The organism is Ralstonia sp. ASV6, assembly GCF_016429285.1.
GTDB lineage: Bacteria > Pseudomonadota > Gammaproteobacteria > Burkholderiales > Burkholderiaceae > Ralstonia > Ralstonia flaminis.
The window spans coordinates 1-55,706 of sequence record NZ_JAELUI010000014.1 but is presented as its reverse complement, the minus strand read 5'-3'; the positions used below and the strand labels follow the sequence as shown (position 1 = coordinate 55,706).

Annotated in this window: 52 protein-coding genes; 38 read left to right on the top strand and 14 right to left on the bottom strand. The window is 63.7% G+C overall.

The genetic code is table 11. The features are described 5' to 3' along the window. The 8 genes from JHD73_RS04305 to mdcH form a co-directional block, all read left to right on the top strand. A partial coding sequence (locus JHD73_RS04305; RefSeq protein ID WP_199028116.1) for a triphosphoribosyl-dephospho-CoA synthase occupies positions 1-523 on the top strand: 523 nt, incomplete at its 5' end. Further along, a complete protein-coding gene (locus tag JHD73_RS04300; protein ID WP_199028113.1) occupies positions 510-809 on the top strand; it encodes a malonate decarboxylase subunit delta in 300 nt (99 codons plus the stop codon). The genes JHD73_RS04305 and JHD73_RS04300, both read left to right, overlap by 14 nt. A gap of 9 nt (positions 810-818) precedes the next feature. Then, the gene (locus JHD73_RS04295; protein WP_199028111.1) at positions 819-1,667 is read left to right on the top strand and encodes a biotin-independent malonate decarboxylase subunit beta; all 849 of its coding nucleotides are present in this window, start codon (positions 819-821) and stop codon (positions 1,665-1,667) included. Beyond that, on the top strand, positions 1,664-2,494 hold the full coding sequence (gene mdcE, locus JHD73_RS04290; protein ID WP_199028109.1) for a biotin-independent malonate decarboxylase subunit gamma: 831 nt from the start codon (positions 1,664-1,666) through the stop codon (positions 2,492-2,494). The genes JHD73_RS04295 and mdcE overlap by 4 nt, the downstream gene beginning before the upstream one ends. A gap of 348 nt (positions 2,495-2,842) precedes the next feature. Then, a complete protein-coding gene (madL, locus tag JHD73_RS04285; protein WP_199028107.1) occupies positions 2,843-3,250 on the top strand; it encodes a malonate transporter subunit MadL in 408 nt (135 codons plus the stop codon). Between the two features lie 11 nt (positions 3,251-3,261). Beyond that, entirely contained in the window at positions 3,262-4,026 is a 765-nt protein-coding gene (madM, locus tag JHD73_RS04280; protein WP_199028105.1) for a malonate transporter subunit MadM, read from the top strand. After that, positions 4,023-4,658 carry a malonate decarboxylase holo-ACP synthase gene (locus JHD73_RS04275; RefSeq protein WP_199028103.1) on the top strand — a complete coding sequence of 212 codons (636 nt, stop codon included), beginning with the start codon at positions 4,023-4,025 and terminating at the stop codon, positions 4,656-4,658. The genes madM and JHD73_RS04275 overlap by 4 nt, the downstream gene beginning before the upstream one ends. Further along, entirely contained in the window at positions 4,655-5,581 is a 927-nt protein-coding gene (mdcH, locus tag JHD73_RS04270; RefSeq protein WP_199028101.1) for a malonate decarboxylase subunit epsilon, read from the top strand. The genes JHD73_RS04275 and mdcH overlap by 4 nt, the downstream gene beginning before the upstream one ends. A 50-nt stretch (positions 5,582-5,631) precedes the next feature. Here mdcH and JHD73_RS04265 read toward each other — a convergent pair whose 3' ends face one another. Next, on the bottom strand, positions 5,632-7,227 hold the full coding sequence (locus JHD73_RS04265) for a peptide chain release factor 3 (protein ID WP_199028099.1): 1,596 nt from the start codon (positions 7,225-7,227) through the stop codon (positions 5,632-5,634). Positions 7,228-7,599: 372 nt separating this feature from the next. Between JHD73_RS04265 and JHD73_RS04260 the strand changes: the two genes are divergently transcribed. Together JHD73_RS04260 and JHD73_RS04255 are read left to right on the top strand one after the other, a co-directional pair. Next, entirely contained in the window at positions 7,600-7,827 is a 228-nt protein-coding gene (locus JHD73_RS04260) for a hypothetical protein (RefSeq protein WP_199028097.1), read from the top strand. Positions 7,828-7,954: 127 nt separating this feature from the next. Next, complete coding sequence (locus JHD73_RS04255; RefSeq protein WP_199028096.1) at positions 7,955-8,248, top strand: hypothetical protein; 294 nt, start codon at positions 7,955-7,957, stop codon at positions 8,246-8,248. Here the strand turns inward: JHD73_RS04255 and JHD73_RS04250 are convergent. From JHD73_RS04250 to JHD73_RS04235, 4 genes are all read right to left on the bottom strand, one after another. Then, on the bottom strand, positions 8,245-9,249 hold the full coding sequence (locus JHD73_RS04250; RefSeq protein WP_199028094.1) for a YihY/virulence factor BrkB family protein: 1,005 nt from the start codon (positions 9,247-9,249) through the stop codon (positions 8,245-8,247). The genes JHD73_RS04255 and JHD73_RS04250 overlap by 4 nt on opposite strands. Before the next feature lie 98 nt (positions 9,250-9,347). Further along, positions 9,348-9,653, bottom strand: coding sequence for a hypothetical protein (locus JHD73_RS04245; protein WP_199028092.1), 306 nt, complete (start codon positions 9,651-9,653; stop codon positions 9,348-9,350). Positions 9,654-9,716: 63 nt separating this feature from the next. Then, the gene (locus tag JHD73_RS04240) at positions 9,717-9,884 is read right to left on the bottom strand and encodes a DUF1328 domain-containing protein (protein ID WP_199028090.1); all 168 of its coding nucleotides are present in this window, start codon (positions 9,882-9,884) and stop codon (positions 9,717-9,719) included. 104 nt (positions 9,885-9,988) lie between these two features. Further along, positions 9,989-11,389, bottom strand: coding sequence for a sigma-54 dependent transcriptional regulator (locus JHD73_RS04235; RefSeq protein WP_199028088.1), 1,401 nt, complete (start codon positions 11,387-11,389; stop codon positions 9,989-9,991). A gap of 575 nt (positions 11,390-11,964) precedes the next feature. Here JHD73_RS04235 and JHD73_RS04230 point away from each other — a divergent pair. Beyond that, complete coding sequence (locus JHD73_RS04230; protein WP_199028086.1) at positions 11,965-13,086, top strand: sigma-54-dependent Fis family transcriptional regulator; 1,122 nt, start codon at positions 11,965-11,967, stop codon at positions 13,084-13,086. A gap of 334 nt (positions 13,087-13,420) precedes the next feature. On the opposite strand, the gene JHD73_RS04225 is transcribed toward JHD73_RS04230, so the two are convergent. Further along, entirely contained in the window at positions 13,421-13,738 is a 318-nt protein-coding gene (locus JHD73_RS04225) for a hypothetical protein (RefSeq protein ID WP_199028084.1), read from the bottom strand. 313 nt (positions 13,739-14,051) lie between these two features. Between JHD73_RS04225 and JHD73_RS04220 the strand changes: the two genes are divergently transcribed. The 3 genes from JHD73_RS04220 to JHD73_RS04210 are packed head-to-tail and all read left to right on the top strand — an operon-like array spanning position 14,052 to position 17,631. Then, the gene (locus tag JHD73_RS04220; RefSeq protein WP_199028082.1) at positions 14,052-15,563 is read left to right on the top strand and encodes an RNA polymerase factor sigma-54; all 1,512 of its coding nucleotides are present in this window, start codon (positions 14,052-14,054) and stop codon (positions 15,561-15,563) included. Between the two features lie 36 nt (positions 15,564-15,599). After that, positions 15,600-16,811, top strand: coding sequence for a glycosyltransferase (locus JHD73_RS04215; RefSeq protein WP_368735495.1), 1,212 nt, complete (start codon positions 15,600-15,602; stop codon positions 16,809-16,811). 25 nt (positions 16,812-16,836) lie between these two features. Then, positions 16,837-17,631: a DUF2334 domain-containing protein gene (locus JHD73_RS04210; protein WP_199028080.1), complete on the top strand. Its 795-nt coding sequence runs from the start codon at positions 16,837-16,839 to the stop codon at positions 17,629-17,631. Here the strand turns inward: JHD73_RS04210 and JHD73_RS04205 are convergent. Next, a complete protein-coding gene (locus tag JHD73_RS04205) occupies positions 17,628-18,284 on the bottom strand; it encodes an alanyl-tRNA editing protein (RefSeq protein ID WP_199028078.1) in 657 nt (218 codons plus the stop codon). The two genes, JHD73_RS04210 and JHD73_RS04205, sit on opposite strands and share 4 nt — an antisense overlap. 91 nt (positions 18,285-18,375) lie before the next feature. Between JHD73_RS04205 and JHD73_RS04200 the strand changes: the two genes are divergently transcribed. Beyond that, positions 18,376-18,624, top strand: a complete 249-nt coding sequence (locus JHD73_RS04200; RefSeq protein ID WP_199028076.1) for a hypothetical protein — start codon at positions 18,376-18,378, stop codon at positions 18,622-18,624. On the opposite strand, the gene JHD73_RS04195 is transcribed toward JHD73_RS04200, so the two are convergent. Beyond that, positions 18,577-20,910: a PAS domain-containing protein gene (locus JHD73_RS04195; RefSeq protein ID WP_233176776.1), complete on the bottom strand. Its 2,334-nt coding sequence runs from the start codon at positions 20,908-20,910 to the stop codon at positions 18,577-18,579. The two genes, JHD73_RS04200 and JHD73_RS04195, sit on opposite strands and share 48 nt — an antisense overlap. Before the next feature lie 191 nt (positions 20,911-21,101). Further along, positions 21,102-21,884 (bottom strand): DUF4397 domain-containing protein, encoded by a 783-nt coding sequence (locus tag JHD73_RS04190; protein WP_199028124.1) that lies wholly within the window; start codon positions 21,882-21,884, stop codon positions 21,102-21,104. 213 nt (positions 21,885-22,097) lie between these two features. Between JHD73_RS04190 and JHD73_RS04185 the strand changes: the two genes are divergently transcribed. Further along, positions 22,098-23,372 carry an integrase gene (locus JHD73_RS04185; RefSeq protein ID WP_199028072.1) on the top strand — a complete coding sequence of 425 codons (1,275 nt, stop codon included), beginning with the start codon at positions 22,098-22,100 and terminating at the stop codon, positions 23,370-23,372. 287 nt (positions 23,373-23,659) lie between these two features. Here the strand turns inward: JHD73_RS04185 and JHD73_RS04180 are convergent, their stop codons facing one another. After that, positions 23,660-24,964 carry an NCS2 family permease gene (locus JHD73_RS04180; RefSeq protein WP_199028070.1) on the bottom strand — a complete coding sequence of 435 codons (1,305 nt, stop codon included), beginning with the start codon at positions 24,962-24,964 and terminating at the stop codon, positions 23,660-23,662. Positions 24,965-26,414: 1,450 nt separating this feature from the next. Between JHD73_RS04180 and JHD73_RS04175 the strand changes: the two genes are divergently transcribed. Beyond that, positions 26,415-27,491 (top strand): replication protein RepA, encoded by a 1,077-nt coding sequence (locus JHD73_RS04175; protein WP_199028068.1) that lies wholly within the window; start codon positions 26,415-26,417, stop codon positions 27,489-27,491. Between the two features lie 81 nt (positions 27,492-27,572). On the opposite strand, the gene JHD73_RS04170 is transcribed toward JHD73_RS04175, so the two are convergent. Then, on the bottom strand, positions 27,573-27,776 hold the full coding sequence (locus tag JHD73_RS04170) for a cold-shock protein (protein WP_199028067.1): 204 nt from the start codon (positions 27,774-27,776) through the stop codon (positions 27,573-27,575). Positions 27,777-28,178: 402 nt separating this feature from the next. Between JHD73_RS04170 and JHD73_RS04165 the strand changes: the two genes are divergently transcribed. The 7 genes from JHD73_RS04165 (at position 28,179) to JHD73_RS04135 (ending at position 37,054) form a co-directional block, all read left to right on the top strand. Beyond that, positions 28,179-28,847 carry a ParA family protein gene (locus JHD73_RS04165; RefSeq protein WP_199028065.1) on the top strand — a complete coding sequence of 223 codons (669 nt, stop codon included), beginning with the start codon at positions 28,179-28,181 and terminating at the stop codon, positions 28,845-28,847. Next, entirely contained in the window at positions 28,844-29,851 is a 1,008-nt protein-coding gene (locus JHD73_RS04160; RefSeq protein ID WP_199028063.1) for a ParB/RepB/Spo0J family partition protein, read from the top strand. Before JHD73_RS04165 ends, JHD73_RS04160 begins: the two co-directional genes overlap by 4 nt. Before the next feature lie 314 nt (positions 29,852-30,165). Next, positions 30,166-31,002, top strand: coding sequence for a DNA-binding protein (locus tag JHD73_RS04155; protein ID WP_199028061.1), 837 nt, complete (start codon positions 30,166-30,168; stop codon positions 31,000-31,002). Between the two features lie 246 nt (positions 31,003-31,248). Then, positions 31,249-32,196 carry a UTP--glucose-1-phosphate uridylyltransferase GalU gene (gene galU / locus JHD73_RS04150; protein WP_199028059.1) on the top strand — a complete coding sequence of 316 codons (948 nt, stop codon included), beginning with the start codon at positions 31,249-31,251 and terminating at the stop codon, positions 32,194-32,196. Between the two features lie 245 nt (positions 32,197-32,441). Further along, positions 32,442-33,782 (top strand): MFS transporter, encoded by a 1,341-nt coding sequence (locus tag JHD73_RS04145; RefSeq protein ID WP_199028057.1) that lies wholly within the window; start codon positions 32,442-32,444, stop codon positions 33,780-33,782. A gap of 7 nt (positions 33,783-33,789) precedes the next feature. Beyond that, complete coding sequence (locus tag JHD73_RS04140; RefSeq protein WP_199028055.1) at positions 33,790-35,700, top strand: sensor histidine kinase; 1,911 nt, start codon at positions 33,790-33,792, stop codon at positions 35,698-35,700. Further along, a complete protein-coding gene (locus JHD73_RS04135; protein ID WP_199028053.1) occupies positions 35,693-37,054 on the top strand; it encodes a sigma-54 dependent transcriptional regulator in 1,362 nt (453 codons plus the stop codon). The genes JHD73_RS04140 and JHD73_RS04135 overlap by 8 nt, the downstream gene beginning before the upstream one ends. 9 nt (positions 37,055-37,063) lie before the next feature. Here JHD73_RS04135 and JHD73_RS04130 read toward each other — a convergent pair whose 3' ends face one another. Next, entirely contained in the window at positions 37,064-37,864 is an 801-nt protein-coding gene (locus JHD73_RS04130; protein ID WP_199028051.1) for a YhfC family intramembrane metalloprotease, read from the bottom strand. Between the two features lie 128 nt (positions 37,865-37,992). Here JHD73_RS04130 and JHD73_RS04125 point away from each other — a divergent pair, with 128 nt between their 5' ends. The 7 genes from JHD73_RS04125 (at position 37,993) to JHD73_RS04095 (ending at position 46,260) form a co-directional block, all read left to right on the top strand. Beyond that, positions 37,993-38,433, top strand: a complete 441-nt coding sequence (locus tag JHD73_RS04125) for a surface-adhesin E family protein (RefSeq protein WP_199028122.1) — start codon at positions 37,993-37,995, stop codon at positions 38,431-38,433. Between the two features lie 110 nt (positions 38,434-38,543). Next, entirely contained in the window at positions 38,544-41,225 is a 2,682-nt protein-coding gene (locus tag JHD73_RS04120; RefSeq protein WP_199028049.1) for a PAS domain-containing protein, read from the top strand. Positions 41,226-41,669: 444 nt separating this feature from the next. Then, on the top strand, positions 41,670-42,830 hold the full coding sequence (locus tag JHD73_RS04115; RefSeq protein ID WP_199028047.1) for an ABC transporter substrate-binding protein: 1,161 nt from the start codon (positions 41,670-41,672) through the stop codon (positions 42,828-42,830). A 108-nt stretch (positions 42,831-42,938) separates the two neighbouring features. Beyond that, positions 42,939-43,820 (top strand): branched-chain amino acid ABC transporter permease, encoded by an 882-nt coding sequence (locus tag JHD73_RS04110; protein WP_199028045.1) that lies wholly within the window; start codon positions 42,939-42,941, stop codon positions 43,818-43,820. Between the two features lie 13 nt (positions 43,821-43,833). After that, entirely contained in the window at positions 43,834-44,742 is a 909-nt protein-coding gene (locus JHD73_RS04105; protein WP_199028043.1) for a branched-chain amino acid ABC transporter permease, read from the top strand. A gap of 7 nt (positions 44,743-44,749) precedes the next feature. After that, positions 44,750-45,529, top strand: coding sequence for an ABC transporter ATP-binding protein (locus JHD73_RS04100; protein WP_199028041.1), 780 nt, complete (start codon positions 44,750-44,752; stop codon positions 45,527-45,529). Then, complete coding sequence (locus JHD73_RS04095; RefSeq protein WP_199028039.1) at positions 45,526-46,260, top strand: ABC transporter ATP-binding protein; 735 nt, start codon at positions 45,526-45,528, stop codon at positions 46,258-46,260. The genes JHD73_RS04100 and JHD73_RS04095 overlap by 4 nt, the downstream gene beginning before the upstream one ends. Positions 46,261-46,366: 106 nt before the next feature. On the opposite strand, the gene JHD73_RS04090 is transcribed toward JHD73_RS04095, so the two are convergent. After that, positions 46,367-47,239: a LysR family transcriptional regulator gene (locus tag JHD73_RS04090; RefSeq protein ID WP_199028120.1), complete on the bottom strand. Its 873-nt coding sequence runs from the start codon at positions 47,237-47,239 to the stop codon at positions 46,367-46,369. Positions 47,240-47,437: 198 nt separating this feature from the next. Between JHD73_RS04090 and JHD73_RS04085 the strand changes: the two genes are divergently transcribed. The 5 genes from JHD73_RS04085 to JHD73_RS04065 all read left to right on the top strand — a co-directional run bounded on the left by JHD73_RS04085 (position 47,438) and on the right by JHD73_RS04065 (position 53,664). Continuing rightward, entirely contained in the window at positions 47,438-48,436 is a 999-nt protein-coding gene (locus tag JHD73_RS04085) for a zinc-binding dehydrogenase (RefSeq protein ID WP_199028037.1), read from the top strand. Positions 48,437-48,544: 108 nt separating this feature from the next. Beyond that, positions 48,545-48,862 (top strand): YciI family protein, encoded by a 318-nt coding sequence (locus tag JHD73_RS04080; protein WP_199028035.1) that lies wholly within the window; start codon positions 48,545-48,547, stop codon positions 48,860-48,862. A 61-nt stretch (positions 48,863-48,923) separates the two neighbouring features. Then, positions 48,924-50,330, top strand: a complete 1,407-nt coding sequence (locus JHD73_RS04075; protein WP_199028118.1) for a ClcB-like voltage-gated chloride channel protein — start codon at positions 48,924-48,926, stop codon at positions 50,328-50,330. A gap of 326 nt (positions 50,331-50,656) precedes the next feature. Continuing rightward, positions 50,657-52,918, top strand: a complete 2,262-nt coding sequence (locus JHD73_RS04070) for a TonB-dependent siderophore receptor (protein WP_199028033.1) — start codon at positions 50,657-50,659, stop codon at positions 52,916-52,918. Between the two features lie 59 nt (positions 52,919-52,977). After that, positions 52,978-53,664, top strand: coding sequence for a Fe2+-dependent dioxygenase (locus JHD73_RS04065; RefSeq protein WP_199028031.1), 687 nt, complete (start codon positions 52,978-52,980; stop codon positions 53,662-53,664). A gap of 56 nt (positions 53,665-53,720) precedes the next feature. Here the strand turns inward: JHD73_RS04065 and JHD73_RS04060 are convergent, their stop codons facing one another. Beyond that, entirely contained in the window at positions 53,721-53,867 is a 147-nt protein-coding gene (locus tag JHD73_RS04060) for a hypothetical protein (protein ID WP_199028029.1), read from the bottom strand. 195 nt (positions 53,868-54,062) lie between these two features. Here JHD73_RS04060 and pip point away from each other — a divergent pair, with 195 nt between their 5' ends. Both pip and JHD73_RS04050 read left to right on the top strand, forming a co-directional pair. Next, positions 54,063-55,016 carry a prolyl aminopeptidase gene (gene pip / locus JHD73_RS04055; RefSeq protein WP_199028027.1) on the top strand — a complete coding sequence of 318 codons (954 nt, stop codon included), beginning with the start codon at positions 54,063-54,065 and terminating at the stop codon, positions 55,014-55,016. A gap of 3 nt (positions 55,017-55,019) precedes the next feature. Next, positions 55,020-55,706, top strand: a 687-nt coding sequence (locus JHD73_RS04050) for a LysR family transcriptional regulator (protein WP_199028025.1), incomplete at its 3' end; no start/stop codon positions are given.

Genomic DNA, 55,706 nt, shown 5'->3' with positions numbered 1-55,706 from the left:
CGCCGCCGTTGCGAATCGCGCAGCACGCCTGGCCAACATCCCCGACCGCTTTGCGCCCTTCTCGACTGGCCACAAGGGCGAGCGCGCGTGCAACGACTACGGCGTTGGCGGCGCCAAGGGCCAGGCCTGTGCCGGCTTTCCGCACGTGATCAAGGTGGCGCTGCCCGCATTGCGCCAGGCGCGCGCCGCAGGCATCCGTGAAGACCACGCACGCGTAGACGCGCTGCTCGCCGTCATGGCCACGCTGGACGACACCTGCGTGCTCGCACGCGGTGGCGCGGAAGCATTGCGTGTCGTGCAAACCGGCGCCGCAACGGTACGCGCTGAAGGCGGGCTCGCAACGCCGCAAGGCCGCCGCGCCTTCCGCCTGCTCGAACAAGACATGCTGGCGCTGCACGTGTCACCCGGTGGTGCAGCCGACCTGTTGGCCGCCACGCTGTTCCTCGACCGCCTGCCCGCAAGCGCGCACGCAGCGTCCGATCTCGAATCCGCTCATCAGGAAACCGAACATGGAGCGTCTTGATTTTCAATTCACCGGCGGCGCACCTGCCAGCCGACGTGCGTATGCCGGCGTGGTCGGCTCGGGCGACCTGGAGGTGCTGCTCACCCCTGGCAACACCGGCCAGATCGACGTGGCCATCACCACCTCCGTCAACGGCATGCGGGCGACGTGGCAGGCGCAGCTTGCGCGCGTGTTCGGCTCGCATGCATGGCCGGCGGCCAAGATCACCATCAACGACTTCGGCGCAACACCGGCCGTGGTGCGGTTGCGGCTTGAGCAGGCGCTCGAAGCGCTCGCGCAACCCTAAGGAGACGCCATGTCACGCAACCCGATTGAACGCGACAGCTTTATCGAACGCGATGCGCGCCGCCGCGCCATTGCCCTGCTCGACCCCGGCACCTTCCGCGAGCTGCTCGATCCGTTCGAGCAATTGACCTCCCCCTGGCTGCCGCGCCAGGGCATCGTCACGCAGGCCGATGATGGCGTGGTGGTCGCGCGCGGCACGCTGGGCGGGCAACCCGCCGTGGTACTCGCCATTGAAGGCGCCTTCCAGGGCGGCAGCATGGGCGAGGTGTCTGGCGCCAAGATCGCAGGCGCGCTGGAGCTGGCAGCAGAAGACAATCGCAACGGCATCCCCACGCGCGCCGTGATCGTCTTCGAGACCGGCGGTGTGCGGCTGCAGGAAGCCAATCTTGGCTTGGCCGCCATTGCCGAGATTCACGCGGCCATCCGCGCATTGCGCGTGTACGGCCCGGTGATCGGCATCACCGCTGGCGTGGTCGGCTGCTTTGGTGGCATGAGCATCGCCGCCGGCCTGTGCAGCTACCTGCTGATGACGCGCGAGGCACGCCTCGGCCTCAATGGCCCGCAGGTGATCGAGCAAGAAGCCGGCATCGAGGAATACGACTCGCGCGACCGCCCCTTCATCTGGAGCCTGACCGGCGGCGAACAACGCACTGCCACCGGCCTGGCCGATGTGTGCATCGAAGACGATTCTGTCTCGATCCGCGCGCAAGTCATCGCATGGCTGCAGGCGGGTGCGCCCAAACACCAGCGCAGCGAGCAGGTCGACCACTACCTCGAACAACTCGCCGCCGTCGACACCTCGCGCCAGGCCACGGCCGAAGATGTACGCACGCTCTACGCCGCCAAGGATCAAGCATGAGCCAGACCGAACTCTCTACGCGCGGCGCAACCTGGATGCGTGCACTCACCGGCGGCACGCCGGCTGCGGGCTACGGCAGCACGCTGCAAGTCATTGATGCCACGCTGGCAAACCAGCCCGCGCGCTACATCGCCGTCGTACCCGATGCTGAAAACCGCTTCCCGCGCGCCCGCAACGGCGAAGTCGGCCTGGTCGAAGGCTGGCAACTCGCCCGCGCCGTGCGCGATGTCATGGCAAAAGACGCCGGGCAAGAAAAGAAGCGCGCCATCGTCGCCATCATCGACGTAGCAAGCCAAGCCTACGGGCGCCGCGAAGAGGCATATGGCATCCACCTCGCCCTCGCCGCCGCCGCAGATGCGTATGCCGCCGCACGACTTGCCGGACACCCGATGATCGGCCTGATCGTCGGCCGTGCCATGTCGGGCGCGCTACTTGCGCACGGCTACCAGGCCAATCGCCTGCTCGCACTCGATGATGCCGAAGTGATGGTCCACGCCATGGGCAAGGCCGCCGCCGCACGCGTGACGCTGCGCTCCGTGGCCGATCTGGAACGCCTAGCGCAAGAGATCCCGCCCATGGCCTACGACATCGCAAGCTTTGCATCCCTCGGACTTCTGTGGCGGTTGTTGAAGGTCAAGTCTGCCTACACGCCCGACGCCTCCGACATCGACACCGTGCAAAGCGCACTGGCAGCCGCGCTGTCCGACATTGCGGCAGACCCCTCGCGCGGCCTGGAGAACCGGTTAGGCTCGCCGCTGCGCAAGGCATCGTCCGAAGTACGCGAGCGCCTACGCGCGCAATGGAACGCACAAGTGGAAAGCGCGTAGCGCATGGAGAAATGACCTGGCCGCTAACCCATGCGCCCAGACGGTGTGGCCGTACCCTGCCCTAGATGGCGCCTTGAATTTCTGTTGCAGGGAGGAAAAAGAAGGGAGGCTTGTCTGAGCGAAGCGAGTTTGCCTCCCTTCCCTCCCTGCGACAGAAATTCAAGGGAGGGGTCGCCATCTCGGGCGCGCCTTTCTTTGCTTACTTTCTTTGGCAAGACAAAGAAAGTGAGTCGGCCCCGGCAGGGGACGAAACACAAGATGCACCACCAGCAAAAAAATAGTCTTCCAACCTCGATCACAACAACCCAACAACAGGCGACCCATCGCCGTTCCCAAAGGAGACAAAACGTGATCATCTACGGTACGACCCTGCTGGCGCTCTGTCACATCGCCGGCCTCTTCCTGGGCGACTTGCTCGGCCAGGCCATCGGCGTCAAGGCCAACGTGGGCGGCGTAGGCATCGCCATGTTGCTGCTGATCTTCGCGCGCCTCTACCTCCACAAGCGCGGATTGATGCCAGCCGCCACGGAAGCCGGCGTCTCCTTCTGGGGCGCGATGTACATCCCCGTGGTGGTAGCGATGGCGGCCACGCAGAACGTGGTGACGGCGCTGCGCGGCGGCCCCGTGGCGCTGCTGGGCGCAATCGGCGCGGTGGCGGTATGCGGCGTGTGTATCGCGCTCATCAACCGCACCGGCAAGGCGGAAAACCGGCAACCGCTGCCACCGCTGCCTGAATCCGAACAGGCCCGCGCCTAAGGAGACCCACCATGTTGTCAATGCTAGAGAAGGTTCTTCAGCACAACGGGCTGGTAGCGGCCTTTGCGCTGGTCGGCATCGTCATGGGCCTGTCGATGTGGCTATCGAAGAAGTTGACGTTTGGGCGCGTACACGGCTCTGCCATCGCCATCATGATCGGGCTGGTGCTGGCCTACTGGGGCGGCATACAGACCGGCGGCGAACGCGGCCTGGCTGACCTGAAGCTGTTCGGCGGCATCGGCCTGATGGGTGGCGCCATGCTGCGCGACTTCGCCATCGTCGCTACCGCCTTCGAGGTGCAGGTGACCGAGGCGCGCAAGGCCGGCCTGATCGGCGCTGTTTCACTGCTGCTGGGGACGGTGCTGCCGTTCATCGTCGGGGCCTGCGTTGCCTACGCCTTCGGCTATACCGATGCAGTGAGCGTCACCACCATCGGCGCGGGAGCGGTCACGTACATCGTCGGGCCGGTGACGGGCGCGGCGCTGGGTGCCAGCTCCGACGTGATGGCGCTGTCGATTGCCACGGGGCTCGTCAAGGCGATCCTGGTGATGGTCGGCACGCCCTTCGCGGCCAAGGCCCTGGGCCTGAACAACCCGCGTGCGGCCATGGTGTTCGGCGGGTTGGCGGGTACGGTCAGCGGCGTGTCGGCCGGGCTTGCCGCCACGGACCGGCGCCTGGTGCCCTACGGCTCGCTGGTGGCGACGTTCCATACGGGTCTTGGTTGCCTGCTCGGGCCGTCGGTCCTGTTCCTGGCCACGCAAGCGCTGCTGCGATGACACCCACGCCGCTGCGCGCGCACGATCTGCTGTGGTTGTCCGAGATGCCGGCAACAGCAGACGGCACACCCTTGCCGGACTGGGCACTTGCGGCATGCCGGCAGGGGGCGCCCGTTGTCGTGCGCCGGGCACCGCGCGGCCCTGATGGTGTGATCCCGGTGGGCCTACGCGGCAGCGCGCGGAGCGAGCGTTGCGCGGCCACCGTGGCCGTCAGCACCATCACACGCATCATCACGCCCGAAGCCCTGGCGTCCACAACCGCCACCATCGCTAACGATGCGCCATTTGCAGCACTCCGTACCTTGCGTGCGTTGGCGCCGGAACTCAACGCACTCGGTTGGGCATGGGGTCCGACCGGCGGTACGGGCTTTACGCTCGCCAGCGGCTTGCCGGTGCTGCATGCGGACAGTGATCTCGACCTCGTCATGCGCATGCCGCACGCGCCATCCACTGCGCAGCGCGATCACCTCGTCGGTCTGCTGAGCGATACCGAATGCCGCGTGGACTTGCAGATCGACACCGGCCACGGCGGCTTCGCCCTACGCGACTGGCTTGCCTCGCCTCACAAGACGCTGCTCAAGACTGACCACGGCCCCCGCCTCGTCGCAGACCCATGGAGCGATGTCGCATGAGCGTCCTCTTCATGTTCCCCGGCCAGGGCAGTCAGCGCGTGGGCATGCTGCGCGCGTTGCCTGAGGACCCCGCCGTCGCGCAAGCGCTGGCCGAGGCGGGCGACGTGCTGGGCGTTGATCCGCTCACACTCGATACCGCAGAGGCATTGCAGTCGACCGTGGCCGTCCAGCTATGCCTGCTGATTGCTGGTGTGGCCGTGGCACGTACGCTGGTTCGACAGAACGCCGCGCCGGATATGGTGGCGGGCCTGTCGATCGGCGCGTGGCCCGGCGCGGTCGTGGCAGGCGTGCTGGATTTCAGCGACGCACTGCGGCTGGTCCGCCTGCGCGGGCAACTCATGGAAGACGCGTATCCGAGCGGCTACGGGATGGCGGCCATCGTCGGCCTGGCCGAGCCGCAGGTGGGTGCCATCGTTGCGCAAGTCCACTCAGCGGCAACGCCCGCCTATGTGGCCAACCTGAATGCGGAGCGGCAGATTGTCGTGGCGGGCAACGATGCCGCGCTCGCGCAGGTCATGACACGTGCGCAAACAGCAGGTGCATCGACGGTGGCGCGGTTGTGCATGGCGGTACCGTCGCACTGCCCGTTGCTCGATGCGCAAGCTGCTGAATTGTCTGCTGCCGCTGCAAAGGTGACACCGCACGCGCCGCAACGCACTTACATCAGCAGCAGCCGTGCACGCGCGCTCTTCCGCGCCAATCTCATCGTCGAGGATCTGGCCTGGAACATGGCGCGGCCCGTGCTCTGGCATGACACGATGCGGCATGCGTTCGAGCGTGGCGCGCGGCTGGCGGTGGAGATTGCAGGCAACAGCGCGCTGAAGCGCCTTGCGCAGCCCGTCTTTGCGGACGATGCCGTCTTTGATACGAGCAGCGGGCTCGATGCCGTGCGGGTACGGATACAGCGCGCGAACAGCCGATAGCGCACAAAAAAAAACGGGGCACTCGGCCCCGTTTCTTCTTGCTACTCGTCTTAAACGATTTCCCGCGTCTCCAGGAACTGAATGTCCGGAAACCGCTCCTGCGTCAACCGCAGGTTCACGTTGCTCGGCGCCAGGTAGACGTAGTCACCCGCGCCATCCAGGGCCACGTTGTGGCCAGCCTTGTCGATCAGCTTGTCGATGTCTTCCGGCTTGCCCCTGAGCCAGCGGGCGGTGGCGCATTCGTGCGGTTCGAAGATGGCATCGACGCCGTACTCATGCTCGAGGCGGTGCGCCACCACGTCGAACTGCAGGATACCGACCGCGCCCAGCACCAGATCGTTTGATGCAATCGGGCGGAACATCTGCGTGGCGCCTTCTTCGGCCAGCTGCTGCAACCCCTTCTGCAGCTGCTTGAGCCGCAGCGGATTGTTCAGCCGCGCACGGCGGAAGAATTCCGGCGCAAACGATGGGATGCCCGTGAACTTCAGTGCCTCGCCTTCGGTAAACGCGTCGCCCAGGCGAATCGTGCCGTGGTTGGGCACGCCGATGATGTCGCCGGCAAACGCCTCTTCCGTCGTATTGCGGTCCTGCGCCATGAAGGTGATGGCGTTGTTGATGGCCACCGTCTTGCCGGTCGACACTTGCAACAGCTTCATGCCGCGCTCGAAACGGCCCGAGCACACACGCACGAAGGCGATGCGGTCACGGTGCTTCGGGTCCATGTTGGCCTGAATCTTGAAGACGAAGCCGGTGAACTTCTCTTCCATCGGCTTGACTTCCCGTGTTTCGGTCGGGCGCGCCAGCGGCTCCGGCGATTGGCCGACCAGCGCGTCGAGCAGCGACTGCACGCCGAAGTTGTTCACCGCCGAGCCGAAATACACCGGGCATTGCTTGCCGGCCAGGAAGGCCTCTTTGTCGAATGTGTGCGAAGCACCGCGTACGAGTTCGATGTCGATGCGCAGTTCTTCCGCCTGCGAGCCGAGCACGCGGTCCAGTTCGGGGTTATCGAGCCCTTGGATCAGGCCCGCAGTCGCACCCTTCTCGCTGTCGGCGTTCGGGTCGAACAGCTGCACCGTATCGTTCACCAGGTGATACACGCCCTTGAACGACTTACCCATGCCGATCGGCCACGTCATCGGCGAGCACTGGATCTGCAACACGCTTTCGATTTCGTCGAGCAGCTCGATGGGCGCGCGGCCTTCACGGTCGAGCTTGTTGATGAACGTAAGGATGGGCGTGCTGCGCAGGCGACAGACATTGAGCAGCTTGATGGTCTGCGCTTCCACGCCGTTCACGGAGTCGATCACCATCACGGCGGAGTCGACTGCGGTGAGCGTGCGGTAGGTGTCTTCCGAGAAGTCTTCGTGGCCCGGGGTGTCGAGCAGGTTGACGATGTAGTCACCGCCGTCGTTCTGATACGGGAACTGCATCACCGACGACGTGACCGAGATGCCGCGCTGCTTTTCCATCTCCATCCAGTCGGAGGTGGCGTGGCGGTTGGCCTTGCGCGCGCGCACAGCGCCGGCCATCTGAATGGCGCCGCCGAACCACAGCAGTTTTTCCGTCAACGTGGTTTTACCCGCGTCCGGGTGGGCAATGATGGCGAACGTCCGGCGGCGCCGGATCTCCTGCTGCAGCGTACTCACGGGCAAAAACCGAAAGGGAGGGGTGAAAAATGCGGATGAATGCACACAGGGTGTGTGCGCCGGCCGGCGGGGGTCATCCTGACGGCCGATGGACTGCCCGAGCGGCGTTGTCAATCCGGGGCAGCCGAGATTGTACGCGATCGGCGACCTTGCTTAGGATCAACTGACCCGATGCACAAGCGAGGGAAACTCCGTAGGAACCGTCCGCCGGATGGTGGAGACCAATACGTTGTCGGAATGCTCCGACAACCCTTTCGGAGACGGTGTTATCGAAGTTGTCATGAAGCTCCCGTATTGTGGAGTCCGTCGCGAAACCCACACGGTGTGGTGCTTCGCGACATTGAAAGAAGTTAAGAAGTAAGGAGTCCAATCGTGCGTAGTCGAACCCCTGTCGATCCCGCAGTGCAGCGCATTCTCGAGACCACCCGCCGTGCGTGGCAACTCGACGCAGAAAGCCTGCGTGCGGCGCGTCAGCAGCGTGCCGCCAATCGCCGCAAGCGGATCAAGGCTTTGCCGCAAGACAGCCTGCGGGTACTCGCAGCGCTCGCGCTGCAAGCGGAAATCCTGGCCGTGCGCAAAACCGTGGTGACGGTCGGCTAGTTGCGCAGTTTTTTGCTTCACCCGTATCAAGGGCCACAAGTCGTGGCCCTTTTGCTTTGGGCCGGATGGCGTTGGGGGCATGGCAGTTGCTTGGCGGTATTGACCATTGCACTGCAGGAGCCCCTTCATGACCGAGCTCAACCCTAAACCGCCCGCCAACGGCGCCACCATCACCACCCTGCATCCGCAGATCGACCATACCGCGCAGCGTGTGAAAGACGCCACAGCCGAAGGCATTGACCGGCTGGCAGGCGTCGTCTCCAACGCGCTCACACAATTCGACCGGCGAGCCGTGCAGTTGAAAACATTGCACGCAAACGCGTCAGAACAGGCCAGCAGTTCCATGCACCAGCATCCTGTGCTGACCATTGGCCTGGCGTTTGTCGCGGGTGTGCTGCTGGAACGGCTGACGCAGGATTAGCCCCCGCTGTCGCGCATGCCATTGGCCGTAGGAGCCGCGCCGGGTGCCAGCGCCGAATTGAGCAGCGCTGCCCGTGCGGCAGAACCGGTGATGGCCTCCGCCGCCCTGGCAGCCTCTTCCTGGCGGCTGCCGAACAGCAGCGCGTACTGGCGCGTCACCAGTGCGCCAAAGAAGAAAATCTGCGCCGAATAATAGATCCACAACATCAGCGCCACCACAGACCCGGCCGCACCGTACGACGACGCCACGGCACTGCTACCGAGGTACAACCCGATGAAACGCTTGCCGAGTGTGAACAGCAGGGCCGTCACCACCGCGCCCAGGGCCACGTCGCGCCAGGCCACGCGCGTCTCAGGCAGCATCTTAAAGATGGTGCCGAATAATAGCGACACCACCGCAAACGCAAAGACGGCAGACAGCGCCTCCGCCACCGGTGCGAAGAAGCCTGCGCCTGCCCAGATCTCCCCCCAGAAACGCTGAACCACCGCCAGCGCCGCATTGACGATGAGCGACACCAGCAGCAGAAAAGCCAGCACCAGGATCAGGCTGAACGACAACAGGCGCGCGCGCAGCAGCCCCCATAAGCCGGACTGTTGGCGCTGCGGCACCTCCCACAGTTCATCCAGGCTGCTCTTGAGCTCGGAGAAGGCGCTGGTGGCGCCAATCACCAGCAGCACAACGGCCATCACAGCGGCAAACAGACCGTGGCCGGAGCGCTTGGTGGCGGCCAGCACCGTCTCCACCGCCGCCGCACCTTGGTCGCCCACCAGGCCTTTGATCTGCCCGAAGATCTCGCCGCGCGCAGCCTGTTCGCCAAAGAACAGCCCGGCAATCGAGATGACCAGCACCAGCACCGGCGCCATCGAGAACAGCGTGTAGAACGACAGCGCCGCGCCCTTGCTGGCGGCGCGATGCACAGACCACTGCCGCGCCGCACCCATCAGCACGTGGGTGGAGCGCTTGAGCACGTCGCGGTCGATCAAGAAAGCGGCCAGGCGCATGAAGGGTCCTTGAGGAGGGCGGCACGCGCAAACCCGCGCCGCCTTCGAGCGTAGTCAGCCCGCAGCATACGCGCAAGCAGGGGCGCTGGCTCAGTCGCTCAGTCGTCACCGCCGCCCAGCAGCCGGCTGAGGAAAAAACCCGTACCGAAGGCCAGCGCGATCGTCGCCAGCGGATGCTTACGCATGCAGGCCACCGCATCGCTTGCAAAGCGCTGCGGTGATGCACGCCACTGCTCGCGACGGGCGGCGGCTTCATCGAGTACATCAGCAGCCGCGCCAGCGGTGCGGTCAATGGCCTTTGCGGTGGTCGCCTTCACGCGCTCGGCAGCCTGCGCCACGTCTTCGCGGATCAGGTTGCCGCTGCCATCGGATTTGGGAAACGGATGGGTCTGGGACGGTTCCATGGGTCTGCGCTCCTGAGATTGCATCGCGTGTGGATCGGTACGCGCACGAGGTTGGCTGCGCCCTCACCTGCGCCCGGCGACGAGGCCCCAAAGCAGACTCACCACGAACAGCACCACGAAGATCATGAACAGGATCTTGGCAATGCCGGCTGCGCTGGCAGCAATGCCGCCAAACCCAAGGGCGGCCGAGATCAGCGCGATGATGAAAAAGATGACGGCGTAACGCAGCATGGCAATCTCCTGTGCGGTGGGGTAGGTTTGCCGCGGATGCGGCAGAGACTCCCCATGGCCAGCAAGCGGCGTACCACGCCCGCAAAATCGTCGATACGCGCCGCCTATGCCTCGGTGGCGTGCGGTCGGCCCGACGCCGGGCCGGCGCTGTCGTCACCGTCTTCGCTGTTGCCGTATTCCTCCAACCGGTTGTAGAGCGTCTTCAGGCTAATGCCGAGCAGCTCGGCGGCGCGCTTCTTCACACCACCACATTGCTCCAGCGTGGCCAGGATGATCTTCTTGTCGGCACTGGCCAGTGATGTGCCCACCGAAATCGTCAGCGTGGAGCCGGACGTGGCCTGCGTGCTCGACACCTGCAGCGGCACGTTGGCCGTGTCGATGCCCGCGTCGTCCGACAGGATGAACGCGCGCTGTACATAGTTGCGCAGTTCGCGCACGTTGCCCGGCCAGTTGTAGGCGCGCAGCGTGTCCATCGCGGGCGGCAGAAATGCCTTCTTGGTGTTGTTCTGTGCGTTGAGCTGATCCAGGAAATGCTGCGCCAGCAGTTCAACATCCTTGCCGCGCTCGCGCAGCGGGGGCAATTGCAGCGGGAACACGTTCAGGCGGTGATACAGGTCTGCCCGCAGCTTGCCGTCGGCCACGGCCTCTTCGGGATCGCGGTTGGTGGCGGCGATCACGCGCACGTCGGAATCAATCTCGCGGTTAGTGCCCACCCGCATGAACACACCGGTCTCCAGCACACGCAACAGTTTCACCTGCAGCTCGATCGGCATCTCAGTAATTTCATCGAGGAACAGCGTGCCGCCGTTGGCGCGCTCGAAGTAGCCCTTGTGCTGCCGATCGGCGCCGGTAAAGCTGCCGCGCTCGTGGCCGAACATTTCCGACTCGATCAGGTTGGGTGAGATGGCGCCGCAGTTGACCGGCAAGAACGGCTGCTTGCGGCGCAGGCTCAAATCGTGAATCGTCTGCGCGGCCAACTCCTTGCCGGTGCCCGACTCGCCGATGAGCAGCACCGTCGCCTCGGTGGGTGCCACGCGGCTCACCTGGTCATACAGCGTCTGCATGACCGGCGAGTTGCCGAGCATCTGGCCGAACAGACCCAGCCGGCGCAACTCGCCGCGCAGGTTGCCGATCTCGGCTTTCAGATCCCCCGGGCGCGGAATGCGCGCAAGCACGGATTTGAGCCGCTGGAAATTGACCGGCTTGACGAGGTAGTCGGCCGCGCCCATGCGCAGCGCCTCGACGGCGGTCTCTACACTGGCATGGCCCGTCATGACGATGATCTCGGTGCCGGAGTGCGGCGCGATGTCTTCCATCAGATCCATGCCATTGCCGTCGGGCAGCAGCAGATCGATCAGGATGGCGTCGGGGCTGTGGCGCGACATCTGAATGCGCGCATCACGCAGTGAGCCAGCCTGCGCGGTGGTGAATCCTTCAGCGCTCACCAGCTCACCCAGGGCGGCGCGAGCATTGGCATCGTCTTCGACAATCAGAATATGTGGCATCTCGATTCGATTGGTGGCCGGCGGTTCGATTGGACCGTCGGCGGTCAATGCGCGGGGCAACTGCAGGCCTTCCATGCGCGGGCAGGCGGCAGGTGCAAAAAGTATTCCATCGCATTCACGCTCGGCGACGGGCGCTGCGGTTGCGTCCCGAAGCCCTTGTCGCCAATGCGCAGATCGGTAACTTTTACACGCTCTCGTGCAAGAAAAGGCTCGGAGGCGTCACTCCGAGCGTTCGGCCCAACCAAACAGGCGTGATCTCAGCATAGATGAGAAGGTCACGGCTTCGCCACCCGCTGGCCCGAATGGACACGATAGGCCGCTTGAAGAGGAGAAGCGGGAGTAAAACCTGCGCCCCGCCAACGTTTCGGGCCTGTTTCTTGTCAGCGTTTGGCCGACAGGATGGCCGAAACGTCAGCGCATGCCTGACATACAACGCGCTAGGGCGGCCCCGATAATGGCTCAACTTTTTAACACAATGTGACGGGATGACGACGCGCCAAGCCACCGGGAGCCAGCATCGCTGAACAAGCGGCTCCGTGCCGGGACGTCCCCGTCGTGACCGACCAGAGGGAGCCATGTCCTTGAGCGAAGCCAACGCGTTCGATCGTGCAATCACTGCCGGGCGCCTACGTTGCCCCCCTGGCCTGGCCGGACTCGCCGAGTTTGACGATACCGATCACACGCCGGCAGAAGCCGACACCTCTGTCAACCAAGTCAGACAGACCATCGCGGAACCCGATTTCGGCCACCTCTATGGCCGCTCGCCAGTGATGCGCGCGCTGTACAGCCAGATCGGCAAGGTGTCGAACACGCTGGCCACCGTGCTCATCATGGGTGAGTCGGGCACCGGCAAGGAATTGATCGCGAGCACGGTGCATGACATGAGCGCCCGTGCGGACCAAGCCTTCATCGCCGTCAACTGCGGCGCCATTTCGCCCAACCTGATCGAGTCCGAACTGTTCGGCCACGAGAAGGGCAGCTTTACCGGCGCAGCGCAGCGCCATATCGGCTACTTCGAGCACGCCAGCGGCGGCACCATCTTCCTGGACGAGATCACCGAGATGCCGGTGGAGATGCAGGTCAAGCTGCTGCGCGTGCTGGAGACCGGTGTTTTCATGCGCGTGGGCGGCACCGAGCCGATCCAGACGCGCGTGCGCATCATTGCGGCCACCAACCGCAACCTGATGGAGGCTGTGGCCGACGGTACGTTCCGCGAAGACCTGATGTACCGCTTGGCCGTAGTGCCGCTGCACGTGCCGCCGCTGCGCGATCGCGACGACGACATCGAAGAGCTGGCCCTGCACTTTCTTGCGCAGTTCAATGCTGCACACCAGACGGACAAGGTGTTCTCGCGCGCGGCACTCAGCGTATTGCGCAACCATGCATGGCCCGGCAACGTGCGTGAGTTGCGCAACGCCGTGCAGCGCGGCTACATCCTCGGCGAGAAGACCATCGAGCTGACCGCCCCGCTGGCATCGCCGCGCGGCCCCGCGCAGCCGAGCGTCAAGGAAGGTGTGCTGAGCCTGTCGGTGGGCGTGACGCTGGCCGATGCGCAACGCACGCTGATCCTGGCCACGCTGGCGCACTTTCATGGTGACAAGCGCCAGGCCGCCAAGACGCTGGGCGTGAGTTTGAAGACGCTCTACAACCGGCTCGATCTCTACCAGAACACCGCTGCCGCCGGCATGGCGGCCTGATCCAGAACGCCCTCGACGTTGCATATCGCACGCATCCACGCTGAGCACGTCAGCGTGGATGCGTGCGCGTGCGCTGGCCCGGGTGCTCATGCGGCGCGCGGCGCGGCACGGGCTCCGTGGCTGTGTGCGCGGCGCACGCCGTTCGGCCCGCCTGGGGTCGCGTCAAGGATGGGACTCGCATGGCGGGCCTCCTCATGGGTTGTTTGCTGGATGGGTCATTTAGAGCCGCTAACAAAACCCTCCTGGCGTCGTTACGCCTCCTTGCCGTACTGCCTGTACTGTCTGCGTCGGCGCGCCTAGCCAGGACCGCTACGCTGGGTTTTGTTAGCGGCTCTTACTGGCCCTGCTTGGCCGCACCCGACGGTGCCGCCGCGTCATTGCCGCCCGCTGCCTTGCCTGAACCCGCCGTATCACCTGCGCTGGCGCCGCCCGATCCGCCGGACTTGCTCGAAGATTTCGCGTGGTGCGACGTCTTATGCTTAGCCTTAGGCTTGGCACCATCGGCATTGCCGTCAGCGGCCATGGCATCCGCGCCCGTCTTGGACGCATTGTTAGGTGCATCTGCTGATGCGGGGCTGGTCTGGGCCTGGGCTGCCATGCCGAGGGCCAGGATGGCACCCGCGAGGGCAGCAGTCAGCGTACGTGGTTGCATCGGTTTCTCCTTACGTGTGGCGGTGACGGAGCGCGAAGCCGGCGTGCGGCCGGCTCCCTGGTCAGCGCAGCAACACATATACCTGCCATGCCACCCGTTGCCATTGCACGATACGGCCCATGTGTGCGGGCAACACTGTCATGTGCCGGCAACAATGTGCATATAAAAACGACACGACCATGTAGAAACGGCGTGCCCGCCATCGGCAAAGCCTTGTCGCATCTGCGTTTACTGACATGGCACACGCTTTGCATCTGAGGAAAGTCATGTCGGTCGCAAGACTGGCGCCCACTCACCCAAGGAGGCAAGGCGAATGGTCAAAGCCGCTCTCGAAATGCGTGCAAAGCAGCATCTCGCGCTGACGCCGCGACTGCAACAGTCCGTGAAACTGTTGCAGTTGTCTGCCAACGAATTTGCGCAGGAAATGCAAGAAGCGCTCGCCAGCAACCCGTTCCTGGAAGAAGTCGAACAAGAGACTGGGCAGCAGGCCCAGGCCGACGGCATGCTGCACACAGGTGAGGTTTCCTCCGCCATCGGGCCAAACGACGTTGCTGCTGACACTACGCATGCAAATGAAGTACCGCTGGAGACCACCACCAGCGCCATCGAAACCGATCCGGCCATCGCTGCATCGGAAGAGTTTCCTGCTGACTTCAGCACCTATTACAGCCACAACGGCCACCACCATGGCGATGGTGAAGACAGCGACATCGGCGAGTGGGTACACGCCACCCCGAGCCTGCGCGAGCACCTGCACGAAGAACTGCTGAGCTACCGCCTGTCGGAACGCGACCGCGTGCTGGCGCAGACCGTGGTTGAAGCCCTGGACGACGATGGCTACCTGCGCCAGCTGCTCTCCGAGCTGATGCCGATGGCACCTGTAGAGCCCGTGCCCACCGAGAAAGAAATGCAGATCGCGCTGGCGCTGGTACAGAGCATGGACCCGCCGGGCGTGGCAGCGCGTGATCTGTCCGAATGCCTGCGCCTGCAGATCGAAGCACGCCCGGCCGATACCGAAGACGAAGAACGTATTCAAGAGATCGCGCTGGATGTCGTGCGCAGCCATCTGCCACGTCTGGCCAAGCGCGAGTTCGTGCAGATGCGCCGCGCACTCGGCTGCACCGAAGAGGAACTGCGCGACGCCTGCGCATTGATCCGTGGGCTGGACCCGCGCCCGGGGCAGCGCTTCTCGCAGGCGCATGCGGGCTACATCGTGCCGGATGTGTTTGTCACCAAGATCAAGGGCAAGTGGGTGGCCGTGACCAATCCGGCGGTCGCGCCATGCGCGCGCATCAACAAGGTCTATGCCGAACTTTTTGCACAGACGCGCGGCCACCACCGCACGCCGCTGGCCCACCAGTTGCAGGAAGCGCGCTGGCTGATCCGCAACGCGCAGCAGCGCTTCGCCACAATCCAGCGCGTGGCCGAGGCCATCGTCGCGCACCAGAAGCACTTTCTGGAATACGGTGAAGTGGCCATGAAACCCCTGGTGCTGCGTGACGTGGCCGAAGAGCTCGGCCTGCATGAGTCGACCATCTCGCGCGCCACCGGCAACAAGTACATGGCCACACCGCGTGGCCTCTTCGAGTTCAAGCATTTCTTCTCGCGCCAGCTCGCCACCGACACAGGTGGGGCATGTTCAGCGGCAGCGGTGCGGGCGTTGCTCAAGGAAATGATCGAAGCCGAAGACGCCGATGCGCCGCTCTCCGATGTGTCGCTCGCCAAGATGCTGGCTGAGCAAGGTGTGATCGTTGCGCGCCGCACGGTGGCCAAGTACCGCGGGCTGATGCGCATTGCACCGGCCGAGATGCGCCGCCAGGTCTGACCACGCTGCCCACCAACAGGAACCAACAGGACGCCCGTGCGCAAGCTGCCAAACCATCTCGCTCACCACGACCGCGCTGACGATGCAGCAACCTCGTCGCTCCACTTGGCCGATGTGACGATGTTTTGGGCGGCGGAGAGCGGCGGCGTCAAGCGCTACCTGCGCGCCAAGCACGACTTCCTGCGGGATACACTCTGGCGGCACACGCTGGTGGTGCCGGGCACGGCAGACGATGCATCCAACGAGGTTGCCGTGGTGCCCGGCGTACCGCTGCCGATGTCCGCAGGCTACCGTGTGCCGCTGCGTTGCGGCCCGGCCGAGCGCGCACTGTGCGCGCTGTCGCCGGACCTGATTGAAGCAGGTGACCCCTACTGGCTGGCGTGGGCGGCACTGCATGCGGGCACGCGACTGCACGTGCCGGTGGTGGCGTTCTGCCATTCAGATTTGCCAGCCTTTTTCCGCCGCCTGGGCGGACCGCCCGCCGAGCTGGCAGCAGCAGCCTACGCACGCAACCTATATCCGCACTTCGACACGGTGTTCGTGCCCAGCCGCTACATCGCCCAGAAGGTGGCCGACCTGGGTGTGCAACGCATTGAACTGCAACCGCTTGGCGTGGACACGCGCCTGTTCCACCCCGCGCGGCGCTCGCTGCGCTGGCGCGAACAGCTTGGCCTGCCGCGTGACGCGCGCGTGCTGCTTTATGTGGGCCGCTACGCGCCGGAAAAGAACCTGCACGTGTTGTGCGACGCGGTGGACAGGCTCGACGATGGCAGCGTGCTGATCACCATCGGTTCTGGTCCGACGCCACCACGCGGCAAACACGTACGCGCCTTGCCATATGAAGGTGATGCGCAGCAGTTGGCTGCGGCCATGGCCAGCGCCGATGTCTTCGTGCATGCGGGCGATCAGGAAACGTTCGGGCTCGTCGCACTGGAGGCCATGGCCAGCGGCGTGCCTGTGGTGACGTGCTCGGCGGGAGGCTTGGCGGAGTTGGTGCACGAGACCGTCGGCTATGCCGTCCCGCATTGCCGCGCAGATGATTTCGCGCAGGCGCTGCGTGCGCTACGGCAACGCGATCCGGTGGCGCTGGCGCATGCCGCGCGCCGCCATGCCATGCAGTACGACTGGCGCGCGGTGCTGCCGCAGTTGCAGCACCGCTATCTGACGCTGCTCGGCCAGCAGGCAGACAGGGTGAAAGAAACGCCGCGCCCGGCCCATGAGCGCCTGCGCGCCAATCACAAGCGATAGCCCCAAAACAGACGAGCCCATCCCCATGTCGCGCTACTTGGTCATTGCCATGCACGATGTCACGCCTGCTACCTGGCCGGCGTGCATGGCCTTGCTTTCTGCGTTGGATGAAGTCTGCCCAGTACCGAAATCGCTGCTGGTGATTCCCAACTACCATCAGGCGCCCACCGCACGCAACAGCGAGCGCTTCTGCCGCCTGATGACCGAGCGCCTGGCCCTTGGCGATGAGCTTGTCCTGCACGGCTACGCACACCTGGACGACCAGCCCCCCGGCGGATTCGTAGACCAGTTGATTCGCACACGCTATACGGCAGGTGAAGGCGAGTTCTCGGCGATTCCGCTGGCAACTGCGCGTGCGCGCATGGAGGCCGGTGCCGCCTGGTTTGCCGCCAACGGCTGGCCGCTGCATGGCTTTGTCGCACCGGCGTGGTTGATGAATGCAGCCACATGGCAAGCACTCGATGCGCTACCGCTGCGCTACACGACCACGCTGCAGCGTTTTTACTTGCTGCACCCGACGCGTGCGCTGAAGGCGCCCTGCCTGACCTACAGCGTGCGGACCAACACACGCCGGCTGGTGTCGCGCTATTACCTGCGCTGGCTGATGCGGCAGCATGCCAACACGCCGCTGCTGCGCCTGGGACTGCATCCGGCGGATGCCGCTTATCCAGACGTCATCCGCCACTGGCAGGACCTGCTGGCCGTCTGCCTGGAAACCCGCATGCCAGTGACCAAGAACGGCTTTGCGCAGGTGTTTGCGCAGGCCTTGATGGGCGGCCCGGAGACCTCCCCGGCCGGCCACCCGCTGACGTCGTATTAGGGGCTTGGCTGCAATCCAGCGAGCGCGATCTCGATACGCTCCTTCCCTTTGCCGGGGTTCTTGCGTTTGAGCGACAGCACGCCGATTTCGCCCGTCGTACGCGGGTGCGTACCGCCGCATGCCATGCTCGCAAAGCCTTCCACTTTCCAGTAGCGGCGCTGCAAGGCGACGTCGGTGTAGCCTGTCTGGATCGGCAGGTCAGCCAGCACCAACGCTTCGGTCTCGCTCAAAAGCGTCGGCAGCAGACCAGCGAGACTGGTGTCGTGCATGAAATCGATGCGCGCCTTGTCGGCAGAAATATGCGCGCCAATTCGCGTGATGCCCGGGACATGCTGATAGATCAACTGCAGCACCATCTCGGCGGCGAAATGCAATCGCATCAGGCTGTATCGTCGAGGCCAATCGATGACCACGTCCACCGCTTGACCGACCTTGAGCGTATGGTCCTCATGCAGTCGATAGATGATGTCGAGCGCGTCCTTGCGCGCCTCCTCAACGGCATACCCGCCGATGCTGCCGGCATCGCTTTCCTGTCCGCCCGAGAACGCGAAGAATATCGTTGCGTCCAAACGGACTTCGGCGCCGTCCACGCTGGAAACAGTCGGCCGATGTTGGGTCAGATAGGCGTCTTCCCAGAAGAGCTTGCGTGCCATGGCGCGTCAACAAGTCCGATGAATGGTGGTCGGCAAAGGTAGCACACAGGCTGGCGCATGAGGCGGCTCAGGGTTTGTGTTCGTCGGGGCTGTGCGAGGGCTTGCTAACGTCGCCACGCTTGTCGGCCAACTCATCGGCACTGCGGTTGGCGACCTGCCGATCATGGTCTTCGCGATTGGCTGTGCTGCGCTCGCGCACGACGCGTTCAATGCCCGGTGTGTTGTGCAGGTCAGTGTCGAGCTGCCCGCTCTCGATGCCACGTGCCGCTTGCTCGATGTTGGCGCCCGTCGCCTACAGCCGCGCCTGCACGCGCAACGCGCGCACCAGATCGTGCGGTGACACCGGTTTGACCAGATGCTCATGAAAGCCACTCGCCAGCGCGCGCACGCGGTCGTCCGGCTGCGCAAATGCGGTCAGGGCAATCGCCGCGATCGGTGGGGTGCCGGCGGACACGCGCTGCCGTTCCCACCAGCGAATCTTCTGCAGGATCACGTAGCCGTCTTCATCCGGCAGCGCGATGTCGCACACCATGACTTGCGGGCGCGCCGATGGCCCCCAGGCATCGAGCTGCAGGATGGCTTCCTGGCCGGAGCCAACACTGCCCACATCCGCCCCCACCTGCGCGAGCAACGTCGCCAGCGCATCGCGTGCGTCCTGTTGATCATCAATCAGCAACACGCGCAAACCGGCCAATGAAGGCAGTGGTCCGTCATGTGCAGGGGCGTCAGCCAGTGGTCTGGTTGTGAATTCGGCACCGGCATGCAGCGGAAGATAGACGGTGAACGTCGCACCACGATGTTCGCCATCGCTGTGGGCATGCAAGCGGCCGCCATGCAATTCGGTCAACCGCTTGACCAGCGCCAACCCGAGCCCCAGGCCGCCGGTACGCCGCGTGTGCGAGTCGTCTGCCTGACGAAACGGATCAAACAGATACGGCACAAAGGCCGGCGCGATGCCACGGCCGTTGTCGCGCACCACGATACGCGCGACATCACCCACCAGATCGGCCGACAGCCAGACGTCACCGCCTTCCGGGGTGAACTTGATGGCGTTGGTCAGCAAGTTCCAGACAATCTGCTGAATGCGATCCGCATCGCCATCAATCTCGTGGGCCGCCAAGGTGGAGGAAGCATGCAGCGTGATGCGGCGGTCGGCCGCCAATGCGCGCACGCTGTTAAGCGCGCTCTCCAGTGCTGTGCGCAGCGTGAAGGGCTCACGCGTCAGCCGCAGCTTGCCGCTCATGACACGTGTGGCGTCGAGCAGATCCTCGATCAACCGCACCTGCTGCTCCACACCCGCCTTGATCCCGGCCAGTGCACGCTGCATCAATGGCGCGCCACCCGAGATCTGGTTTTCGAGCACGTAGGCCCAGTTCTGAATGCCATTGAGCGGCGAGCGCAACTCGTGCGACACCACCGCCAGGAACTGATCGCGCGCCAGGGCCGCAGCTTCGGCCTGGGCGCGCGCGGCTTGTTCACGCAGCAGCAGCGCGTTGCGTTCGCGTTCGGCCTCGGTGCGCTCGGTCACGTCATAGACGATCAGCAACGCCGCCTCCATCTCGCCAAAGCGATCGGCCTCGGGAATCACGCGCGCGTTGTAGTGCGCAAAGCGTGTGGGCTCAACATTGGCTTCCAAGTGCAGCGTCAAGGTTTGCTCGGTGCCAGTCTCGAATGCCAATCGCGTTGCCTCATCGAGTGGGCCGGTCACGCTGGCTTGCAATGGCGACTCGGCCAGTGTCTGGCCAATCATATCGGCGGGTGTCACACCAAAGGCATCGGTCACGGCGCGGTTCACGTAGACACAACGCAGCTCACGATCGAGCCGTGCAATCACATCCGGTGCATTCTCGACCAGGGTGACGAACTCGCGCTCATGGCGAAAGCGCTCACGCTCGACTTCCTTGCGCTCGGTAATATCTTCCACCATGCACACCAGCGCCTGCACGCTACCGTCCGGCCCGCGCTGCGGTGTGTAGGCGGCGTGCACGAAGCGGCGCCCAATATCGTGCGGATACTCCAGCTCCATCTCGAAATCGACACGGCGGCCGGCAAAGCCTTCGGCCAAATGAGCGAGCACTCGCGAATAGGCAACGTCCCCCATCAGTTCACGTAGATGGCGCCCCAAAACGTCGTCCATGGGCAGCCCGAAGCGTTGCGCGTAGGCGCGGTTCGCGAAACGCACGCAATGCGCGGTATCGACCTGCACCAGCGGAAACGGCACGCTCTCGGTCAGCCATTGCAACTGGAATTCGGATTCAACGAGCGTGGTCAGCGCCTGCTGGCGCTGCGTCACGTCTTCGAGCAGACCCACGGCGTGGGCCGGTGCGCCTTCGGTGTGCGGCATCAGATAGCCGCGCTCGCGCGCACGGCGCTCAAGCTGATCGGCATCGATCCAGCGATACTCAAGCGTGAAGCCCTGCCCACGTGACAGGCCACACCAGGCCGCGCGCAACGCTGCGTGATCATCCGGGTGAACATATGCCAGCCAGTGCTCGCGGGTACCACACAAGGCGTCAGGCTGTACCCCCCAACTCCGGGCGGCGGCGCTCACGTGCAGCCGTGTCCCCGCCAGCGGATCATCAACCCAGAACACATCGAGATGCCGGCGGCCGGCGGGCGCAGGCATGGCAGGCTGCGTGCCGTGCGGCGTTGCCGGCAGATTGGCTGCTGATTCGCTCATCCCATCCCTTTGGCCCGCCGGGCGTGTGCCGGCACATGATCATCCTATCTAGGGCCAGCAGTTTTCGTTCCCGGGCCGGCACAAACGAGCAGTGCCCGGTGTTGGCGGGCGCCCGCAACGCGCGAACGCGCTTATTTTTATTTCGACGGCAATTCGGAAGCCGTCTGCGAGGCGCCATTGGCCTGCGCCACCAGCACCCGAATGGCGTTTGGCGTGACCGCCCCTAAGCCACCGGCAGGCAGGGTAGTGATCAGCCAATCGGCATTGTTGGCCAGACTGAACGGTTGCGATGCGAAGATGACATTCTTCGTGCCCGCCGTCGTCACGCTCACTTGGTACGTGCCGCCGTCCAGATAGATCGAGTCCTGCGTGCTAACCGGCGATGCGGAGCCGTATGCCGCGCCTCCCATGGTTGGTGAGAGGGTGGTGATGTCGGCGTTCGGCGCGGTCACGTACACGTCAACGTTGTTCGCGTTGTACGACGCGTTGAAGGTACGCACACGCGCCTTGTCCGAGAGAATCGACTTGTTGTACGGATCGTCGATGATCGACAGGCTGGTCGCAGTGCCGGTGGCCGCGACGATGGCCAGTGCGGTGTAGCGATGCCCATTGGCTGGGGAAAAACTCGCCGATGCCAGTGGCGCTGAGGTGCCTGCGCTCGCAACGGTCGCAACAGCTGACCCCGAATCGATGCCGAAATAGTTGCTGACGCTCTTGAAGCCGACATTGGCAATCTTGACGGTGCCGTTCACGCCAAAGTCAACGTTCTGGATGAACGGATTGGCATGCACCGTGCGGTACTGCGGCGCGCTGGTGCCGATGATCTGGCCGATGTCGTCATCGCCACCACCGCACCCCGCCAGTACGCCCAGTGAGCCCAACGCAAGCACCGTGGCAATCTTCCTGATCTGGTTCTTCATCATCTTCAACCTCGGAGGAGAGTGTTTTGGAGCGGGCGGCAACCCTGCTGCGCGCCCGCGTGTGTTGTCGTCCAATGCAACGCTCCGGTACCGAGCACAGCGCGTGCCTGCGCTGTTGAACCACCACTCCAATTACACGCGCACCGCTGTATCCGAGCCCGCCTCGCTATACTTGCGCGATCCGCTCCTCCCATGCACACGACGCGTTCCAGCATGTCCGAACCGCGCCCGGCAGACGCCGCGCCTCCTCCCGAGAAAGCCGCCTCCCAGGCGGATCTGCAAGCATTCGCACAGGATCGCGAGCGCGTGCAGGCATGGCTCGAAGCACGGGCAACGGGCGGACGCGCAGTCAGCGCGTCAACGCTGTCGCAGTACCGTGTGGAAGCAGAGCGCGTGTGCTGGTATGCGCGCACGTTCGGCAAGCCAATCGCCCGTTGGCTGCGCGATGACGCCATCGCATATCTGCGCTTTTTGCAAGAACCACCTGCCTGGGCCATCAGTGCGCGCGGCATCGAACGCGACGACGCCAACTGGACACCGCTGCGCGGCGCGCTCTCGGCACGCTCCACTCGCCAGAGCAGCGTGATCGCAGCCAACCTGTGCGGCTGGCTGCTGCGCACCGGCTATCTGCGCACGAACCCGTTTCTCGACGACGACGCGATGGTCATCACCGTGCCGGAGCCGGCCGCCACGTCCTCAGCACCACCAGTACCGCCAGTGGTGGCCGGTGCATCCGAAGCCGCGCTGAATGCCTCCGACATGACGCTGCTGGTCGATGCGGTGCGTGCACGTGTGGCGCTGGGGCGGGAAGCCCGACTGCGTCAGGCACGCGATCGCTTCCTCGCGGAGCTGCTTGCGCATGCGGGCCTGCGTGTGTCGGAACTCGTGAGCGCGCGTATGGGCGACGTCGCGCTGCATGCTGTACCCACAGCGCAAGCGCCATCCGACGATGCGCTGCCGACATCCGTCTGGTTGCTGGCGGTCGGCAGCGGACGTGCACAGCGGTGGCTACCGTGCGATGCGTTGATGGTCACGCTACGCGAGTACCGCGCGGCGTTCGGCTTGCCGCCGCTGCCGTTGCCAAACGAAAGCACGCCGCTGCTGCTGTCAATCCGCAAACGCTCACCACGTCGTGCCGACGGCAGCATCATCGACTCTCCCGCCCTGCGCCGCGATTTTGGTGAGCGCAAAGGCATTGCCTCACGTTCACAGCTGCTGCAGATCGTCAAAGCCATGTTGATCGAAGCCGCGGACTACGCACGCACCCTCGGCCAGACCGAAGCGGCGATGCGTCTGGCGAATGCCTCGCTGCGCGGTGTTCGTGGCGCGCACCTGCGCGAGCGGCTTGCCGCGGGTGAGGCGGTGGCCGACGTGGCCCATGCGCTCGGCCTAGCAGCGTTGCCGACGACCGCAGCACGCGCACGTGAAGCCAATCTGACCGCCAGCATTGCCGAGGCGGCACGCAAACTGGCCACACCGTCGGCCTGACATTCCTCCACATATCACGCAGAAACGGGTACGCAGTACGTGCTTTCTCCGTGTTCGCACAGATCGTCGAGATCGATTGTTGACTGCATTCTCGCAACAGTTGTCGCTCACATCGTTCGCAGAATTGGGTACGCCCGGCCGCCCGATCGTTCACATCCTTACGCAGAAACGGGTACGCTCACACCCAAAATTGCACGCAGAAACGGGTACGCTTTGGGCACTCGGCCATAAAAAACGCGGACCCGAAGGTCCGCGCTGTCTGATTGGCGACTGGCAGCACAACGTGCTCAGTGCCCTCCCGAGAGGTAGAAGAAGCGGAACAGGAACACCGCCGAGATGATCCACACGATGATCGGCACTTCGCGCATACGGCCCGTGAACAACTTCAGGCCCGAATACGTAATGAAGCCGAACGCCACGCCGTTGGCGATCGAGTAGGTGAACGGCATCATCAGCGCCGTCAGCACGGCGGGCACAGCCTCGGTGGTGTCTTCCCAGTCCAAGTCAACCAGCTCGCGCAGCATCAGGCACGACACATACAGCAGCGCGGGCGCCGTCGCGTAGGCAGGCACCACGCCAGCCAGCGGCGAGAAGAACAAGCACAGCAGAAAGAGCACCGCCACCGTCAGCGCGGTCAAGCCCGTGCGGCCACCGGCCTGCACGCCCGATGCGCTCTCGATGTACGCGGTGGTCGACGACGTGCCCAGCAGCGAACCGGCCATGATGGCCGTGCTGTCGGCCAGCAGCGCCTTGTTCAGGCGGTCCATCTTGCCCTGCTTGAGCAGGCCCGCACGGTTGGCCACACCCATCAGCGTGCCCGTGGCGTCGAACAACTCCACCAGGAAGAACACCAGCACCACGTTCAGAATGCCCACCGACAGCGCACCCATGATGTCGAGCTGCATGAACGTCGGCGCCAGCGACGGCGGCATCGACACCACACCGTGGAAGGTGTTGCCGGCAAAGAAGAAGCTCGCCGCCGTCACGGCCAGGATGCCGATCAGGATGGCGCCTTTCACGCGCAGGTGGTCCAGCGCCACGATCAGAAAGAAGCCGATCACCGCCAGGATGACCGAGGGCTGATGCACATCGCCCAGCGTCACCAGCGTCGCCGGGTTCCCGACGATCAGCCCCGCGCCACGCAGCGACACGATGCCCAGGAACAGCCCGATACCCGCCGTGATCGCCACGCGGATCGAATGCGGAATCCCATTGACGATCATCTCGCGGATGCGGAACACGCTCACCAGCAGGAACAGGCAGCCCGAGATGAACACCGCGCCCAGCGCCGCCTGCCACGTAAAGCCCATCCCTTTGACCACGGCGTACGCAAAGTAGGCGTTCAGGCCCATACCCGGCGCCATCGCGATCGGGTAGTTCGCGTACATCCCCATGATGATCGTGCCGATCGCCGCTGCGATGCAGGTGGCGACGAACACGGCGTCGTGCGGCATGCCTGCGTCGGCCAGGATGTTCGGGTTGACGAAGATGATGTACGCCATCGTGAGGAACGTCGTCAGCCCGGCGAGCACTTCCGTGCGGACGTCGGTCTGGTGTTCCTCGAGTTTGAAGGTGCGTGTGAGCCAGTTCATGCGGGTTGTCTCCTCTTGTTGTGAAGTGTCATCGCTGGCCAGCCCAGGGTAGGGCCGTGTCCCCCAATGCACGCCCACCACGGGGCGAGGCTACTCTGAACATGATTCCGGCACACCAAAGCGTGGCGGTCAAAATGCTGTGCATTCGAATGAAATGATGGAAAACGCGCCGACCACGTGCCAGTCGGCTGACGCGCGGGATGCGCATGATGCCCGAAACGTAGGCGCTCTGCACGCGCCCTTCCTCGCATGTCCACCTGTCGGAGCGTGGCCAGCCGCGCCACACAGAGCGTACCCATTTCTGCGAAACCGCAATGTGGAGCGATCTGGCTGTCGATTTGCGTACCCGTTTCTGCGCAGCCTCTCGCAGAAACAGGTACGTGTTGCAGGAAAATAGGTGTCGTGCGGCCCAGGCACAGGGGACTACAGCTCGGGCGTACCCGTTTCTGCGTGGCTCCCGTTGGCGATGCGTACCCGTTTCTGCGCGCCAACGCATCTTCCTTCTAGTGAAAAGCGAACCTGTTTCTGCGAGCCGAAACGGATTGGCGCGTACCCAAATCTGCGTGCCTGTTCGCAGAAACGGGTACGCAAGCGATGCAGCTCATAACGGCAAGCCGTTGGCGAATAAGGGTTTTTACCCGCAGAAACAGGTACGCCCCTGCCAGGCGACTCCCGTTCGGCAGATCTCCGCCCAGGCGGGCACCCTCAAGTTTCAGCGATGAAAGTTCTGGTGTCTGGTGCAAGCCGACATTCAGGAGACTCGACGCCGATGCCATCACCAATCTGCACTTTCGCAGAAACGGGTACGCATAGATTTGATGAACTTGCATCGAAGCGGGCGCTCGCTTTTCCATAGAACTCAGTAAATCAATGCATGTAGAGTGCGCATCTTTCGATGGCGCGCAGATTTGGGTACGCATGAACGCTAGCGGCCCGCTGATTGGAGCGCAGAAACGGGTACGCTTTGGGCCTTAGCGCACTTTCTGGCACGTAGACATGGGCGTTTCGGCCGCAGAAACGGGTACGCATCGCCAGAGACACTGCGGATTTGGACCGCCTGCGGCGATTTTCTGTGGATAACACTGTGGACAACCTCATGTTGTCCCCGCAGAAATGGGGACGGGCTTTGCGCAGAAGCGGGTACGGTTTCGCGCAGAAGCGGGTACGCAAGCACGCAGAATCTGGTTCGCACCCTCGCAGAATTGGGTACGAAATGCCCACCTGAACCCAGTGCTGGCAAGGCTTTGCGGGGCGCGTATACGGTTTACCTGTAGTAAACGTAGAAGGTATAGATAACTTGTAGTGAGGAAAGGTCTTCCGTGGACAACCCTTCAGGTTGCCCACCGACGCCCTTCCCGCAACAACGAATGAAAATCGGAGAACGTACCCAATTCTGCGTGACAAGGCGAAGACGTTTTAGTACAAAGGCTCTGAACAAATCTTGCTCACCATGGTCACGAAACGCCTTACACCCAACGGGAAGCCGGACGACAGTTCGCCCGGCCGCATCATCGTCCCCTCGGGAGGGCAAGTCATTGCCGCACCAGAAAAATTCCAGCGACTCTTCGACGAAGCTCAGGCGATGGAGCGCGAAGACGCGTGGCAAAGCGGCGAAGTCGGTTTCCTCAGCCGTGCCAGCGTGCAAGTCACCCTCCCCTACCGTGCTCCCAAGGGTTCACCGCCCGTTTGGACGCGCTCAAGCGGCAATATCTCGCTGATGATTCAACCTGGGTACTTCACCCAGCAGCGCTCCGAGCGAGCCACCAATGGGCGGCAGCGCATCGTCTCGGAGACGGTCTCGTTTGGCTATCCCTATGGCTCCTATCCACGGCTGATGCTGGCCTGGATCGGCAAGGAGATCATGGCCAAGAAGAAGCGCGGCGAGTTCCAGGGAACAGTGGAAGACCGGCGCATCTCGCTCGGCAACTCGCTATCGGAGTTCATGTACAACCTGGGCATTCCGATGGCCACGGGAGGAAAGCGGGGCACCATGACGCTGGTGCGCCAGCAGATGATTCGCCTGTTCTCGGCAACGATTGCCATCGTGCAGAACAAGTCAGCACCCAGCAGCCAGAATCAGAACCAGGAACCACTGTCGATCGACCGTATCGGCTACCTGTTGGCAGATCAACTGTCGACCTGGTGGGACCCGATGCAACCGGGGCAGGGGTCAATGTTCGAGAGCTTCGTGGTGCTGTCCGAGCCGTTCTTCAACGAGCTCGTGAATCGTCCGGTGCCGGTAGACATGCGGGCGTTGAAGGCGCTTAAGCAATCGCCGTTTGCGCTCGACGTCTATTCGTGGCTCACCTATCGCTTCTTCACAATCCAGAAGCGTACAGAGATCCCTTGGGAAGCCCTGCAGATGCAGTTCGGCACCGAGACCGAAAGCGAGCGGAAATTCCGCGCGCTATTCCGCAAGGCGTTGAAGGACGTGCTGGTGGTCTATCCGGATGCCAAGGTAGACGCGGACTCGTCGAAGGCGCTGATCCTGCAGCCGTCGCGCACCAGCGTACGAAAGCTAGCCTGAAGCAGAATTCATTTGCTGCAAGCAAAAGAAAAGGGGAGCCGAAGCTCCCCTTTTTCATCTCAGGCAATCAACCCGAAATGCTTATTCCGGCTTGATTCCAGAGGCTTGCAGACCCTTCGGGCCTTGCTTCACCTCGAAGGTGACCTTCTGGCCGTCCTTCAGGGTCTTGAAGCCCGAACCCTGAATTTCGGAGAAGTGCGCGAACAGATCTGCGCCGCCGCCGTCCGGAGTGATGAAGCCGAAGCCTTTGGTTTCGTTAAACCATTTGACAGTACCCGTGGCCATGCAAAAATTCCTTTAAATAACAAAAAACACGTCGTCCAGCCGATCCGGACATCGCACGAAGAGTCCGGCTGATTCCGAATCCTGCGTAGACAAAGTCTTCAGACGACTGTCTAAGCATCATAACCAGTTTGGAGCACAGTGTCGATGGTCCGTATTTCTTTGAAATGTCGCTTTTCCGCACGCGCTGGTAAACACCTACGATGCCCGCAAGTACCGGGCAAACACAGGACGTTATGCGCCAAAGACGACATTTACATCTCAATTTAGGCGGGTTGAACTCCGCTTGCACCTAGTCGACCGTATTTTCTATTTATATAAATTGAATTTTATCGATCTTGTGTTTTCTCGGCCTCTTCCCTAAGATGAGCGCTGCTGACTTTCAGCGCTGAAAGTGGAGGGCCAGTGAGCGCCAAGATCATAACGGTATTCAATCAGAAGGGCGGGTGCGGCAAGACAACGGTCAGCATGCACATTGCCGGAACCCTCGGCCTACGCGGCAGTAAGACGCTGCTGGTCGATATGGACGAACAAGGCACGGCCACCCGATGGGCGGCACAGGCGCCAGACGAGAAACCGTTTCCCGCGTCGGTGATCGGCCTTGCTCCATCTGGTGGTGCTATGCACCGGGAAGTTCGCAAGTTTGTGGGTGACTATGACTACATCGTGGTCGATTGCCCACCTGCAGTACATTCCCCCTCTTCATCCAGCGCGTTGCTCATTTCTGACATCGCCTTGATTCCAGTCGTGCCCTCACCGCCGGATCTCTGGGCGGCGGTCGCGGCAAAGGCGCTTGCACAGCAGGCGCAAGTAACCAACGAAACACTGCGGATTCGCGTGCTGGCCAACATGGTTCAGCGACGGGTATCGCTCGCCAAACAAGCCATTGAAATTCTTGGTGACGACGGTGACATCCCATTGATGGATTCCATGATCGGTTCTCGCTCGGCCTTCCGAGAGTGCCAGGCAATCGGTGCCACTGTGCATGGCGTGCATGGCGCGAGAGAGGCGATCAATGAGGTCGACATCATGGTCGACGAGGTGTTGCAGTTGTTGCAGGAGGAACGTGTATGAGCGCGAAGTTGAAATCGCTCAAGGATGGGATGCTGGCGGGTATAGCGGCAGAGAAAACCAAAGCGACTCCGGTTGACCGGTTTGCATTGGCTGAACAGGCCATCACTTCACATCCGCGCGGCTTGCTCGGGCAGCCCGCGGCACCTGCTTTCAGCGCTGAAAGTCCTGCCCCCGCGAACACTTCCGAGCGCCGCGTCGTCAAGGTTCCGCTGGAGCGCTTGCAGGAGAACCCGCTGAACGCCCGGCGTATCTACGATCCGCAGATCGTGCAGGAACGGGCGGCTTCGATTGCCACGCACGGCCAGCAGACGCCTGGCTTGGCAGCGCCTGATCCCAAGAAGCCGGGCTGGTATGTCCTGATCGACGGCCACTACCGCAAGCGCGCTCTCGCTGCCGCAGGTAAAGCCGAGATGGACTGCTTCATTGAAGACGGCCTGTCGGACATCGATTTTTACCGCTTGTCGTTTGTTCTGAACGAACAACGTTCGGGGCAATCGGTGCTGGACAATGCAATCGCCTGGCGGCAGTTGTTGGACGAAGGAAAAGTAAAAAAAGAAGAAGATATTTGTGAGATTACCGGCGTGTCGGCAGGTACGGTCAATAAGACCCTGGCTTTGCTGAAGCTGCCGGAAACCGTGCTCGACGTCATGAAAGAGCGCCCCGCGGGGATCGGGATTGCAACCGGCTACGAGTTGACGTTGTACTTCAAGAGCGCGGGAGAGGAACGTACACGCGAACTGGTGCATCGCGTGTTGGAAGAAGGCTTGTCAAGCCGCGACGTTGAGCAGATCCGAAAAGTGGCCCAGGAAGGGCGTACCCGGAAGGTCAAGGAAGTCAGCCGGCAATACAAGATTCGCAGCAGTGAAGGTGATCTTCTCGGCACAATCAAGGAGTGGGATTCCGGCCGGGTCATGCTGGACGTGAAGTTGGAAGATCGGGCTTCTCGCGAGTCCCTGGTGGAAGCGCTGAAAAGCCGCTTCGGCTTGGATATCGCCCTGCTGTAATACCCTTTCAGATCATCAGAAGCGCCCCTCGGGGCGCTTTTTTTTTGCTCATACGCCCGCTCGCCGGTCTTCGAGAGGGGAGGGCGTACCCATTTCTGCGTCCCCGTAGCCTGCATGCTCGGTGGTCAAGCAAGCCCCATTGCACCGCCGAAAGCGCTCCTGCAAACGCATTCCGAAGGCTTCTTTTGCCACCCTGGGCATGAAAACACCGCTGCAACTATATAAAATCACTATGTTAATAATGACTGCTTACTATCCAACATTGATGTTTTTAACCCTTGATGTACACTGTTCGAACATTAGATTCATCCATCATGTCCAGACCCGGTCTCCATTTCTCGCCTGAACAGCAGTTGCGAATCGTTGATGCGATCCAGCGTCTGGATGTCGCCTTCCCGCATGACAACGCGGTGTTTCTCGATGAGGTGATCGAGGCGGTTCATGCTGTGACACGTCGCGTGTATGGCGCACGCCGATACGCACAGTGGTTGGCTGAAGCCGGGGTACAGCGTCGGCCAAGCAACACCACGTTGCAGAAGGCGGTGGATCGTGCGCGGGGCCGTGGTGATACGTCCGCGGGTTCCGCCGTGGAAGCGGTCTCACCATGGCCGATTCCATGGACGCTCGCAGAAACGGGTACGCTTCCGGCGCCAACTGGTCACTCGGCCCGTGAGGAGCGTGATCGGGTGGCGTCACGTGCGATCGGTGCGCCAGGCGCTGGTGCAGAGTGGATGGAGGCACGTATCCGCGCCGAAGTTGCCGAACGTGCGTTGGAGCACGAAGCCGCGCGCAACCGACAACTGCAGGCGGCAATGGCGGATCTGGAGCGCCGCCTTGGGGAGGCCCTGGCGACGGCGCCGGCCACCCCGCCCAAGCTGACGGATGCAACGCTTGAGCGCCTGGAGCAAACCTTCGAGACCGTCGCGCGCCTGGAGGGCGCTGCCAGCGCGCTGGCTGGCACCGAGCGCTTCCTGCGCCTGCAGAACGACGCCGTGCGCCAACAGACGCAAACCGAAGCTGACCAACTGCGCCAGCGTATCCGTACGCTGGAAGCCGAAGTCACACAACTTCGTACCCAAATCGATGCCTACCGCCGAGTTCCAGAACGGTCCGCGCCGGTCTCGCGCGGCTGGGTCAAGCCGTCTTCCTGATGCGCTGTTAGCGTGTGCTTACTGGTCCGTTGCACCGCAAAAGGGTGTCGATGGTCTCGCAGAATTGGGTACGCTTTTCAACTTTCGGCGCTGAAAGTTGGGTCGGCAGGCTTGCAATCGCTTGTAGGAACGGCTCGCCGGACAGCGCTCGAATGCGCTCGGGAACTGTCCATCCCGCTCCGCCAAAGGGCTGACCCGCAGGCACATGGCTTGCTCATGACGTTACGTCGCATCGATGGAGTTGTCATGAACGAGAAGATCACCAAGGCCGTGTTTCCCGTGGCGGGGCTCGGTACGCGCTTTCTGCCCGCCACCAAGGCCAGCCCGAAAGAGATGTTGCCGATTGTCGATAAACCGCTGATTCAATATGCGGTGGAAGAGGCGGCAGCTGCGGGCATTACGGAGATGATCTTCATCACCGGTCGCGCCAAACGCGCGATTGAAGACCACTTCGACAAGGCGTACGAGCTGGAATCGGAGTTGGCGGCCAAGAACAAGCAGGCCCTGCTGGAGATGGTGCAATCGATCAAGCCGCCCGGCGTCGAGTGTTTCTATGTGCGCCAGCCGGAAACGTTGGGGCTGGGCCATGCGGTGCTGTGTGCGCAGAAACTGGTACGCGAAGAGCCCTTCGCCGTGATCCTGGCGGACGACCTGCTGGACCACCAGCCGCCCGTCATGCAGCAGATGACGGAGCTGTATGACCACTACCGCTGCTCGATCGTCGGTGTTGAGACGATTGCACCGCAGGCGACGCGCTCGTACGGCGTGGTGGCGGGTCGAGAGTGGGATGACCGCTTGGTCAAGCTCGACGGCATTGTCGAGAAGCCCGCGCCAGAGAACGCGCCGTCCAATCTAGGCGTCGTCGGGCGCTACATCCTCACGCCGCGCATCTTTGATCATCTGCGCAACCTGAAGCCCGGGGCGGGTGGTGAATTGCAATTGACGGATGCCATCCAGAGCCTGCTCGCCGAAGAGCAGGTTTTGGCGTACCGCTATCGCGGCCAGCGCTTCGACTGCGGCAGCAAGCTCGGCTACTTGCAGGCCACGGTGGAATTTGCGCTGCGCCATCCGGAAGTGCGCGCTGACTTTGAGGCGTACCTAGCCACGCGTATGGATCTGCTGCTAGCGCGGGAAACAGTGGATGAAGCGGACCCGCTGGTGTGCGACACCATTCCGCTGGGCGTGGCGGCTTGACGTTCCTTGATGATTGCCCCCGATCGACCGTGCGGGTTTTCGCACAGCCTCCACGGCCGATTCTGGAAAACCGCACACTTTCCTTGTTCCCGTTGATCCGGTGATCTCCTGCAAAGCCTTGTCCCAAGGGCATTTGCAGCGGATTGTTGTGCCTGCGTTCCGCATGGAATGCTTCTTGAGTAAGAGCGACACCCATAAACCGGCGGGCCTTCGACAGCGCCGCCGCAACGCTCCAAGGAGACACCATGACGCAGCCCCAGGCTGGCGCGGTCACGGGCGAATTCACGCCCACCCAAGCCCCCACCAAAGACACCCCCGCAGATGTGCGTCGCCGTCTGCGTTCGATTTTTTCCGGCTCGGTCGGCAATCTGGTCGAGTGGTATGACTGGTATGTGTACTCGGCGTTTGCGCTGTACTTTGCCAAGTCGTTCTTCCCCAAGGGTGACCAGACTGCCCAGTTGCTGAATACCGCGGCGGTGTTTGCCGTCGGCTTCCTGGCACGCCCGGTGGGCGGCTGGCTGATGGGCATCTACGCCGACCGCTATGGCCGCAAGCGCGCGCTGTTCTTCTCGGTGGTGCTCATGTGCATGGGCTCGCTCATCATTGCGCTCACGCCAAGCTACGCGACCATCGGCGTTGCCGCACCGGTGCTGCTGGTGCTGGCGCGCCTGCTGCAGGGCCTGTCGGTGGGCGGGGAGTACGGTACGTCCGCCACCTACCTCAGCGAGGTCGCCAACAAGGAAAACCGCGGCTTCTTCTCCAGCTTCCAGTACGTCACGCTCATCGCCGGGCAACTGGTGGCGCTGGCGTTGCTGATTGTGCTGCAGCAGTTTGTACTGACGCATGAGCAGTTGGAGGCATGGGGCTGGCGCATTCCGTTCTTTATCGGCGCGTTGTGCGCACTGATCGCAATGCGCATGCGCTCGCACATGGAAGAGACGCAGTCGTTCACCGCTGCGAAGGACAACAAGAAGCGCGGCACGCTGGCCGAACTCGCCAAGCATCCGCGTGCGGTGGCCACCGTGGTGGGCCTGACGCTGGGCGGCACGGTCGCGTTCTACACGTACTCGATCTACATGCAGAAGTTCCTGGCCAACACGGTCGGCCTGTCGAAAGACCAGGCCACGCTGGTGTCCGGCGCCACGCTGCTGCTGTTTGCGATTCTGCAACCGATCGTGGGCGGATTGTCTGACCGCATCGGCCGTCGTCCGATCCTGATCGCGTTCGGCGTGCTGGGTACGCTCTTCACGGTGCCCATCATGACCGGCATCAGCCAGACGACCAACGTATGGACGGCCTTCTTCCTGATCATGGCCGCGCTGGTGATCGTCTCGGGCTACACGTCGATCAACGCGGTGGTGAAGGCCGAGCTGTTCCCGGCGGAAGTGCGTGCGCTGGGCGTTGGCCTGCCGTATGCCCTCACGGTGTCGATCTTTGGCGGCACGGCCGAGTACATCGCGCTGTGGCTCAAGCAGGCCGGCCACGAGTCGCTGTTCTACTGGTATGTGACGGGCACGATCTTCATTTCGCTGATGGTGTACGTGTTCATGCGCGATACTCGCAAGCACTCGCGAATCGAACATTGATGCATTCATGACCCAACCCGACGGCCACGCCGACCTTGCCCACCCCGCACGCGGGCGCGGCTGGCGGCTGGCCGTTGCGCTGGCGATGGCCGCGTGCTGCGCGGCGGCAGGGTGGGGCGCCTACGCCGTCGCCCTGCAACGCTACGTTGCCACGCGCGCTGAAGAAGCCGGCCAGCGCACCACCTTTTACGCGCAGAACCTGCGCAGCACGCTGGCGCGCTATGAATCGCTGCCGCGTCTGGCTGCACTGGAGCATGTGCTACACGTTGCGCTGCTGGAAGGCTCGCAGGCGGGGGACGCCACCATGCGTCGTGCCGCCAATGCCTATCTGAAAGAAGTCCAGGCGGCCACCGATCTGGCTGCCGCTCACCTGATCAATACCACCGGCCTCACGATTGCGGCCAGCAACTGGGATCTGCCGACTTCCTTCGTCGGCCAGAACTACGCGTTTCGCCCGTACTTTGCCGAGGCCATGCGCGAGGGCCTGGGCCGCTTCTACGGCGTGGGCAACACCACCGGCGAGACGGGCTATTTTGTGGCCGCCCCTGTACGCGAAGGCACCAAGCCGATCGGCGTGGTGGTCGTGAAGGTCAACCTGGACGCCTTCGAGGCATCGCTTTCGCGCAGTGGCGACACGGTGCTCCTGGTGGATCGCCACGGCGTGATCTTTCTGTCTTCCGTGCCTGAGTGGAAGTACCGCACACTCGGTACGCTGAGTCCCGAACAGCAAACTGCCCTCGACGCGACGCGCCAATACGCGCCGCACACCCTCACGCCGCTCGACACACAAGCCGGGGGCGTACCCTTTTCTGCGGACCGGCCACCCCAGGCCGTACGCGTTGCGCTGCCCGGAAAATCGGTGTCGACACTGCGTGTGCAGTACCGGCCCGTGGGATTGCTTGGCTGGCAGGTCGCCGTGCTGATTGACCCGCGCGATGAGCAACGTACCGCCCTGGTGGCCGGTGCCAGCGCAGCGTTTGCGATGGCATTGGTCTTCTCCGTGTTCGTCGCGCTGCGCCTGCGCACCCGCCGACGCGAAGAGCAACGCCGCGCACGCGCTGCCCTGCGTGAAGTCCAACGCGACCTGGAAGCGCGCATTGCCCAGCGCACGGCTGAACTGACTTCCGCCAACACCGCGCTCGCCAGCAAGGTCGAGGCACTCGACGCCACACAGCGCATCCTGCGCGAGACGCGCGATGCTGCTGTGCAGGCGGGCAAGCTTGCGGTGCTGGGTCAGATGGCCGCCGGCATCACGCACGAACTCAATCAACCGCTCACCGCGCTGACTACCCTGTCCGACAACGCCAATCAGCTTGCGGAGCGCGGCCGCATCGACGAGGTGCGCGGCAATCTCACCCTCATCAGCCAGCTTGCCAATCGCATGGGGCGCATCGTCTCTCACATCAAGGCGTTCTCACGCAAGGGTGATGCGGCGCGTGCGGCGGTGTCGGTGGACGAGGCGATCCGCCAGGCGCTGATGCTGGTGGAAACCCGCCGCCGTCAGGTGGGTGTGACGGTGACAGCCCCACCGGTGTCGGCCGACCTGGCTGTCTGGGCCAACGCCGTGCGCCTGGAGCAGGTGCTTGTCAACCTCATTCGCAACGCCATTGATGCGATGGCCGAGACCTCACAACCAGAATCCGCCGCTGTCCATGTGAGCGTTGAGCCCATCGAGAATTGGGTACGCATCACCGTGCGCGACTTCGGCCCGGGTATCCCCGCCGACGTACTGCCGCGCCTATTCGAGCCCTTTTTCACCACCAAGGACGACGGCCAGGGCCTTGGGCTCGGGTTGGCAATCTCACTGGCCATCATCGAAGATTTTGGCGGACGGCTGGTGGGCCAACATGCCGACGACGGCGCTGACGGCGCAGAATTCGTCATCGAGCTGGAACGTGTCGTAAAACCGCATGCCTGAAAACGTCTCTCCTGATCTGTCTTCCCCCATCGATCACGCGCCCGTCTTCCTGATCGAAGACGACGACGTGGTGCGCCTGGGCTGCGAGCAAGCGCTCACGTTGGCGGATGTGCCGGTGCAGTCGTTTGCCGATGCGGAAAGCGCGCTGGCCGCGCTCGCTACGCAAACGCCCGCCGTGGTCGTGACCGACGTACGCCTGCCTGGCCGCGACGGCCTGGCCGTACTGCGCGAGATGCTGCAGCACGACCGCCAGTTGCCCGTCATCCTCATCACCGGCCATGGCGATGTGACGATGGCCGTGGCCGCCATGCGCGCCGGCGCGTACGACTTCATGGAGAAGCCGTTTCACTCCGAGCGCTTGGTCGACGTGGTACGGCGCGCGCTGGAAAAGCGCAGGCTCACTTCTGAAAACCTGCGCCTGCGCGAGGCGTTGCAGGGCCGGCAGGCGTACCCACTGATCGGCCAAAGCGCGGCCATGCAGAACGTGCGCCGGCTCGTCACCGCGTTGGCACCGACGGATGCCGACATCCTCGTCACCGGCGAGACTGGCTCGGGTAAGGAAGTGCTCGCTCGCGCCATCCATGAGGGCAGCCGGCGGCGCGGCCCGTTCGTCGCGCTCAACTGCGCGGCGCTGCCCGAATCCGTATTCGAGAGCGAGATGTTTGGCCACGAGTCCGGTGCCTTCACCGGCGCCAACCGCCGCCGCATCGGCAAGATGGAATACGCCAACGGCGGCACGCTGTTTCTCGATGAGATCGAATCGATGCCGCTGGCATTGCAGGCGAAGCTGCTACGCGCGCTGCAGGAGCGCAGCATCGAACGGCTCGGCAGCAATGTGAGTGTGCCGGTCGATTGCCGCGTGGTGGCAGCGGCCAAGGTGGATCTGAAGGAAGCGTCTGACCGCAACGTGTTTCGCGCGGACTTGTACTACCGCCTGAATGTCGTGTCGATTGCGCTGCCACCCCTGCGCCAGCGCGCGGAAGACATTCCTCTGCTGATGGCCCACTTTCTGCAGCAAGCTGGGGTGCGTTACGACCGCGCTGCGCCGGATTGGTCCGCGCAGGACATGATGCGCTGGCAGCACCACGACTGGCCCGGCAATGTGCGCGAACTCAAGAACGTGGCCGAGCGCTTCTGCCTGGGTCTGGACGATGGCCTGGTCGCAACGGAGGCGAGCCAGCACTCACTGGCCGGCCGCATGATGGCGGTGGAGCGCACCACCATTGAAGAGGCGCTGCGTGCCACCGAAGGCAACGTCGCCCGCGCGGCCGATCTGCTGGCCGTGCCGCGCAAGACGCTGTACGACAAGCTCAACCGGCACGGCATCGAGCCGGATCGCTTCCGATCCAACTAGCGCTGTGACCTAACGCAGCGACGATTCGCCTACCTTCCTGCCGCCCTGCGGCGGCCAGCACGTTGCTGCCAGCAGTACGGCAACCACGGCGTAGACGGCCTCCGTTACCGCCAGCGGCAGCACGTGCACTTGGTACAGCGCGGCGGGCAGGTCGGCCAGCGCGTGCAGCAGAATCGCCAGCACGACAATCGCAAAGCGCCGCTGCCGCACCGCGTACCAGACCACCAGCGTCAGGGTGAACTGGATCAGCATCGCCGCGATGCGTTCAACCGCCGCACCCGCCGCCAGCCATGGCGAGAGCTGCGTCAGCATGGCGTGGATCGTGCCGATCATGGACTCGGCGCCACTGGCCGCCAGGCGCGTGTCCAGATCCCCCCGGTTGGCCGCAATGCCGAACATCACCATCTGTGCTTGCGATGCCGTGCCGACCAGCCACGCTTCGATGCCCGCGTGCCCGAGCGCGTAGGCGACGGGAGTGGCTGCATCACCGGGCTTGCGCGTGAGAAAGCGCAGACCCAGCCAGCGGCCGACCTCTTCGAACAGCCCCGCCATCAGCACGCCGTAGATGACGAACAGCGCGGGTGTGCGCAGCCATTGCGCCGTCACGGGATTGAGCTGCAGCAGATAGACATGCAGCAGGCGCTCCAGCACCAGCGCAAAAACGGCAAACACCGCTGCACCCACGAAGATGTCGCGCCACGCCAGGTCAAAGCGCCGGCGTAGCCAGAGCCACGCGCCAATCGGCACACAGGCGATCAGCACGGCGGCAAAGGCATGGGCGGCAAGGGTGGTAAGTGGAACGGTTGGCATGGCGGATGACGCAGATCAGGTTGCCCGCATGCTACCTGAGGGGCGTGGCCGCCTCGGTGGGCACCGCCGCGCGTCCCTGACGGGGCGATTGTTACAATGTATGCGGGCGGCAGCAGGTGCCGCGCTTCTTGGCAGGGCAGACGGTCGTGAAACGCATGTTTTGGCGGTGGATCTGGGTGTGTGGCGTGGGCATCGGTGCCATCGGCATGGCCGTACCCGCACGGGCGGCGCGCTGGCACGAGTACCTGACGACGACCTCGGTAGCGGCCTCGATCGACCGCAATTCACTGCGCTCGAACCATATCGGCCACAAGACCTTTCTGGCCCGCACCGTGCTCAAGCGGGGTGAGCGCCGTGCTCATGGCACCCGCTATCGGCCAGGTACGGTGATCCTCTCGCGCCAGGAGATCGACTGCCGCCGGCAGCGCATCCGCCTGGTCGACTATGTGGTACGCGACCCTGGTGGCGCCACGCTCGACTCCGATACTGCCGCCGGCGCACACTGGATGCGCATCCGGCCGGGTACGCTGGCAGCGCGTTCGGCCGCCTACGTCTGCGCGCGTCACTAGACCGTTGCGTGCATGCGCCGTCGGCGCACTGGCAACTCGACACCAGCCTGCGGGCATAGCACTATGGTGTGGGCTCCCTATCACTGTTGGCTGGCTACTGTTCCTGTCCAATGAAACTCACCCTGAAGTCGCAGGCGGCCATCATGGCGACCGTCATCAGCGTGACGGCGGTGAGCCTGTTTGGCTGGTCGCAGCGCGAGCCGATCCGCCGCGAGATGATGGCGCAGATCAAGGCGCAGCAAACCACGCTGGTGCGGGAATCCGCCGACGATCTCAAGCAGCGGCTCGATGCTTACCTGGGTGTGCTGGAGCGCACCGCGCAGCAGATGCATACGGTGCGATTCGAGACGCCGGAGCAGCGTACCCATTTCTTCGAGTCCATCCTGCCCACCAGCGGCCTGTTCAACGGCATGTTCCTGGCGTCGGCTGACGGCAAGGTCACGGCAACCTCGCCGTACCGCGAAGGCGTGATCGGCATCGATATCACTGACCGGGACTACTTCAAGCAGGTCATGGTGGTCGACCAGCCGACCATCTCCGAACCGCTGCACAACCGCGTGGGCGGTGAGCCCGTCATCATCCTGGCCGCCCCTGTGCACGACAAGGATGGCCGCCTCATCGGGCTGATCGGCGCAGCGCTGTACCTGCTTCAGCCGAACTTTCTGGGGGACCTGCGCGATATGCGCGTAGGCCGGACAGGCCATGTCTACCTGATCGAGCGCGGGGAGCACCCCGTCTACATCGTGCACCCCGATGCCGACAAGACGCTCGCACCGCTTGATGCCGATCCGGCCATTGCGGCGGCGTTTCGCAGTGATCTGGCCGCGCTGCCAGGGCCCGGCGGCGACGTCGTCACCACGCAAGACATCATCGCCACCGGCTGGACACTGGGTGCCGTGCTGCCTGGTGCCGAGGCCAACCGGCAACTCTTCATCATGCGTCAGCGCTTTCGCTGGTCACTCGTGCTGCTGGCTGCGCTGATTGGTGTATCGGTGTGGGCGGCGATGCTGTGGCTGCTGCGCCCGCTGGGCCGCTTGCATGCCGCCATGACGCAGCTCTCGCGCACCGATTTGCGTGACGCGCAGCCGCTGGCGTTGCCCAGTGCTTCGGCGGAAATCGAAGCGGTTTCCACCGCGTTCCACAAGCTGATGGGCGAGGTGACCCGCCAGCGCGCCGAGCTGGAAGCCGTGAACGACGCATCGCCGATGGGCCTGTTCCGTACCGATGCTGCTGGCCGCACGGTCTACGCCAACGAGGCGTATCGACAACTGCTTGGTGCCACGCATGAAGAGGCGCTGGCCGACGTGTGGCTGGCCCGCCTGCACCCGAACGACCGGGATGCCAGGGAAGCGGGCTGGCGCGATGCCGTCGCGCACGGTACCGGCTACAGCGCCGAGCAGCGCGTGATCGTGCCGAGCATTGGCGAGCGTCTGCTCGTGGTCAATACCGCGCCTGTGCGGGTAGATGGCAAAGTGGTCGGCCACGTCGGCGCAATGGAGGACATCACCGAACGCGCACGCGCCGAGCAGGCCTCGCGCGTGCTGACCAAGATTCTCGATTCCACCACCGACTTCGTCGCGCAGACCGACCTGCTCGGCAATGTCACCTACATCAACCCGGCTGGCCGGCGCTTTGCCGGCATCCCGCTGGAGGCCGACGTGCGTACCCTGACCGTTGGCGATTTCTATCCGCCGGAGACGCTGGATTGGCTGCGTGAAGTGGCCGTACCCGCCGCAGCGCGCGACGGCGTGTGGATTGGCGAGACCACCGTGCGTGGCGTCAACGGTGAGGTTGTGCCGATCAACCACATGATCATCGCGCACCGCAACCCGGGCGGCTGGATGGAACACTTCTCGTCCATCATGCGCGACATCACGCAGGACAGAGCCGCCAAGGAAGAGCTGCAGCGCAGCCGCGAAACACTGCAGACGGTGACGGATGCACTGCCCGCCCTGGTGTCCTTTGTCGACACGAATGAGCGCTTCCGCTTCCTGAATGCCGCCTACGAGAAGGCCTACGGACGGCCTGCCGCCACCATGCTCGGGCAGACCGTGCGCGAGGTGGTGGGCGAGGACGGCTACCGTAGCCTGTGTGACTCCCTGCGGCGCGCGCTGGCCGGCGAGACCGTCGTCTTCGAACGCGAATATCGCGGCCGTGACCTGTACCGCTGTGAAGAGGTCAGCTACCTGCCGCAGTTCGATGCACAGGGGAACGTGGCCGGCGTGCACGCTGTCACGCTCGACATCACCGAGCGCAAAAAGCAAGAGCTACGCTTGCGCGCGCTGACCACCACCGATCACCTGACAGGCCTGCTCAATCGCGCCGGCTTTGACGAGCGCTTGCTCGCCGCGCTGGATCAGGCGCGTGTGGCTGACACCGTGGGTGCGCTGCTGCTGCTGGATCTTGACGGTTTCAAGGCGGTCAACGATACGCACGGCCACTCCGTGGGCGATGCACTGCTGCGCGCCTTCGCGCAGCGCCTGGCGCGCGCCGTGCGGCCGTATGACGGCGTAGCGCGCTTTGGCGGCGATGAGTTTGCCGTGGTGCTGGAGCAGCTCCCGCACCTGGACGATGCCAAGACTGTCGCGCGCAATGTCCTTGCTGCGTGCAACAAGCCGTTTCGCCTGGGCGAGATCACCGTGCAGATTGGCAGCAGCATCGGCCTGGCGGGTTTTGATGGCCGGACGCTGGCGCAGAGCGTGGTCTTCGAGGCCGCCGATGAGGCGTTGTACGAAGCCAAGTCGCGCGGCAAAGGCCTGTTTGTGAGCGCGGACGAGCTTTCGGCGGGCTGATTTCGCGCTGCCGCACAGCACGCAGAAACGGGTACGCTCGATGGCGTTTTGGCGCTGCTGTGCGGTCAATGCTGCATCACAACATCCGCTCCCCAGGCTGGGCGGCGGACAATCCCCTATCGCACGGTCGTGCGCTTTCCGGTAAAGTCCCGCGACTGACTGCGCGTGCCGGCCACCCTGGCGCGCCGCACAAGAGCGCTGTACCCATGGCGCCTTCGCTTCACACTCCGACGCACTCCGATGCGCGCATGCCCGATCCGGCATCGCTCGTCGGGCAGGTCTCTTGCGGTCTCGCCAACACTGTCTTGTGACGCGAAACCCGGGCAGACACGCGGCCGGACGCGATGCAGGGCGCATGCGGGGGAGCGACGGTGTTGGGCCAGCGCATCTTCGAGACGAATCGCATTCACGCAATCGCGACGGACAAACAAGGAGCAGGTTCGCATGCAAAAAATGATCAAACGGCTGCTGTTGACGGCAGTGGCTGCGGGGGCGGCAATCGCAACGGGCGCAGCATCGGCAGCCCAGGACATCAAGATCGGCGTGGCTGAAGCACTGTCGGGCGGCGCAGCCCAGTACGGCGTGGCCATCCGCAATGGCTTCCAGCTGGCGGCTGACGAGATCAACGCCGCCGGTGGCGTCAACGGCAGCAAGATCGCGCTGGTAATCGAAGATGAGCAGGGCAAGAAGGAAGAGGCCATCAACGTCTTCAAGAAGCTGATCTTCCAGGACAAGGTGGCAATGGTGTTTGGCCCCACGCTGTCCAACTCTGCGCAGGCGGCTGACCCGATCGCGCAGGCCGCCAAGACGGTGGCCTTCGGCACTTCCAACACGGCAGACGGCATCACCAGCATTGGCGATTACGTCTTCCGCAACTCCGTGACCGAAGCCGACGTGCTGCCGGCCACCATCCAGACCGTGGTGAAGAAGGCTGGCGTGAAGAAGGTTGCCGTGCTGTACGGCAACGACGACGTCTTCACCAAGAGCGGCTACGACAACTTCAAGAAAGCGCTTGAAGACCTGAAGATTCCGGTCACGACCACCGAGACCTTTGCCAAGGGCGACGTGGACTTCAAGGCCCAGCTCACCAAGATCAAGGCAACCAACCCAGATGCGATCGTGCTGTCAGCACTGATTGCTGAGGGTGGTCCGATCATGGTGCAGGCTCGCCAACTCGGCTTGAACGTGCCGGTCATTGGCGGCAACGGCATGAACTCGGTCAAGGTGTTCGACCTGGCCAAGGACAAGTCCGATGGCCTGTGGGTGGGCAGCCCGTGGTCGATCGAGAACCACACGCCGGAGAACACCAAGTTCATCACCGCTTACACCGCCAAGTACAAGGCTGCGCCGGACCAGTTCGCAGCGCAGGCGTATGACGCGATGTACATCGCGGCTGCAGCGCTGAAGACGGTCAAGTTCAGCGGCAACCTGGAAGCGGATCGCAAGGCCGTTCGCGATGCGCTGCCGGCAGTCAAGCACACGGGTGCGACCGGTGCGTTTGCGTTCCGCCAGGTGACGGCACGCGGCAAGCCGGCCGGTTATGACGCTGTGCAGACCCCGATCGTGAGCGTGACCAAGTCGGGCAAGTACACGATCGAGAAGTAATCTTCGGTTCTCCTGGAGACCGAACAAGCGGGGCGTAGCTAAACCTACGCCCCATCGCTTTTTTGTGGCACGCGGGGCAACCTCGGCCACCCCTTCATCTGACTCATCATGCTGGAACAGCAACTCGTCAATGCGCTGTCGCTCGGTTGCGTGTATGCGTTGTTCGCCCTGGGATTCACGCTGGTTTTCGGCATCCTGGGCGTAATCAACCTGTCGCACGGCGCGGTGTTCATGCTGGGTGCCTATGCGGCGCTGCAGGTTGTGACGCACTTTACATTGCCGCTATGGGCGGCGCTGGCCGTCGGCTTTATCGTGAGCGGCGTGGCCGGGCTCATCATCGATGTGCTGCTGCTGCGCCCGCTGCGCCGCCGCAACGCGCCTCACCTGATCCCGATGATCGCCACCATCGGCGCGGGCATTGCCATCAACAACGCCATGCAAGGCGTGTTTGGCGCGGAGAACATGCGCTTTCCGGCCGGGCTCGTGTCGGATGCCTCGCTGGACCTCGGCGGTATCCACCTCACGCCGCTGGAGCTGGGCATCATCGTGTTGTCGTTTGTGCTGATGGCGGCGCTCATGCTGCTGCTCAAGCGCACGCAATTGGGCCGTGCGCTTCGCGCGATTGCAGAGTCGCCCAAGGCGGCGGCGCTGCTGGGCATTAACGTGGAAGGCCTGTTCCTGCTGACCTCGTTTGCGGCGGCCGCGCTGGGCGGATTGTCGGGTGTGCTGATCGGCCTGTACTCCAACGCGGTGTTCCCACTGATGGGCCAGCCGATGCTGCACAAGGGCATCGCGGTCATCATCCTGGGCGGCTTGGGCGATATTCGCGGCGCGATGCTGGGCGGGCTGTTCCTCGGGTTTGCCGAGGTGCTGTCGGTGGCCTACATCGGCTCGACCATGCGTGATGCGGTGGCGTTCGGTCTGCTGTTCCTGATCCTGCTGGTGCGGCCGCAAGGGCTGTTCGGCAAGGTGCTGGAACGCAAGGCATAAGGAGGCCGACGACATGGAATGGTTCGACAATTTCTGGTCGGTCTACAGCAACCTGGTGCTGACGCTCGGCATCAACGCGCTGCTGGCGCTGTCCATCTATCTCACGCTGTCGTGCGGCTTGCTGGCGATGGCGAATGCGGCCTTCATGGGCATTGGCGCCTATACGGCGGCGCTGCTGACGATGAATGCGGAGATGCCGTTTTCGGTGGCACTGCTGGGCGGTATGGTGGCGCCGGCTGTGGTGGCGATCGTCATCGGTCGGCCGACGCTGCGCCTGTCTGGTGTGTACCTCGCCATGGCGACGCTGGGCTTTGGTGAAGTGGTGCGCGTGCTGATCCTGAACACCGAAGACTGGACCGGCGGCGCGCTGGGCCTGAACGGCATTCCGCAGCTCACGCAGTGGTGGCACGTGGCGCTGGCCGTGTTGCTGACGCTGTTCGTGCTCGCGCGCATGCGCCGCTCGAAGGTGGGCCGCGCGTTCGAGGCCATCAAGGAAGATGAGACCGCCGCCGGCCTGATGGGCATTAACGTGGCAGGCACCAAGCTGCTGGCGTTCACGCTGGGCGCGGCCATCGCCGGGCTGGCGGGCGCGCTCAATGCGCACCTGACGTTCTTCATCGGCCCGAACGAATTCGGCTTCGACCGCGGCGTGGAAATCCTCACGATGACCATCCTGGGCGGCACCAATGGCCTGACTGGTCCAGTCCTCGGCAGCCTGATCCTCTCGCTGCTGCCGGAACTGTTGCGTGCGTTCAAGGATTTCCGCCTGGTTGTCAACGGCGTGATCCTGATGGTGATCGTGTTGTTCTTGCCGAAGGGCATTTGGGACCCGGCGCGTTTCGCGCGCTGGTTTGGCATCAAGCGCGGTGGCACGATGCCGAGTACCGGTGACACCCGGGCTGCTTCCAACGAATCGCGCTGAGGCCGCCATGCTGAAACTTGCATCGATTTCCAAAAGCTTTGGCGGCTTGTCGGTTCTGCAGGACGTCAATATTGAAGTGCCGCAGGGCAGCATCTTCGGCCTGATCGGCCCGAACGGGGCTGGCAAGACGACAGTGTTCAATTTGATCACCGGCCTGCTTGCACCGACCGGTGGTTCGCTCACCTTCAACGGCGAAAACCTCGTCGGCAAGAAGCCGCACCAGATCACGCAGATGGGCATTGCCCGCACGTTCCAGAACATCCGCATCTTCAAGGAGATGACGCTGCTGGAGAACGTGGTGGTCGGTATGCACCGGCATCTGGATTACGGCGCGCCGGGGCTGCTGCTCTCGCTGCCCAAGTACCGCGCCGCCGAGCGCCGCGCGCGCGACCGTGCGCTGGAGCTGCTCTCGTGGGTCAAGCTCGACCACAAGGCGCACGATATTGCTGACAACCTCTCATACGGCGACCAGCGCAAGCTTGAACTCGCGCGTGCGCTGGCGACCGAGCCCAAGCTGCTGCTGCTCGACGAGCCCGTCGCCGGCATGAACACCGGCGAGAAGGTCGACCTGATGGCCGAGATAGAGAACATCAAGGCGCGCGGCTACACGATCTTCATGATCGAGCACGACATGCGCTTCGTGATGGGCCTGTGTGAACGCATTGCGGTGCTGAACTTCGGCCGCATCATCGCCGAAGGGCCGCCGGAGGCGATTCGCAACAACCCGCAAGTCATCGAGGCCTATCTGGGCCGTGACGATGATGATGCTGAGGAGGCAACGGCATGACCACGCTGCTGGAAGTCAAAGGGCTGGACGTGTCGTACGGGCACATTGCAGCCGTCAAGGGCATCGACTTTGCGCTCAAGACTGGCGAGATCACCTCGCTGGTGGGTGCCAACGGTGCAGGCAAGTCGACCACGCTGCTGGCGCTGTCGGGGCTGATTCCGAGATCGCAGGGCGAGGTGCGCGGCCAGATCCTGTTCGAGGGCGAAGACGTCTCGCAGTGGTCGCCCCACAAGCGCGTGCAGCGCGGCCTCGTGCAGGTGGCCGAGGGCCGCGCCACGCTGACCACCATGACGGTGCGCGAGAACCTGGAGCTGGGCGCGTACACACGAAACGCGCGCAAGGACCGCGCCCAGATTGCCTCCGACCTGGAGCGCGTGTTCCACCTGTTCCCGCGCCTGAAGGAGCGCATCGATGGGCTGGCCGGCAACCTGTCGGGCGGCGAGCAGCAGATGCTCGCCATCGGCCGTGCGTTGATGGCCCGCCCGCGCGTACTGCTGCTCGATGAACCGTCAATGGGCCTGGCGCCGATCATCGTGCAGGAGATCTTCCGCATCCTGCGCACCATCAACGCTGAAGGGCTGACGATCTTCCTGGTGGAGCAGAACGTGCGGCAGGCGCTGAAGATCGCACAGCATGGCTATGTGCTGGAGACCGGCCAGATTGTGCTGGCCGACAGCGGGAAAAACCTGCTGGGCAATCCGCGCGTGCTCGAAGCCTACCTGGGCGGCTGAGCCTGTAAAAGACAACCGGCACCCTCTCTTGGTGCCGGTTTTTTATCCCAAAGCGTACCCGTTTCTGCGTACGCCTCCACTAAAGCGTACCTGTTTCTGCGTACGTTCAATGCCCCGCTAAAACGTGCCGCTGTGCGTCGAATAACGCGATCAGCGCATCGGCCACCGCCCGCACGCGCGGGGAGCGGCGCACATCGGGGTGGATCGCCAACCAGATTTCCCGGTGCAGTGCGGGGTGGTCGACCGGCAATCGGCGCAAAAGCGTACCCGTTTCTGCGGGTGCGCCCAGGAAGTGCGGAAGCGCTGCCACACCCAGTCCGGCGAGTGCTGCCTGGTGGATTGCCGCCAGATCGCTACAACGCAGGACCACGCGGCGTTCGCCTGCGTACTCATCCAGCCAGCGTTGCTGCGGCACGTGGCGCAGGCGCTCGTCATAGCCGATGAACTCCCATTCCGCTTCGGGTTGCGCCAGTACCTCAGGCATTGCATACAGCCCATAGCCGAGATCGCCTAGCGGCCGCGTGGCCAGCGTGGATGCAGTCGGGCGCGACAGCCGGATGGCGAGATCGGCCTCGTGTGCCATCAGGTTGGCGTTGCGCGTCTCGCCCAGCAAGACCAGGCTGATGCCCGGCCACTGGCGGTGCAGCGCGGCCAAGTGCGGTGCAATGAAGTGGCTCGCGATGGTGGGTGGCGCCGAGATGCGCACCGTCCCGCGCAGGCTGCCCGCACCCGCCGCTGCGCGGGCGAAGCCGGCGGCCTCCTGCTCCATGCGCTCGGCGCGCTCGGCCAGCGCACTGCCCTCGGCGGTCAGGCGCCAGCCGCGTGGCAGGCGGTCGAACAACCGCACGCCCAGCGATTGCTCCAGCGCATCGGCACGCCGCGCCACAGTGGTGTGCTCCACCGCCAGCCGCCGCGCTGCGGCCGACAGGCTGCCCTCACGCGCCAGCACAAGGAAGTAGCGCACGTCATCCCACTGCAAGGAGGAAGAAGGTTCGGCCACTACCGCGCTTGTGAGCACGCGTTTCGGTCGATCCGGGCTTTTTTGCACAGAAGATGCTCAGTTTTTGAGAATTCCCGGGCGATTCTGAACGGAATACGCTTGTTTCACAACATGACGGCAGCAATACCCATCGTCATGAAACTGAAAAGCGTACCCATTTCTGCGAGGACATTTGTCATGCATGCCAAGGTCATTCAACTTCGTGAACCCGCTTCTGCATTGGGTTTGCAGCCCGCCAGCCTGATGCTTTCACCACCTGCACCCAATGCACTGACGGTGCGCCACACCGCCATCGGTGTGAACTTTGTTGACGTATATCACCGTGCCGGGCTGTACCCGGTGCCGGCGTTTCCCGCGGTGTTGGGAGTGGAAGGCGTCGGGGTGGTGGAAGCACTGGGGTCGGACGTGCGCGGCTTTGTGGTCGGCCAGCGTGTGGCCTGGGCCGGGCTGATGGACGGCGCGCCCGGCGGTTATGCAAGCCATCGCAACATTCCTGCGGAGCGCGCGATTGCGCTGCCGGATGCGCTGGACGACGAAACCGTCGCCGCTACGCTACTGCGCGGCATCACCGCGCACATGCTGCTGTCTCGGGTACGCCGGGTACAGGCGGGCGACACGGTACTCGTGCATGCGGCAGCCGGTGGCCTGGGCCTGCTGCTGGTGCAGTGGGCGAAGCGCCTGGGTGCGCGCGTGATCGGTACAGTCGGCAGCGAGGCCAAGGCGGCCACCGCACTCGGCCATGGCGCAGACCACGTCGTGCTGTACCGTCAGCAGGACGTGCGTGAAGCCGTGCTGCAATTGACCGATGGTGATGGCGTCGATTACGCCATTGACGGTGTAGGCGGGGCGATGTTGCAAACGTCTCTGTCAGTGACGCGGCCATTCGGCATGGTGGCGAGCATCGGCCAGGCGAGCGATGTCGGCAATACGCAAACGCACACTCTTGACCTCTCTGAGTTGGGGCCATCGCGTTCCATTGCGCTGGCGCGGCCGGGCGTGTTCCGCTACATGGCGGATCTCTCGCGCTACCGCGCCGGTGCGCAGGCCGCGTTGCAACGCATGCTCGAAGGCGTGCACGTGCCGGTGGGCGGTACCTATGCGCTTGAAGAGGCGGCCACTGCGCACGCGGCGCTGGAGGCCGGCCAAACCTCTGGAGCATTGCTGCTGCGACCATGACCGTACCCATTTCTGCGGCGTACCCGTTTCTGCGAGGTGCTCGGCAGTGTGGTGCCTCGCGGCGCGTCGTATTACCCCCTTCACGCATCATGCACAAGGAGTCCTCCCATGCTGTACCTGATTCTTTTCGCCTATCGCGCACCGTTGTCCGAGATGGACCGCGTGCTGCCCGCCCATCGCCAACACCTGGACACGCACTACGCGAGCGGGCACTTCCTGATGTCCGGACCACTCTTCCCGCGCGAAGGCGGCGCCATCCTCGCGCGCGCCGCGTCACGTGAGGAGATCGATGCCATCGTGGCGCGCGATCCTTTTGTGCTGGAACACCTGGCCGATGTACGCGTCATGGCATGGAGCCCGAACCGGCGCGTGGCTGGCTTGCCGCAAGCGTGGTTTGTTGATGGCGCCGTGCATACGCCGGCGTAATCCCTGCGCAACTCGCCCGCTATCATGATGGTCTGCCGTTTACGGGGCCGTCATGACCCACATTCCGGATACACCAACGCCATCGCCCACCCCATCACCGCGCCCAGCGTGGTGGCAGCGCGTGGTCGCGCGGTTGCCGTTCGGCAGCGAACATCTGGTGTTTGTCTACGCTGCCGTGATCGGCTGCGCGGGCGCCTTGTCGACGATTCTGTTTCGCGAGTGCCTGCGCCAGCTGCAGTGGTGGCTCTCCGGCACCGATCAGGGGCTGGTGGCCACGGCCCGCGCACTGCCGTGGTGGGCGCGCCTGCTGGTGCCGGCCATCGGCGGCGTGCTGGCGGGGCTTACGCTGCAGGTCGGGCTGAAGTGGATTCCACGCAAGGGCTCGGAAGACTATATGGAAGCCATCGCTGTGGGCGACGGCGTGTTGAGCGCGCGGCAGAGCTTGGTACGCAGTGCGTCGTCGCTGTGTTCGGTGGCCAGTGGTGCGTCCATCGGGCGGGAAGGGCCGATGGTGCAACTGGCGGCGATGTGCGGTTCGCTGCTGGGGCGCGTGCTGAGGCGCGGGTTTGGGCACATCAGACCGGTCTCAGTCGAGCAACTGCGTCTGCTGGTTGCGTGTGGGGCGGCAGCTGGTATCACCTCCGCCTACAACGCGCCGATCTCAGGCGCCGTGTTCGTGAGCGAGATCGTCTTCGGGGTCATCACCACGGCCACGCTGGGGCCGCTGCTGGTGTCGGCCGTGACCGCCGACATCGTGTTGCGCCAGTTCTTCGGGTACGGCGCGGTCTACGAGATGCCGCATTTCGATTTCGTGTCTGGCTGGGAAGTGCTGACCTATCTGGGGCTCGGCCTGGCGGCAGGCATGGCGGGGCCGCTGCTGTTGGGGCTGATTGACCGCGCACGTGATGCCTTTGCCCGTACCAAGTTGCCGCTGACGTTGCGGTTGGCACTGGGTGGGCTGATCGTTGGTGCGCTGTCGACGCAATTGCCTGAGGTCTGGGGCAACGGCTACAGCGTGGTCAACAGCTTCCTGCACCAGCCGTGGCTGTGGCAGACCGTGGCGCTGGTGCTGATCTGCAAGGTCGTGGCGACGGCGGCCAGCGCGGGTTCGGGCGCAGTTGGCGGTGTGTTCACGCCCACGCTGTTCTGTGGTGCGGCGCTGGGCTTGCTGTACGGCACAGGCATGCACGCGCTGCTGCCGGGAGCGGCGCCGGTTCCGATCAGCTATGCGGTGGTCGGTATGGGCGCGTTGCTGGCGGCCACCACGCATGCACCGCTCATGTCGATCCTGATGATCTTTGAGATGACGCTGTCGTACCAAGTGGTGCTGCCGCTCATGCTGGCGTGCATCACCGGCTACGTGACTGCGCATGCGGCGGGTGCGCCGTCGGTGTATGCGCGGGCGCTGGCGCAGAACAAAAAGGAAGCGCACGAGGATGCGGGTGAGGGTGCCCAGCCCTTGCCGTAGTCCCCGGCTTCGAGCGGTACGCAGAAATAGGTACGCTCCGCCGATTTCTGCGTCGCTCGCGAACCCAGACACGCTTTCCACACGGCAACAAGCGTGTTTTCTCAGCAAAACCCAAGCAAAAGCGATCTTTGGATCGCTTTATGGTGTGCGTTTTCAGGAACTTTTCATAGAAAATGTGATAATTGATTGCTGTTGCGAATCATTATCATTTATATTTGCGTCCGCATTTCGTAGTGCGCTCTTGTGCACGGCGGCACGGGCGCAGGAGGGCGTTCCGCAGCGGCTGGCATCCAGAAGGAAGGGCGCCGCCCGGAGAAACCACCCAGATGAACCGCCCCAATCGCCTGAACCCCAGGCCCGTCGCCAGCGCCCTGCTGGCTTTGTTTGCCACGCCTGCCGTCGCACTCGCTCAGCAAGCCGCATCCACTCCTGTCGTTGCCAACAGCGCCGCCACTGCCACGGCTACGCTGCCCGAGGCCGTGGTCAAGGCCACCGCCCCGCGTGATGACTACAACGCCGCCAAAAGTTCGATCTCCAAGCTGCCCGAGAACCTGCGCGACATTCCGCAGTCGGTGACGGTGGTGCCCAAGGCACTGACCGATGCGCAGGGCGCCAGCTCGCTGGCCGATGCGCTGCGCAATGTGCCGGGCATCACCATCGGCGCGGCTGAGGGCGGGCAGATCGGCAACAACATCAACCTGAACGGTTTTTCGGCGCGCACCGACATCTACCTGGATGGCTTTCGCGATCGCGGCCAGTACTACCGTGATCTGTTCGCCCTCGATTCGGTGGAAGTGCTGATGGGCCCGTCGTCGATGCTGTTCGGGCGGGGTTCAACCGGCGGCGTCATCAACCAGGTGACGAAGAAGCCGTCGCTGAAGGCGGCCACGGAAATCACCGGCTCGGTTACCACCAATGGCCTGGTGCGTACCACGGTAGATGTCAACACGCCGACGTCCGATACGTCTGCCTTCCGCATGGCTGCCATGGCGCAGAACGGCAAGACCAGCACCCGCGACGAGATGACGGCGCAGGACTTCGGCATTGCGCCGTCGTGGCGCTTCGGCATCGGCACGCCCACCGAGGTGACCCTCTCCGCGCTGCTGCAGCACAACCGCGACATGCCTGACTACGGTGTGCCGAACCTCAACGGCCACCCGGTCAACGTTGATCCGAAGACGTACTACGGCTTCACGGACGACCGCACCACGCAGGACGTGGCTGCATTTTCGGCCAATATCGACCACAAGTTCTCGCCCAACCTGCGCTTGCGCAACCAGACGCAGTTCAACTACGTGCAGACCGATGCGCGCGAGACGGCGCCCAATGCGGTTGGCACGGTGAGCCCGACGGGCGTGTTCACGGCGCTGACCAACAGCAATCTGCCGCTGTCTGCGTTGTCGGTACGCCTGCAAAGCCACGACCGTCGCATCCGTGACTACTCGCTGTTCAACCAGACCGAGCTGACGGCCAAGTTCGATACGGGCTCAGTCAAACACACGCTGCTGGTGGGCACCGAGTTCGGCCACGATGGCTACGACAACCAGAACTACTATCGCAACGGCTCGTGCAACGGCACGCCGCTGGTGCAGTCGAGCATGACGAGCGGGTTTGTGTCGTGCGAGCCGCTGGTGAGCCCGAGCTATACGAACTCGCCGTCGAATGCGCCGTCCATGCTGGGCAACGTGCAGGGTGGTTCTGCCAACACGGTGGCGGCGTACTTCAACGATTCGATCGAGTTCACCAAGCAGTGGAAGGCGGTGGCGGGTCTGCGCTATGACCGCTACATCGCCAGCATTTCGAACTCGCTGAACGCGGCCAACACGCCGGCATCGGCCAAGATCACCGCGCTACCGTATGCGCAGCAGACGGTGAACTTCGTCAGCACGCGCCTGGGTGGCATCTGGCAGCCGACGGACTGGCAGTCGTACTACGTGTCGTACGGCACCTCGTTCAACCCGTCATTGGAGCAACTGGTGGGTACGACGGGTCAGCAGAATCTGGACCCGGAGAAGAACAAATCGTATGAAGCCGGCGGCAAATGGGATTTGCTCAATGGCGACTTGTCGGTGTCGTCGGCGGTGTTCCAGATCACCAAGGACAACGCGCGCACGCAAATCGACAGCACGACGTACACCTCTGCCGGCAAGATTCGCGTGCGCGGCGCGCGCCTGGGTGCCACGGGCCACGTGACCGACAAGCTGCAGATCTTCGCGGGCTACACGTACCTGGATGCGGAGATCGTCAACGGTATCGCCGCGGGCACGCAGGGCATGGCGCCGGCCAACACACCCAAGCATGCCGCTACGGTGTGGACGAGCTACACCTTCATGCCGAACTGGGAAGTGGGTGCGGGCGCGTTCTACATGTCGCAGCGCTACGCCAACAACACCGACACCGTGCAGGTGGGCGGCTTCGTGCGCTGGGATGCGATGCTGGCCTACCACCAGCCCAAGTACGACGTGCGCCTGAACGTGTTCAACCTGTTCAACAAGACGTATTACGATGCGCTGATTCCGTCCGATGGCGGTCGCGCCGTGCCGGGTACCGGCCGCGCGGCGATGCTGTCGGTGGTGTATCGCATGTAACGGCTTGGAGGGATGGACCTTCAGGCCCCGTCCCTCACCGCTTGATTGGCGCACGCACCATGCTTGTCTGTATTCCCAACGTCTTCAACGCCGCGCAGGTGGCTGCGCTGCGCGAGCTGCTCGACAACGCGGGCGATGCCTGGGTGGATGGCCGCGTGTCGGCCGGCTATTCAGGGGCGCCGGTCAAGAACAACCAGCAGATTGATGAGCGCGCCGAAGTCGCCCTGCAGTGCCAGCAGCTCATTCTGAGCGTGCTGGAGCGGCACCCGCGCTTCATCAGCGCAGCGTTGCCGAACGTAGTGTACCCGCCAATGTTCAACCGCTACGGCGAGGGCATGACCTTCGGCGCGCACGTGGATGGCAGCGTGCGCATCCACCCGCACAACGGTGCCAAGCTGCGCACGGACATCTCGGCCACGCTGTTTCTGTCAGACCCGGCCAGCTACGACGGCGGCGAGCTGCAGATCGAAGACACCTACGGCATGCACAGCATCAAGCTCAATGCCGGCGACTTGGTGATCTACCCGGCCACGAGCCTGCATCAGGTCACACCCATCACACGCGGCGTGCGCGTGGCGAGCTTCTTCTGGATCCAAAGCCTGATTCGCGATGACGCGCAGCGCGCCATGCTGTTCGACCTGGACAACGCGATCCAGACGCTTAACCAGACTGACGCGGATGCCACCGCGCGCCGCACGCTGATCGGCGTGTATCACAACCTGATGCGGCAGTGGACTGAGACCTGAGCTGAGGGGCTCGCGTCACATCCTAAGAATGGTGCGGCGCAAAAACGCAAGCGGGCTTAGCGGCCCGAACGGCGATACAGCTCGGCCATCATGCCGCAGCTTTCCACGTGCAGCGCGATGGCGCGCGAGGCTTCACGGCGCAGGATTTGCCAGAAGCGAGCAAGGCGGGACGTGGGGGCGGCGTTGAGTGCGGCGGCTTTCATGGCGATTCCTTTCTGAGCGATAACCTAGGGATTACCCTGATGTTAGTCGCAATATTGCGACGCAGCAAATTCATGGCCGGCGATGTGGCCCGGTCACCACAGCAATGTGATTGAGTCGCCGCTGGCCAAGCCCGGCGCGTCCGCAACCGGGACAGCGCTACACTCGTGCGTCACTCACAGCCATCCTGACCGACCATGTCTGCACTGCGCACGCTGTATCCGCCCATCGAACCGTACGAAACCGGCATGCTCGATGTGGGCGATGGCCACACCATCTACTACGAGCGCGTCGGCACGCCCGGTGCCAAGCCAGCGGTGTTTCTGCACGGCGGGCCGGGCGGCGGCATCTCGGCCGACCACCGCCGCCTGTTTGACCCGGCACGCTATGACGTGATGCTGTTTGACCAGCGCGGCTGCGGGCGCTCGACCCCACATGCGGGGTTGGAGGCCAACACCACCTGGCATCTTGTAGATGACATTGAGCGCCTGCGTGCCATTGCCGGTGCGGAGCGCTGGCTCGTGTTCGGCGGCTCCTGGGGCTCAACGCTGGCGCTGGCCTACGCGCAGAAGCATCCCGAATGTGTGAGCGCGCTGGTGCTGCGCGGCATCTACACCGTTACGCAGGCAGAGCTGCGCTGGTACTACCAGTTCGGCGTGTCGGAGATGTTCCCCGAGAAATGGGTACGCTTTCAGGCGCCCATCCCCGAGGCGGAGCGTGACAACATGATTGCCGCCTACCGCAAGGTGCTTACCGGCGACGACGTCGCCAAGCAGATCGAAGCCGCCCGCGCCTGGAGCGTCTGGGAAGGCGAGACCATCACGCTGCTGCCTGACCCGAGCAACAGCGCCAAGCACGCCGACGACCATTTCGCGCTGGCTTTCGCACGGCTGGAGAACCACTATTTCACCCACCAGTGCTGGCTGGAGGAAGGGCAGTTGCTGCGCGAGGCGCACAAGCTGGCCGGCATTCCAGGTGTGATCGTGCACGGCCGCTACGACATGCCGTGTCCGGTGCGCTACGCGTATGCGCTGCACCAGGCGTGGCCCGACGCGGATTTCCACCTGATCGAAGGCGCGGGTCATGCATGGAGCGAACCCGGCATCCTCGATCAGCTTGTTGCCGCTACCGATCGCTTTGCCGGCAAGTAAGCCATGACCGACTCCGCCGATCTACGCTTCCTGCTGGCCATCCAGGAAAACGGCAGCCTGGTTGCCACGGCGCGGGCGTTGGGCCTGACGCCATCGGCGGTGTCGCAGCGCTTGCAGCAGTTGGAAAAGAAACTGGGCGTGCGGCTTGTTGACCGCACCGCGCGCAGCCTGCGCTTTACGCAAGAGGGTGCACTGCTGTGCGAGCGCGGTGCGGAACTGATCCGGCAGCTCGATGCGTTGTCGGAGGATCTGCAAACGCGCCAGGGTGGCCTGGTGGGGACGCTCAAGGTCAATGCGCCGCTGGGTTTCGGGCGGCGCTATATCGCACCGGTCATCAGCGACTTTCAGCAGGAGCATCCCGACGTCGACATCGAACTGACGCTCTCCGATGCCCCATTGACGGAAGCCGCTGAGCGCTTTGATGTGGTCGTCCATATCGGTGCGCTGCAGGTGTCCAACCTGGTGGGCTACGCGATTGCGCCGAATGCGCGGTTGCTTTGTGCGTCGCCCGCGTTCATCAAGCGCCATGGCTTGCCCGAGACGCCCGACGATCTCGCCGCGCTGCCCTGCATCGTGCTGCGCGAGAACAAGGAAGATATGTCGCTCTGGCATTTCGGCAAGGGCCGGACGAGTCGTAGCGTGCGCGTGCAAGCCAAGCTGATCTGCAATGACGGCGACGTGATCCGCCGC

What these genes read in the sequence shown, in the direction of transcription:
- JHD73_RS04300 (WP_199028113.1), top strand. Translation starts at nt 510, where the DNA reads ATGGAGCGTCTTGATTTTCAATTCACCGGCGGCGCACCTGCCAGCCGA.
- JHD73_RS04295 (WP_199028111.1), top strand. Translation starts at nt 819, where the DNA reads ATGTCACGCAACCCGATTGAACGCGACAGCTTTATCGAACGCGATGCG.
- mdcE (WP_199028109.1), top strand. Translation starts at nt 1,664, where the DNA reads ATGAGCCAGACCGAACTCTCTACGCGCGGCGCAACCTGGATGCGTGCA.
- madM (WP_199028105.1), top strand. Translation starts at nt 3,262, where the DNA reads ATGTTGTCAATGCTAGAGAAGGTTCTTCAGCACAACGGGCTGGTAGCG.
- JHD73_RS04275 (WP_199028103.1), top strand. Translation starts at nt 4,023, where the DNA reads ATGACACCCACGCCGCTGCGCGCGCACGATCTGCTGTGGTTGTCCGAG.
- mdcH (WP_199028101.1), top strand. Translation starts at nt 4,655, where the DNA reads ATGAGCGTCCTCTTCATGTTCCCCGGCCAGGGCAGTCAGCGCGTGGGC.
- JHD73_RS04255 (WP_199028096.1), top strand. Translation starts at nt 7,955, where the DNA reads ATGACCGAGCTCAACCCTAAACCGCCCGCCAACGGCGCCACCATCACC.
- JHD73_RS04250 (WP_199028094.1), bottom strand. Translation starts at nt 9,249, where the DNA reads ATGCGCCTGGCCGCTTTCTTGATCGACCGCGACGTGCTCAAGCGCTCC.
- JHD73_RS04245 (WP_199028092.1), bottom strand. Translation starts at nt 9,653, where the DNA reads ATGGAACCGTCCCAGACCCATCCGTTTCCCAAATCCGATGGCAGCGGC.
- JHD73_RS04240 (WP_199028090.1), bottom strand. Translation starts at nt 9,884, where the DNA reads ATGCTGCGTTACGCCGTCATCTTTTTCATCATCGCGCTGATCTCGGCC.
- JHD73_RS04235 (WP_199028088.1), bottom strand. Translation starts at nt 11,389, where the DNA reads ATGCCACATATTCTGATTGTCGAAGACGATGCCAATGCTCGCGCCGCC.
- JHD73_RS04230 (WP_199028086.1), top strand. Translation starts at nt 11,965, where the DNA reads ATGTCCTTGAGCGAAGCCAACGCGTTCGATCGTGCAATCACTGCCGGG.
- JHD73_RS04225 (WP_199028084.1), bottom strand. Translation starts at nt 13,738, where the DNA reads ATGCAACCACGTACGCTGACTGCTGCCCTCGCGGGTGCCATCCTGGCC.
- JHD73_RS04220 (WP_199028082.1), top strand. Translation starts at nt 14,052, where the DNA reads ATGGTCAAAGCCGCTCTCGAAATGCGTGCAAAGCAGCATCTCGCGCTG.
- JHD73_RS04210 (WP_199028080.1), top strand. Translation starts at nt 16,837, where the DNA reads ATGTCGCGCTACTTGGTCATTGCCATGCACGATGTCACGCCTGCTACC.
- JHD73_RS04205 (WP_199028078.1), bottom strand. Translation starts at nt 18,284, where the DNA reads ATGGCACGCAAGCTCTTCTGGGAAGACGCCTATCTGACCCAACATCGG.
- JHD73_RS04195 (WP_233176776.1), bottom strand. Translation starts at nt 20,910, where the DNA reads ATGCCTGCGCCCGCCGGCCGCCGGCATCTCGATGTGTTCTGGGTTGAT.
- JHD73_RS04190 (WP_199028124.1), bottom strand. Translation starts at nt 21,884, where the DNA reads ATGAAGAACCAGATCAGGAAGATTGCCACGGTGCTTGCGTTGGGCTCA.
- JHD73_RS04185 (WP_199028072.1), top strand. Translation starts at nt 22,098, where the DNA reads ATGTCCGAACCGCGCCCGGCAGACGCCGCGCCTCCTCCCGAGAAAGCC.
- JHD73_RS04180 (WP_199028070.1), bottom strand. Translation starts at nt 24,964, where the DNA reads ATGAACTGGCTCACACGCACCTTCAAACTCGAGGAACACCAGACCGAC.
- JHD73_RS04175 (WP_199028068.1), top strand. Translation starts at nt 26,415, where the DNA reads ATGGTCACGAAACGCCTTACACCCAACGGGAAGCCGGACGACAGTTCG.
- JHD73_RS04170 (WP_199028067.1), bottom strand. Translation starts at nt 27,776, where the DNA reads ATGGCCACGGGTACTGTCAAATGGTTTAACGAAACCAAAGGCTTCGGC.
- JHD73_RS04160 (WP_199028063.1), top strand. Translation starts at nt 28,844, where the DNA reads ATGAGCGCGAAGTTGAAATCGCTCAAGGATGGGATGCTGGCGGGTATA.
- JHD73_RS04155 (WP_199028061.1), top strand. Translation starts at nt 30,166, where the DNA reads ATGTCCAGACCCGGTCTCCATTTCTCGCCTGAACAGCAGTTGCGAATC.
- galU (WP_199028059.1), top strand. Translation starts at nt 31,249, where the DNA reads ATGAACGAGAAGATCACCAAGGCCGTGTTTCCCGTGGCGGGGCTCGGT.
- JHD73_RS04145 (WP_199028057.1), top strand. Translation starts at nt 32,442, where the DNA reads ATGACGCAGCCCCAGGCTGGCGCGGTCACGGGCGAATTCACGCCCACC.
- JHD73_RS04140 (WP_199028055.1), top strand. Translation starts at nt 33,790, where the DNA reads ATGACCCAACCCGACGGCCACGCCGACCTTGCCCACCCCGCACGCGGG.
- JHD73_RS04135 (WP_199028053.1), top strand. Translation starts at nt 35,693, where the DNA reads ATGCCTGAAAACGTCTCTCCTGATCTGTCTTCCCCCATCGATCACGCG.
- JHD73_RS04130 (WP_199028051.1), bottom strand. Translation starts at nt 37,864, where the DNA reads ATGCCAACCGTTCCACTTACCACCCTTGCCGCCCATGCCTTTGCCGCC.
- JHD73_RS04120 (WP_199028049.1), top strand. Translation starts at nt 38,544, where the DNA reads ATGAAACTCACCCTGAAGTCGCAGGCGGCCATCATGGCGACCGTCATC.
- JHD73_RS04115 (WP_199028047.1), top strand. Translation starts at nt 41,670, where the DNA reads ATGCAAAAAATGATCAAACGGCTGCTGTTGACGGCAGTGGCTGCGGGG.
- JHD73_RS04110 (WP_199028045.1), top strand. Translation starts at nt 42,939, where the DNA reads ATGCTGGAACAGCAACTCGTCAATGCGCTGTCGCTCGGTTGCGTGTAT.
- JHD73_RS04105 (WP_199028043.1), top strand. Translation starts at nt 43,834, where the DNA reads ATGGAATGGTTCGACAATTTCTGGTCGGTCTACAGCAACCTGGTGCTG.
- JHD73_RS04100 (WP_199028041.1), top strand. Translation starts at nt 44,750, where the DNA reads ATGCTGAAACTTGCATCGATTTCCAAAAGCTTTGGCGGCTTGTCGGTT.
- JHD73_RS04095 (WP_199028039.1), top strand. Translation starts at nt 45,526, where the DNA reads ATGACCACGCTGCTGGAAGTCAAAGGGCTGGACGTGTCGTACGGGCAC.
- JHD73_RS04085 (WP_199028037.1), top strand. Translation starts at nt 47,438, where the DNA reads ATGCATGCCAAGGTCATTCAACTTCGTGAACCCGCTTCTGCATTGGGT.
- JHD73_RS04080 (WP_199028035.1), top strand. Translation starts at nt 48,545, where the DNA reads ATGCTGTACCTGATTCTTTTCGCCTATCGCGCACCGTTGTCCGAGATG.
- JHD73_RS04070 (WP_199028033.1), top strand. Translation starts at nt 50,657, where the DNA reads ATGAACCGCCCCAATCGCCTGAACCCCAGGCCCGTCGCCAGCGCCCTG.
- JHD73_RS04065 (WP_199028031.1), top strand. Translation starts at nt 52,978, where the DNA reads ATGCTTGTCTGTATTCCCAACGTCTTCAACGCCGCGCAGGTGGCTGCG.
- JHD73_RS04060 (WP_199028029.1), bottom strand. Translation starts at nt 53,867, where the DNA reads ATGAAAGCCGCCGCACTCAACGCCGCCCCCACGTCCCGCCTTGCTCGC.
- pip (WP_199028027.1), top strand. Translation starts at nt 54,063, where the DNA reads ATGTCTGCACTGCGCACGCTGTATCCGCCCATCGAACCGTACGAAACC.